The sequence below is a fragment of the Kitasatospora sp. NPDC101155 genome, assembly GCF_044768305.1.
Lineage (GTDB): Bacteria > Actinomycetota > Actinomycetes > Streptomycetales > Streptomycetaceae > Kitasatospora.
Map to the genome: position 1 here is coordinate 39,020 of NZ_JBIWPN010000001.1, position 55,436 is coordinate 94,455.

The 55,436-nt window shown below is 71.2% G+C and carries 53 protein-coding genes and 3 pseudogenes; 12 read left to right on the top strand and 44 right to left on the bottom strand.

Annotated features, from left to right (window positions below):
* Positions 1-188 precede the first annotated feature (188 nt).
* Positions 189-329, bottom strand: coding sequence for a hypothetical protein (locus tag ACIRYZ_RS00225; RefSeq protein ID WP_402937542.1), 141 nt, complete (start codon positions 327-329; stop codon positions 189-191).
* An 80-nt stretch (positions 330-409) separates the two neighbouring features.
* Between ACIRYZ_RS00225 and ACIRYZ_RS00230 the strand changes: the two are divergent.
* Positions 410-649: pseudogene (locus ACIRYZ_RS00230) on the top strand (LLM class flavin-dependent oxidoreductase); the annotation flags it as partial.
* A gap of 104 nt (positions 650-753) precedes the next feature.
* On the opposite strand, the pseudogene ACIRYZ_RS00235 reads toward ACIRYZ_RS00230, so the two are convergent.
* The 4 genes and pseudogenes from ACIRYZ_RS00235 to ACIRYZ_RS00250 form a co-directional block, all read right to left on the bottom strand.
* Positions 754-873 (bottom strand): annotated as a pseudogene (locus ACIRYZ_RS00235) (LLM class flavin-dependent oxidoreductase); the annotation flags it as partial.
* A gap of 90 nt (positions 874-963) precedes the next feature.
* Entirely contained in the window at positions 964-1,644 is a 681-nt protein-coding gene (locus tag ACIRYZ_RS00240) for a hypothetical protein (protein ID WP_402937545.1), read from the bottom strand.
* Between the two features lie 94 nt (positions 1,645-1,738).
* Positions 1,739-2,587, bottom strand: coding sequence for a hypothetical protein (locus ACIRYZ_RS00245; protein ID WP_402937548.1), 849 nt, complete (start codon positions 2,585-2,587; stop codon positions 1,739-1,741).
* Positions 2,584-3,099: an RNA polymerase sigma factor gene (locus tag ACIRYZ_RS00250; RefSeq protein WP_402937551.1), complete on the bottom strand. Its 516-nt coding sequence runs from the start codon at positions 3,097-3,099 to the stop codon at positions 2,584-2,586. Before ACIRYZ_RS00250 ends, ACIRYZ_RS00245 begins: the two co-directional genes overlap by 4 nt.
* 116 nt (positions 3,100-3,215) lie before the next feature.
* Between ACIRYZ_RS00250 and ACIRYZ_RS00255 the strand changes: the two genes are divergently transcribed.
* Complete coding sequence (locus ACIRYZ_RS00255; RefSeq protein WP_402937554.1) at positions 3,216-4,127, top strand: serine/threonine-protein kinase; 912 nt, start codon at positions 3,216-3,218, stop codon at positions 4,125-4,127.
* Between the two features lie 289 nt (positions 4,128-4,416).
* Complete coding sequence (locus ACIRYZ_RS00260) at positions 4,417-5,304, top strand: LLM class flavin-dependent oxidoreductase (RefSeq protein WP_402937557.1); 888 nt, start codon at positions 4,417-4,419, stop codon at positions 5,302-5,304.
* A gap of 531 nt (positions 5,305-5,835) precedes the next feature.
* Here the strand turns inward: ACIRYZ_RS00260 and ACIRYZ_RS00265 are convergent.
* On the bottom strand, positions 5,836-6,057 hold the full coding sequence (locus tag ACIRYZ_RS00265; protein ID WP_402938540.1) for a hypothetical protein: 222 nt from the start codon (positions 6,055-6,057) through the stop codon (positions 5,836-5,838).
* A gap of 163 nt (positions 6,058-6,220) precedes the next feature.
* Here ACIRYZ_RS00265 and ACIRYZ_RS00270 point away from each other — a divergent pair, with 163 nt between their 5' ends.
* Positions 6,221-7,063, top strand: a complete 843-nt coding sequence (locus ACIRYZ_RS00270; RefSeq protein WP_402937559.1) for an HAD family hydrolase — start codon at positions 6,221-6,223, stop codon at positions 7,061-7,063.
* A 40-nt stretch (positions 7,064-7,103) separates the two neighbouring features.
* On the opposite strand, the gene ACIRYZ_RS00275 is transcribed toward ACIRYZ_RS00270, so the two are convergent.
* From ACIRYZ_RS00275 to ACIRYZ_RS00370, 20 genes are all read right to left on the bottom strand, one after another.
* Positions 7,104-8,012: a phosphate ABC transporter ATP-binding protein gene (locus ACIRYZ_RS00275; RefSeq protein ID WP_402937562.1), complete on the bottom strand. Its 909-nt coding sequence runs from the start codon at positions 8,010-8,012 to the stop codon at positions 7,104-7,106.
* Positions 8,013-8,035: 23 nt separating this feature from the next.
* Positions 8,036-8,932 (bottom strand): class E sortase, encoded by an 897-nt coding sequence (locus ACIRYZ_RS00280; protein ID WP_402937565.1) that lies wholly within the window; start codon positions 8,930-8,932, stop codon positions 8,036-8,038.
* On the bottom strand, positions 8,929-10,776 hold the full coding sequence (locus ACIRYZ_RS00285) for a substrate-binding domain-containing protein (protein ID WP_402937568.1): 1,848 nt from the start codon (positions 10,774-10,776) through the stop codon (positions 8,929-8,931). Before ACIRYZ_RS00285 ends, ACIRYZ_RS00280 begins: the two co-directional genes overlap by 4 nt.
* A 38-nt stretch (positions 10,777-10,814) precedes the next feature.
* On the bottom strand, positions 10,815-12,047 hold the full coding sequence (gene pstA / locus ACIRYZ_RS00290) for a phosphate ABC transporter permease PstA (RefSeq protein WP_402937571.1): 1,233 nt from the start codon (positions 12,045-12,047) through the stop codon (positions 10,815-10,817).
* Between the two features lie 55 nt (positions 12,048-12,102).
* Complete coding sequence (gene pstC, locus ACIRYZ_RS00295) at positions 12,103-13,134, bottom strand: phosphate ABC transporter permease subunit PstC (RefSeq protein WP_402937574.1); 1,032 nt, start codon at positions 13,132-13,134, stop codon at positions 12,103-12,105.
* Between the two features lie 369 nt (positions 13,135-13,503).
* Entirely contained in the window at positions 13,504-16,134 is a 2,631-nt protein-coding gene (locus tag ACIRYZ_RS00300) for a hypothetical protein (protein ID WP_402937577.1), read from the bottom strand.
* A 233-nt stretch (positions 16,135-16,367) separates the two neighbouring features.
* Positions 16,368-16,958, bottom strand: a complete 591-nt coding sequence (locus tag ACIRYZ_RS00305) for a hypothetical protein (RefSeq protein WP_402937579.1) — start codon at positions 16,956-16,958, stop codon at positions 16,368-16,370.
* Between the two features lie 109 nt (positions 16,959-17,067).
* Positions 17,068-18,102 (bottom strand): PstS family phosphate ABC transporter substrate-binding protein, encoded by a 1,035-nt coding sequence (locus ACIRYZ_RS00310; protein WP_402937582.1) that lies wholly within the window; start codon positions 18,100-18,102, stop codon positions 17,068-17,070.
* A gap of 340 nt (positions 18,103-18,442) precedes the next feature.
* Positions 18,443-18,847: a hypothetical protein gene (locus ACIRYZ_RS00315; protein ID WP_393032131.1), complete on the bottom strand. Its 405-nt coding sequence runs from the start codon at positions 18,845-18,847 to the stop codon at positions 18,443-18,445.
* The gene (locus ACIRYZ_RS00320; RefSeq protein ID WP_402937585.1) at positions 18,837-19,250 is read right to left on the bottom strand and encodes a hypothetical protein; all 414 of its coding nucleotides are present in this window, start codon (positions 19,248-19,250) and stop codon (positions 18,837-18,839) included. Before ACIRYZ_RS00320 ends, ACIRYZ_RS00315 begins: the two co-directional genes overlap by 11 nt.
* Before the next feature lie 145 nt (positions 19,251-19,395).
* On the bottom strand, positions 19,396-21,204 hold the full coding sequence (locus ACIRYZ_RS00325) for a GAF domain-containing protein (RefSeq protein WP_402937588.1): 1,809 nt from the start codon (positions 21,202-21,204) through the stop codon (positions 19,396-19,398).
* Positions 21,205-21,265: 61 nt separating this feature from the next.
* Positions 21,266-24,913 (bottom strand): thiol reductant ABC exporter subunit CydD, encoded by a 3,648-nt coding sequence (cydD, locus tag ACIRYZ_RS00330; protein ID WP_402937591.1) that lies wholly within the window; start codon positions 24,911-24,913, stop codon positions 21,266-21,268.
* Positions 24,914-24,917: 4 nt separating this feature from the next.
* A complete protein-coding gene (gene cydB / locus ACIRYZ_RS00335; RefSeq protein WP_402937594.1) occupies positions 24,918-25,961 on the bottom strand; it encodes a cytochrome d ubiquinol oxidase subunit II in 1,044 nt (347 codons plus the stop codon).
* 38 nt (positions 25,962-25,999) lie between these two features.
* Complete coding sequence (locus ACIRYZ_RS00340; protein ID WP_402937596.1) at positions 26,000-27,544, bottom strand: cytochrome ubiquinol oxidase subunit I; 1,545 nt, start codon at positions 27,542-27,544, stop codon at positions 26,000-26,002.
* A 355-nt stretch (positions 27,545-27,899) separates the two neighbouring features.
* Positions 27,900-29,261 (bottom strand): oxygenase MpaB family protein, encoded by a 1,362-nt coding sequence (locus ACIRYZ_RS00345; protein ID WP_402937599.1) that lies wholly within the window; start codon positions 29,259-29,261, stop codon positions 27,900-27,902.
* The gene (locus tag ACIRYZ_RS00350; RefSeq protein ID WP_402937602.1) at positions 29,254-29,865 is read right to left on the bottom strand and encodes a Uma2 family endonuclease; all 612 of its coding nucleotides are present in this window, start codon (positions 29,863-29,865) and stop codon (positions 29,254-29,256) included. Before ACIRYZ_RS00350 ends, ACIRYZ_RS00345 begins: the two co-directional genes overlap by 8 nt.
* Positions 29,866-29,964: 99 nt before the next feature.
* Positions 29,965-30,480 carry a zinc ribbon domain-containing protein gene (locus tag ACIRYZ_RS00355; protein WP_402937604.1) on the bottom strand — a complete coding sequence of 172 codons (516 nt, stop codon included), beginning with the start codon at positions 30,478-30,480 and terminating at the stop codon, positions 29,965-29,967.
* 135 nt (positions 30,481-30,615) lie between these two features.
* Positions 30,616-32,124: a sensor histidine kinase gene (locus tag ACIRYZ_RS00360; RefSeq protein ID WP_402937607.1), complete on the bottom strand. Its 1,509-nt coding sequence runs from the start codon at positions 32,122-32,124 to the stop codon at positions 30,616-30,618.
* Between the two features lie 12 nt (positions 32,125-32,136).
* The gene (locus ACIRYZ_RS00365) at positions 32,137-32,964 is read right to left on the bottom strand and encodes a response regulator transcription factor (RefSeq protein ID WP_393032101.1); all 828 of its coding nucleotides are present in this window, start codon (positions 32,962-32,964) and stop codon (positions 32,137-32,139) included.
* A 224-nt stretch (positions 32,965-33,188) separates the two neighbouring features.
* The gene (locus ACIRYZ_RS00370) at positions 33,189-33,683 is read right to left on the bottom strand and encodes a carboxymuconolactone decarboxylase family protein (RefSeq protein WP_402937611.1); all 495 of its coding nucleotides are present in this window, start codon (positions 33,681-33,683) and stop codon (positions 33,189-33,191) included.
* A gap of 120 nt (positions 33,684-33,803) precedes the next feature.
* On the opposite strand from ACIRYZ_RS00370, the gene ACIRYZ_RS00375 reads away from it, so the two are divergent.
* Positions 33,804-33,929, top strand: a complete 126-nt coding sequence (locus tag ACIRYZ_RS00375) for a hypothetical protein (protein WP_402937614.1) — start codon at positions 33,804-33,806, stop codon at positions 33,927-33,929.
* Positions 33,930-33,986: 57 nt separating this feature from the next.
* On the opposite strand, the gene ACIRYZ_RS00380 is transcribed toward ACIRYZ_RS00375, so the two are convergent.
* Positions 33,987-34,721 carry a helix-turn-helix domain-containing protein gene (locus tag ACIRYZ_RS00380; protein ID WP_402937617.1) on the bottom strand — a complete coding sequence of 245 codons (735 nt, stop codon included), beginning with the start codon at positions 34,719-34,721 and terminating at the stop codon, positions 33,987-33,989.
* 248 nt (positions 34,722-34,969) lie between these two features.
* Here ACIRYZ_RS00380 and ACIRYZ_RS00385 point away from each other — a divergent pair, with 248 nt between their 5' ends.
* The gene (locus ACIRYZ_RS00385) at positions 34,970-35,632 is read left to right on the top strand and encodes a DUF4097 family beta strand repeat-containing protein (protein ID WP_402937620.1); all 663 of its coding nucleotides are present in this window, start codon (positions 34,970-34,972) and stop codon (positions 35,630-35,632) included.
* Between the two features lie 61 nt (positions 35,633-35,693).
* On the top strand, positions 35,694-36,506 hold the full coding sequence (locus ACIRYZ_RS00390) for an alpha/beta fold hydrolase (protein WP_402937622.1): 813 nt from the start codon (positions 35,694-35,696) through the stop codon (positions 36,504-36,506).
* 168 nt (positions 36,507-36,674) lie between these two features.
* Here ACIRYZ_RS00390 and ACIRYZ_RS00395 read toward each other — a convergent pair whose 3' ends face one another.
* The 3 genes and pseudogenes from ACIRYZ_RS00395 to ACIRYZ_RS00405 all read right to left on the bottom strand — a co-directional run bounded on the left by ACIRYZ_RS00395 (position 36,675) and on the right by ACIRYZ_RS00405 (position 39,597).
* Positions 36,675-38,381 carry a proline--tRNA ligase gene (locus ACIRYZ_RS00395; protein WP_402937625.1) on the bottom strand — a complete coding sequence of 569 codons (1,707 nt, stop codon included), beginning with the start codon at positions 38,379-38,381 and terminating at the stop codon, positions 36,675-36,677.
* Between the two features lie 232 nt (positions 38,382-38,613).
* Positions 38,614-39,168, bottom strand: a pseudogene (locus tag ACIRYZ_RS00400) (DUF4097 family beta strand repeat-containing protein); the annotation flags it as partial.
* A 3-nt stretch (positions 39,169-39,171) separates the two neighbouring features.
* Positions 39,172-39,597 carry a hypothetical protein gene (locus ACIRYZ_RS00405; protein WP_402937627.1) on the bottom strand — a complete coding sequence of 142 codons (426 nt, stop codon included), beginning with the start codon at positions 39,595-39,597 and terminating at the stop codon, positions 39,172-39,174.
* Between the two features lie 263 nt (positions 39,598-39,860).
* On the opposite strand from ACIRYZ_RS00405, the gene ACIRYZ_RS00410 reads away from it, so the two are divergent.
* The gene (locus ACIRYZ_RS00410) at positions 39,861-41,093 is read left to right on the top strand and encodes a cytochrome P450 (RefSeq protein ID WP_402937630.1); all 1,233 of its coding nucleotides are present in this window, start codon (positions 39,861-39,863) and stop codon (positions 41,091-41,093) included.
* Positions 41,094-41,101: 8 nt separating this feature from the next.
* Positions 41,102-41,296 carry a ferredoxin gene (locus tag ACIRYZ_RS00415; protein ID WP_402937632.1) on the top strand — a complete coding sequence of 65 codons (195 nt, stop codon included), beginning with the start codon at positions 41,102-41,104 and terminating at the stop codon, positions 41,294-41,296.
* 5 nt (positions 41,297-41,301) lie between these two features.
* On the opposite strand, the gene ACIRYZ_RS00420 is transcribed toward ACIRYZ_RS00415, so the two are convergent.
* The 10 genes from ACIRYZ_RS00420 to ACIRYZ_RS00465 form a co-directional block, all read right to left on the bottom strand.
* Positions 41,302-41,811: a GNAT family N-acetyltransferase gene (locus tag ACIRYZ_RS00420; RefSeq protein ID WP_402937635.1), complete on the bottom strand. Its 510-nt coding sequence runs from the start codon at positions 41,809-41,811 to the stop codon at positions 41,302-41,304.
* A gap of 78 nt (positions 41,812-41,889) precedes the next feature.
* A complete protein-coding gene (locus ACIRYZ_RS00425) occupies positions 41,890-44,022 on the bottom strand; it encodes a transglycosylase domain-containing protein (RefSeq protein ID WP_402937637.1) in 2,133 nt (710 codons plus the stop codon).
* A gap of 592 nt (positions 44,023-44,614) precedes the next feature.
* Positions 44,615-45,748 carry a methyltransferase domain-containing protein gene (locus ACIRYZ_RS00430; protein ID WP_402937639.1) on the bottom strand — a complete coding sequence of 378 codons (1,134 nt, stop codon included), beginning with the start codon at positions 45,746-45,748 and terminating at the stop codon, positions 44,615-44,617.
* Positions 45,745-46,719 carry an ATP-grasp ribosomal peptide maturase gene (tgmB, locus tag ACIRYZ_RS00435; protein WP_402937642.1) on the bottom strand — a complete coding sequence of 325 codons (975 nt, stop codon included), beginning with the start codon at positions 46,717-46,719 and terminating at the stop codon, positions 45,745-45,747. The genes ACIRYZ_RS00430 and tgmB overlap by 4 nt, the downstream gene beginning before the upstream one ends.
* Before the next feature lie 197 nt (positions 46,720-46,916).
* The gene (locus ACIRYZ_RS00440; protein WP_402937644.1) at positions 46,917-47,735 is read right to left on the bottom strand and encodes a helix-turn-helix domain-containing protein; all 819 of its coding nucleotides are present in this window, start codon (positions 47,733-47,735) and stop codon (positions 46,917-46,919) included.
* Complete coding sequence (locus ACIRYZ_RS00445) at positions 47,732-48,259, bottom strand: DUF6879 family protein (RefSeq protein WP_402937647.1); 528 nt, start codon at positions 48,257-48,259, stop codon at positions 47,732-47,734. The genes ACIRYZ_RS00440 and ACIRYZ_RS00445 overlap by 4 nt, the downstream gene beginning before the upstream one ends.
* Complete coding sequence (locus tag ACIRYZ_RS00450; RefSeq protein ID WP_402937650.1) at positions 48,243-48,434, bottom strand: hypothetical protein; 192 nt, start codon at positions 48,432-48,434, stop codon at positions 48,243-48,245. Before ACIRYZ_RS00450 ends, ACIRYZ_RS00445 begins: the two co-directional genes overlap by 17 nt.
* 228 nt (positions 48,435-48,662) lie before the next feature.
* Positions 48,663-49,079 carry a hypothetical protein gene (locus tag ACIRYZ_RS00455; protein WP_402937653.1) on the bottom strand — a complete coding sequence of 139 codons (417 nt, stop codon included), beginning with the start codon at positions 49,077-49,079 and terminating at the stop codon, positions 48,663-48,665.
* Between the two features lie 161 nt (positions 49,080-49,240).
* Positions 49,241-49,441, bottom strand: coding sequence for a DUF397 domain-containing protein (locus ACIRYZ_RS00460; protein WP_402937656.1), 201 nt, complete (start codon positions 49,439-49,441; stop codon positions 49,241-49,243).
* Complete coding sequence (locus ACIRYZ_RS00465; RefSeq protein ID WP_402937659.1) at positions 49,434-50,300, bottom strand: helix-turn-helix domain-containing protein; 867 nt, start codon at positions 50,298-50,300, stop codon at positions 49,434-49,436. Before ACIRYZ_RS00465 ends, ACIRYZ_RS00460 begins: the two co-directional genes overlap by 8 nt.
* Before the next feature lie 249 nt (positions 50,301-50,549).
* Here ACIRYZ_RS00465 and ACIRYZ_RS00470 point away from each other — a divergent pair, with 249 nt between their 5' ends.
* From ACIRYZ_RS00470 to ACIRYZ_RS00480, 3 genes are read left to right on the top strand one after another with little or no spacing between them, the layout of a single operon-like run.
* Positions 50,550-50,912 carry an ATP-binding protein gene (locus ACIRYZ_RS00470; protein WP_402937662.1) on the top strand — a complete coding sequence of 121 codons (363 nt, stop codon included), beginning with the start codon at positions 50,550-50,552 and terminating at the stop codon, positions 50,910-50,912.
* The gene (locus tag ACIRYZ_RS00475; protein WP_393023871.1) at positions 50,909-51,160 is read left to right on the top strand and encodes a hypothetical protein; all 252 of its coding nucleotides are present in this window, start codon (positions 50,909-50,911) and stop codon (positions 51,158-51,160) included. Before ACIRYZ_RS00470 ends, ACIRYZ_RS00475 begins: the two co-directional genes overlap by 4 nt.
* Complete coding sequence (locus ACIRYZ_RS00480) at positions 51,157-51,279, top strand: hypothetical protein (RefSeq protein WP_402937667.1); 123 nt, start codon at positions 51,157-51,159, stop codon at positions 51,277-51,279. The genes ACIRYZ_RS00475 and ACIRYZ_RS00480 overlap by 4 nt, the downstream gene beginning before the upstream one ends.
* A gap of 61 nt (positions 51,280-51,340) precedes the next feature.
* On the opposite strand, the gene ACIRYZ_RS00485 is transcribed toward ACIRYZ_RS00480, so the two are convergent.
* The 4 genes from ACIRYZ_RS00485 to ACIRYZ_RS00500 are packed head-to-tail and all read right to left on the bottom strand — an operon-like array spanning position 51,341 to position 55,362.
* Complete coding sequence (locus tag ACIRYZ_RS00485; RefSeq protein ID WP_402937670.1) at positions 51,341-51,916, bottom strand: hypothetical protein; 576 nt, start codon at positions 51,914-51,916, stop codon at positions 51,341-51,343.
* Positions 51,917-51,929: 13 nt separating this feature from the next.
* Complete coding sequence (locus tag ACIRYZ_RS00490) at positions 51,930-53,141, bottom strand: ABC transporter permease (protein ID WP_402937673.1); 1,212 nt, start codon at positions 53,139-53,141, stop codon at positions 51,930-51,932.
* Entirely contained in the window at positions 53,138-53,941 is an 804-nt protein-coding gene (locus tag ACIRYZ_RS00495) for an ABC transporter ATP-binding protein (protein ID WP_402937676.1), read from the bottom strand. The genes ACIRYZ_RS00490 and ACIRYZ_RS00495 overlap by 4 nt, the downstream gene beginning before the upstream one ends.
* Before the next feature lie 2 nt (positions 53,942-53,943).
* Positions 53,944-55,362: an efflux RND transporter periplasmic adaptor subunit gene (locus ACIRYZ_RS00500; RefSeq protein ID WP_402937679.1), complete on the bottom strand. Its 1,419-nt coding sequence runs from the start codon at positions 55,360-55,362 to the stop codon at positions 53,944-53,946.
* Positions 55,363-55,436: the final 74 nt, after the last annotated feature.

Below are 55,436 nucleotides of genomic sequence, written 5' to 3' on the forward strand. Positions count from 1 at the left end.
CTCTTTTGCCATAAACAACAACCCCCCATCCCCGGCTGTGGCCCTCCACCCACCCCATCCGCGCGGGGGGGGGGGGGGGGGGCGCCCGCCCCCCCCCCCCCCCCCCCCCCAACGCCGCTCGCCGTCGGCGGCCGGCTCTGGTCGGCGCATGTTATGCAAGCGGCCACCTTGAGCGCCGCAACTCACCCCTACGGGTGACCGGGCCTGCGCGGCACGCGCCGCGCTCTGGTGAGCTTCGGCCGTCCGCCGCCGGCGGCGAGTTCGCTGAGGCGCTCGACCGTCGCCTCCTCGACCAGCGCGGCCGGTTCTCGCCTGCTCAACGTGCCCATGGCGCCACGTCAGCCAACCTGCTCGCGTCGCCTTGCGGGCGGTCCGAAGTCCCGCCGATCTGCGCGCGTATCGTCACTGCATGCGCTTGAGTACCGTTATCCTGCCCATCCACCGGTGGAGCGAGGGCCAGAAGATCTGGCGGCGGGCCGAGGACCTCGGCTTCCACGCCGCCTACACCTACGACCACCTGTCCTGGCGGAGCTTCCGGGACGAGCCCTGGTTCGGCTCGATCCCCACGCTGACGGCCGCGGCGACCGCCACCGAGCGGCTGCGGTTGGGAACGCTCGTAACCTCGGTCAAGCCTCGCTCACCCATCACGGCCTGACCTGCGAGAACACACTGCGGACGGTCCCTGGCGGCCCACTCGGGGAGAGCCCGGGCAGGCCGCCACGGCCTTCGCCGCTCCCGGCAGCAGCTCCGCGCTCAGCGGAGTCGAGCTGGGGCTTCGGTGGCGATCCGCTCGAAGACGGCGAGGTCGTTCTCGAAGATCGAGTCGGGCACCGGCCAGTGCAGCACGACCTCGTCGATGCCCAGCTCCTGGTAGGTGGGGGTGCACGGCCCCTGGGCGTGCGAGCCTCTTCGATGTCCAGGGGCCGGTTCCGCCCGGCGGCGCGGGCGGAGCGGGGCTGCCGTTCAGGAGGAGAGGCGGTTCAGCGCTGCGGTGGCGATGCCTTCGACGTAGGTCGGGGCGCCGGTGTGCCGGCCGGTGAGCTCGACGACGGCGACCCTGGTGCCGCTGCGCAGGACCGCGACCCCGCCGCTGAATATGCCGTCGCCGTTGTAGGTCGGGTACCAGCGGGCGGTGCCGCCGGTGACGGTCAGGGTGTGGGCCGCGCCGTAGTACCAGTGGCCGGCGGGCTCGTCCTGGCAGTCCTGGACGAGCGCGACGAGCTGCTGCTCCCAGGTGGCGGCCGCGGTCTCGGTGGGGGCGCTCGCGGCCGACTCCACCAGTCGGCCATCGGTGTCGAAGGTCCAGGTCACGGACGCGTACGCGGTGGCCTTGTCCTTGGTCAGGTCGCGCATCGTCTCCTCGCCGGAGCACGCGGACAGCCCCTGGCGTCCGGTCAGCGCAACGGTCGCGCCGACCGGGTTCAGGCCCTGCTGGAAGTCCTCGCTCTGGACGAGGCCGGCGGAGCCGAGTCCGGGCGCGGCGACCGCAGCCGCGGTGCGCGCGGCGTTGTGCGTGGCCCCGTCGGCGGTGGCCGACTGGGTGCCGACGACGCTGGCCGTGATCAGTGCAGCGGCGAAGCAGGCCGCGGCCGCGACCCGGTTGCGGCGAACGGACTTCTGCTGGACGGCCTGGTTCTCGGTCATCTGGTCCCCCTGCTGGTCGGGACGCCTGCTGCGTCCTCGTACAACCGGGGAGATGCCGCCACAGGAGGGAAAGTTGGAGCCCGGACCGGCTGTTTCACAGCTGTGACAGAGCGGTCCTGACGACGCGGTCCATCGCGGCCGTCCCCAGGCAGGCATCGACCTCCAGCACCCCGTAGTGGCTGCCGCTGCGCAGCACGGCGATGCCGCCGCAGGGCTCCTTGCCCTCGGGCGCTGTGCCGTTGGTATTGAGGGATCCCTGGTAGGTGCCCATCCAGCTCGCGGTGACGTCCGGGGCGAGCTGCAGCGTCGTGGTCCTTCCGTAGACCCAGTGCCCTGGCGGTTCCTCCTGGCAGGGCACCTCCTCCAGCAGCAGGCGCTCGGTGAAGTTCTGCGCCAGGGAAGGGCTCAGGGCCTCGGCGGCGACCTCGCGGGCGACCTGGTCGACGGAGTCGGCGGCCCGGGTGGGGTCGCCCGGGGAGGTACGGGAGCTGGTCATCAGTCCGCGGAAGTGGGCACCGGGCCCGCCCAGGGTCTGAGTGAGGGTCTTCTCGCCGGAGCAGGCCGGATTGGCGTAAACCCCGTCGCCGTACCGGTCGGTGACGTGGATCTGCCCGATGCCGACGTCCGGGCTGAACGCCGCGGGTTCCAGCAGGTTCGCGGTCGTCACCGGCCCGGTCGCGCCGGTCCGCGCGGCGGAGGCGGCGGCCGAGGACGCGGGCGTCGGGACGGACCCGCCGGGCGTCGCGAGAGCGGACGCGCCCTGGGATGCCCCGCCGACCGCGGCACCCGACCGCGCTGCCGGGTGCGCGGTAGCGCCGGGGGGCGGTGGCAGGACGAACCGGCCGGTCGCCAGCCCGAGCGCGGCGGCTGCCACCAGGGCGGCGACGGCGGACCGGGGCCGGACGACGGCGCGGCCGCCGCCCGCCGCGGGACCACCGTTCACAGACCGGTGACCAGGCGCTCGCGCATGAAGCGGCGGGCCTGGTGGATACGGTCCTTGACCGTGCCCAACGGGGCGTCCAGCGCCTCGGCCACCTGGACGTAGGTCAGGTCGCCCAGGTCGCGCAGCACGAAGGCCTCCACCAGGGTGGGGTGCTGCTGCTCCAGGGCGGCCAGCGCCTCCATCAGGTCGAGCCGGGTCCCGGCGATGACGCTGGTGGTGCGCGGGTCGACGGACTCGGGGAGGTCGGCGTGGCTGTCCTCGGCGCGCCGGCGCATCGAGCGGTAGGTGGACCGGGCGGCGTTCGAGGCGATCACCGTCACCCAGCCCAGGAAGGAGCCGCGGCCGCCGTACCCGCCCAGGTGCGTGCTGATGGACAGGAGCGCGTCCTGCGCTGCCTCCTCCGCGTCGGCGTGGTGGGGCAGGAAGCGCGAGCAGCGGCGCAGCACCACCGGCCGCAGCCTGGCCAGCAGGTGCTCCATCGACCCCGGGTCCCCCGCCTGAGCAGCCGTCACGAGCCGTTCCAGCTCACCTTCCTCGAACACCCGGATCCCCCGTTTCGTCCCGCCTGGCAGCCGACCCGTCGAACGGGAGTTCCGCACTCCCCCCGACTCCGGCAGAATGCTGCCACATGCGCAAGCTCGGCCGTTACCTCCTCCTGGAGCGGCTCGGAGCCGGCTCCTTCGCGACGGTCTGGAAGGCCTACGATCCGGAGCTCGACACCGAGGTCGCGGTGAAGGTGCTGGCCGAGAACTGGGCCGCCAACGCCGATGTGCGCGAGCGGTTCCTGGCGGAGGCGAGGCTGCTGCGCCGGATCGCCAGCCCGCGGGTGGTCCGGGTGCACGACGTCGGGGTGCAGGAGGACCGGCCCTACTTCGTCATGGACTACGTACGCGGTGGCACCCTGGCGGACCGGGTCGGGCAGTGCGACCCGCAGGAGGCGCTGCGGCTGGCCGCGGAGGCGGGCTACGCGGTCCAGGTCCTGCACGAGGCGGGCGTGGTGCACCGCGACGTCAAGCCGTCCAACCTGCTGCTCGACACCGGCCCTGCGCCCGCCGCGGTGCTGGTGGCGGATCTGGGCAGCGCGAAGCAACTGGCCGACGCGTCCGGGCTGACGGTGACCACGGGCACGCCCGCGTACATGGCACCGGAACAGGCCTTCCAGACCGGCGGGTTCGACGGGAGGGCCGACGTGTACGCGCTGGCCGTCGTGGCCTACGAGCTGCTGACCGGGCAGAAGCCGTTCGGCCCGGGCGGACGCGCCACAGCCATGATGACCGACCAGCCGACCGCCTCGACGCTGCCGGCGCTCCCAGCCGGAACGGAACTCCCGCCTAACGTCGCCCTGCTCCTACGGGCCGCGATGTCCGTCGAGCCGGCGGACCGACCGCCGACCGCCCAGGCCTTCGCAGACGCGCTGCTGGCTCCGGTCCCGCAGTCCCAGCCCCTGGAAGGCCCCGGGTGGCTGACCCCGCGCGCGGTCTGTCTGGCGTCGGGCACGGTGTTCACGGCGACGACCCTGCTGAGCTGGCTGCAGCGTTGAATCCGACAGGGGGCCGGTCCGCACCGGCGGTCGTGTCCTGGAGAGGAGTCCGGCCGCGAACGCGTGAAGGATCCCGGTCCTCTTCGTCTCCGGACGGGCGGACCGAAGCGCGCTCCACAGAACGTGCTCGATCTCCATGCGTTCCAGGGGTCGGGCCAGTCGGCGGCGAACACCGGGTACTCGATCCGCCAGGTGAACAGATCCGGCAGGAACCGGGTGAGCGGCCCCCGGTAGTGCCTCGTCAAGTCAGAGGGCGCTGGCCGCTGACGGCTACCGTAGGGTCGGTGGTATGCGTCTGAGCACGGTGATCCTCCCCATCCACCGGTGGAGCGAGGGACAGAAGATCTGGCGGCGGGCCGAGGACCTCGGCTTCCACGCCGCCTACACCTATGACCACCTGTCCTGGCGGTCGTTCCGGGACGAGCCCTGGTTCGGGGCGATTCCCACGCTGACCGCCGCAGCGACAGCTACGCAGAGTATGCGTTTGGGCACGCTGGTGACCTCGCCGAACTTCCGCCACCCGGTGACGCTGGCGAAGGAGCTGATCACGCTGGACGACGTGTCCGGCGGGCGGCTGACGCTCGGCATCGGCGCCGGCGGCACCGGCTTCGACGCGACGGCGATGGGCCAGGAGGCCTGGTCGCCGAAGGAGCGGGCGGACCGGTTCGGCGAGTTCCTGCCGCTGCTGGACGAGCTGCTGCTGAGTGACGCCACCACCCGCGAGGGCACCTACTACTCGGCGGTCGAGGCCCGGAACATCCCCGGCTGCGTGCAGACCCCGCGGGTGCCGTTCTACGTCGCCGCGACCGGCCCGCGCGGGCTGAAGCTGGCCGCCGAGTACGGGCAGGGCTGGGTGACGTACGGCGACCCGCGCGGCCCGGCGGACGTGCCGGTGGAGCAGGCGCCCGGGGTGATCGCCCAGCAGATCGGGAAGCTGACGGCGGCCTGCGAGGCGAAGGGCCGGGACGTGGCGACGCTGGAGAAGATGCTGCTCCAGGGCTCCACGGCGGAGAAGCCGCTGCAGTCGCTCGGCGCCTTCGTGGACTGGGCCGGGACGTACCGGGAGCTGGGCATCACCGAGCTCGTGATCCACTGGCCGATCCCGGACTCGATCTTCGAGAACGACCTCGCCGTCTTCGAGCAGATCGCCACCGAGGGCCTCGCCCAGCTGGGGTGATCGCGGCCACCACGGCCGACCGGTCCTGACAGAGCCCTGTGCGGCCGTGCCGACGGCCCGCACGGGGCTCTGTCGGATCCCCGCCGGAGCGGTTCGGTACGGGCGCACCGAGGTGGATTTCTCCGGGCGAACGTTGCACTTGCGCTGTCCGAGCTGTCCGTCGAGGCGGGCCCGCCCGGACGTCGGGGTCTCGCTGCACACCCACTCGGCCACCGCGAACGCCTTCAGCGCCCTCGGGGTGCCGCTGCGGGCGCTGAGCCACGACGCGGTGGTCTTCGCCGAGCACGGCCTGCCTGATGCCGCAGCACGGACTGCTCGCGGCGGGCCGGGACATCGCCCACGCGGTGATGTACGCCGTGTTGCTGGAACGGGCCTGCGGCCTGCAGTTGAGCGCCCAGGCGGCGGGCGGGATCCGGCACTGGACCGGCCACCGGGAGAAGCCTGTAGAAGGACGCCACGGTGTGGCCGCCGGGCCAGATCGAGGCCGGCTGGCGCTACTGGGTACGGCGCACCGAGCGGTCGTGACGACGGCTACGGGTGCGGGCGGGTGCGCTGGGCGGGGAGGGCGGGGGCCGGATCCGGGGTGCGGCGGGCGAGTTCGGCGAGGGTGTGGAAGAGGACCTCACCGAGCAGGACCGGCTCGCGGGAGGCGACGGGCACGTCCGGCTCGTCGGGCACGTCCGGCTCGTCCGGGAAGGCGGCGGTGGAGCGGCGGGTCGGGGACGTCTCGTCTCGGAGCTGGCTTGTGGGCATGGCTCTTCCTGCCGACGGGGTGACCGGGATCAGTCCTGCCCGTTCGGCCCGCACTGACACCCCGGACGGGGGCGGATCGGCCGGAAACGGCGTGTGAAGGGCCGGAACCCGTCCGTACGGTCAGGGCTGCGGCCCCGCCCTGGGCGGTGACCCGGCGGCACCGATGGGCGAAGATGGACCGGTGACCGAACCCCGCACCGCTCCCCGCCTCATCGCCACCGACCTGGACGGCACCCTGCTCTGCGCCGGCGGCACCGTCAGCGATCGCACCGCGGCGGCCCTGGCGGCGGCCGAGGCGGCCGGGATCCAGGTGGTGTTCGTGACCGGGCGGCCGCCGCGCTGGATGCAGCAGGTGAGCCCGCACATCGGCGGCCACGGGGTGGCGATCTGCTCGAACGGCGGCGCGATCGTGGACGTGCGGCGCGGCGAGCTGGTGGAGTACTTCCCGATGGCGGCCGGGACCACGCTGGCGGTGGTCGAGGCGCTGCGCGCCAAGCTGCCCGGCACCGCCTTCGCCTTCGAGCACGCGGCCGGGTGGGCCCGCGAGCCCGAGTACGAGGTGCTCATGTGGGGCGACGACATGGTCTGCGAGGTCGGCCCGGCCGAGGAGTTGCTCGGGGACGGCGGCCCGGTGCGGGGCCTGTTCAAGCTGCTGGCCAAGCACCCGGACCTCGACCCGGACACCTTCCTCGCCGAGGCCCGGACGGCCGCCGGGCACCTGGCCGAGATCACCCGCTCCTCGCCGATCCCGCTGCTGGAGATCAGTGCGCCCGGCGTCACCAAGGCCAGCACGCTGGCCCGTTGGTGCGCCGAGCACGGGATCGACCGCAGTGAGGTGGTGGCCTTCGGCGACATGCCGAACGACCTGGAGATGCTGGCCTGGGCCGGCACCGCGTACGCCGTCGCCAACGCCCACCCGGCAGTGCTGGCGGCGGTGCCGCTGCACACCGTGAGCAACGACCGGGACGGCGTCGCGGCGGTGCTGGAGGAGTTCCTGCCCCGGTAGCGCCCGGTGACGGCGCCCGCCGCCCGGCCCGGTAACCGCCTTAACCGAAGCGGCCGTTGACGTAGTCCGAGGTCCGCTGGTCGCGCGGGTGCCCGAAGATCTGCCCGGTCGGCCCGGCCTCGACGATCCGGCCCGGGGTGTCGTGGGTGGCCAGGAAGAACGCGCAGCTCTGCGAGACGCGCTGGGCCTGCTGCATGTTGTGGGTGACGATCACGATGGTGAGCCGCCCGCGCAGTTCGGCGATGGTCTCCTCGACCCGGCGGGTGGAGGTCGGGTCGAGCGCGGAGCACGGCTCGTCCATCAACAGGATGTCCGGCGAGACGGCCAACGACCGTGCGATGCACAGGCGTTGCTGCTGGCCGCCGGAGAGCGCACCGCCCGGGGTGTGCAGCCGGGCGGACACCTCGTCCCAGAGCCCGGCCCGGCGCAGGCTGGTCTCCACCAGGTGCTGGCGCTCCTCCTTGGACACCTTGATCCCGGCCAGCTTGAGCCCGCTGGCGACGTTGTCCTGGATGGACATCGCCGGGAACGGGTTGGGCCGCTGGAACACCATGCCGATCCGGCGCCGCACCTCGGCGGGGCGCCGCCCGGGCCGGTAGACGTCGTCCCCGTCCAGCAGCACCTCACCGGCCAGGGCGGCGCCGCGCACCATCTCGTGCATCCGGTTGAGGATCCGCAGGTAGGTGGACTTGCCGCAGCCGGAGGGGCCGATCAGCGCGGTGACCTCGCCGGCCGGCATCGCCAGCGAGACCCGCTCCAGCACCTTGCGGCTGCCGAACCAGGCGGAGACGTCCCGGGTCTCCAGCCCGGCCAGCGGGCCGTCGCCGGGCCGGCCGTCTCCGGGGTGGCCACCGCCGGGGCCCGGCGCGGGGGTGACCGGCGGGAGGGTGAGGGTGTCGGCGGCCGGGTCGGCCGCCGCGTCGTACGGCTGCTGGGTGGTGTCGGTCATCGGTACGGTCCTCCGGGCGCGCGTCAGTAGAGGTTGGGCAGCAGGGCGGCGGCGTTCTCGTAGACCGCCCAGACCAGCGCGCCGACCACCGGCGCGAGGCTCAGGTAGACGGCCGACGGCCGCCAGTACCGGGCCAGCAGCAGCGCGCCGACCACCGCGCCCAGCAGCCCGAGCGACCACAGCTGCAGCGTGGCCAGCGCGCCCTTGTCCGCGGCCAGCGCCTTGTCGTACGCGACGGTGGCGGGGCGGCCGCCGGGGTTCTGGTCGGGGTCGCCCTCAAGGCGGGCGCCGATCATCACGGTGGAACCGGGGATCCAGTCGGAGTCGCCGGTGACCAGGACCAGCCGGTTGCGGGCCGGGTCGGTGATCGGGTGGTCGCCGTCGCCGTACACGTTGACGGTGTAGGTGTACTTGCCCTGCCCGGTGGTGGCCTCGATCCTGTCGCCGACCCGGAGCTTGGACAGCTCGGCGAAGGGCGCGCCGAAGGTGGCGCCGCGGCCGAACACCACCGCGACCCCGCCCTGGCCGGGCAGCGCGGTGTCCCGGCGGTGGCCGGGGCCGCGCATCAGGTCCCGGCCGGTGGTGCCCTCGACCACCACGGCCTGGTGCAGGCCGATCGCCGGGATGTCCAGCAGCGCCACCGGGTCGCCGTCGTCGGCCGAACCGGTCGGGGCGACGGCCCGGGCGAGCTGGTCCTTGAAGGTCTTGTACGCGGCCGACTGGTAGTGCCGCTCCTGGACGTGCGAGAGCGTGAACAGGTAGCCGACGAAGCCCAGCACCAGCGCTGCCAGCAGGCTGACCGCCCAGGCGCCCTGGAGGAACCGCCGCCGCGCGGGCGTGACGGCGGGACGGGCCGTGGACTCCCCGACCAGGGGCACCGACGGTTCGGTCACCGGCTTCTCCAGGACCGGTGCGGTCACGAGGCACCGCCCGATCCCTTGCGCCGGCGCAGCAGCCGGCGGCCGAGCAGCGGCGGGACGAGCACCACGGCGAGCAGCTCCACCGCGGTGAGGGTGGAGAGCGTCCAGTCCTCGGGCTTGCCGCTCACCTCGACCACGTTGGCCGCGACCTCGGTGGAGCCGCCGCCGCGACCGCGGGCGACCACCTGCCCGGTCTGCGGGTCGACCACGTCCTCGGCGGAGCCGTCGCCCCCGCCGCCGGCCGCGTTCGGGTCCCCGGCGGCCGCGCCGCCACCGGCGTTCGGGTCGCCGCCGGCCGCGCCGCCACCGGCACCGCCCGCGTCCCCGCCACCGCCGCCTCCGGCGCCTGCGGACGAGCCGCCGCCACCGCCGTGGCCGTTGCCGCCGGACCCGCCGGTGCCGCCCGAACCCCCGGTCCCGCCGGAAGTGCCGCCACCACCGCCGCCGGAGCCGCCGGACCCGCCCGAGCCGCTCTTGACCGGCTGGCCGTTCTGCACGGTGCAGTCCAGCGGCGTGCCCTGCTTGTCGCAGGGGCTGGGCATCGGCGCGCTCTTCAGGACGGTCAGTTCACCGGCCGAGTTGAAGGTCGGATTGGCGCAGTTGGACAGGGTGTCCGGGTCGACCGGGCTGGCGTTGCCGGGGATCGACTTGGTCTGCAGCAGCCCGCCGCGGACCAGGCCGCGCGGGATCGGCGAGTAGCCGAGGCCGTCGGCCTCGCCCTGGCCCTCGCAGAGCACGTACGAGAGGAAACGGCTGAGCGCGCCGCCCTTGTCGTTGGTGAAGCGGCCCGGCGGGGGCAGCGCGGCACCCGCGCGCGGCACGATCACGTAGCTGTAGCTGGAGATCGGGTACGCGCGCGGGTCGTCCATGGTGTAGACGCCGTCGAGGTTCTGCTGCAGGTAGTTCGGGTCGCTGGCCGGGGTGTTGTCGTCCACGCCGCGGATCTTGGCGGCGGTGAGCGCCACGGCGACGTTGGAGGCGGTCGGCAGCGAGTAGTAGCCGGCCTGGTTGAGCACCTTCACGACCGGCCAGTTGCTGCGCTTGGCGAAGGCGTACTCGTCGTAGCCGATGGTGCCGAGGCCGGAGGGCGCCTTGATGTAGCCGGCCACGACGTCCGAGCCGTTCTGGGCGACCATCCGGCCGGACGGCGGGAAGAACTCGGTGTAGTCACCGCAGGAGACGCCGTTGACGGACGAGCAGTACGTGTCCCACTGGTCCTTGTGGGTGTGCTCCATCCAACGGGTGAACTGGGCGGTGGCGCCGGAGCCGTCGGAGCGGACCACCGGGGTGATCGGCAGGTTGGGCAGCGCCTTGCCGTAGTCGGCGGTGATCTTCGGGTCGTTCCAGTTGGTGATCTTGTTGGTGAAGATGTCCACGATGGTCTGCGGGGACAGCCGCAGGTCGCGAACCTGCTTGCCGCCGACCACCAGGTTGTACATGAAGGTCGTGCCGCCGGCGGTGATCGGGATGTACGAGAAGCCGTACGTCATCGTCTCCACGCCACCCGTGCCGGTGCGCTGGCCCGACGAGTTCACACCGGAGTCCTGGCTGGTGCGGAACGGCACGTCGGAAGCGGTGAAGTCGTCCTGCCCGAGGAGCCACGAGTTGCGGCCGGCCGCCGAGCCGATCGGGTTGAAACTGATCTGGATGCCCTGCGGTCCGACGTCCTGGCGCCACTGGTCGATGGCCGGACCGGCCCAGCTGGAGCCGTCGGCGCTCAGCGCGACGGGCGCCGCGTACGCCTTCGAGCCCGGCCCCAGCAGCGGGGAGGCCGCGAGCAGGAACAGGGACATCAGCAGGGCGAGCCCGCGGGCCACGGGCCGGCCGGCAGCCTCCCACGACATGAGAACTCCTCTGGCACGGAGGGTGGTTGGGTGAGTCATCAGCTGTTCCCGGAGAGCGGGACGGCGGGACGGGCGGCCCGCGCACCGGCCTCGGCCCGGCGCGCCTCCCGGTCGATCCGACGCCTCTGGCGCCTCGTCAACTCGCCCGGCTTGCGCCCGCCGAGCACGCGCGCGGTGACGAACAGGACCAGCACCAGGGCCATCAGGGTCAGTCCGGCCGCGAAGGCGCGGGCGACCATCTCGGGGTAGGGCTGCTTGACGTAGTTCCAGATGTACAGCGGCAGCGACACCTGGTGCTCGTGGAACGGGTCGGCATTGAACTGCGAGGTGAAGCCCGAGGTCAGCAGCACCGGGGAGGTCTCGCCGATGCCGCGCGCCATGCCGAGCACCACCGCCGTCACCAGGCCGGGGCGGGCGGTCGGCAGCACCACGTTCCACACCGTGCGCCACTGGCTGCCGCCCAGCGCGTACGAGGCCTCCCGCAGGGTGCCCGGCACCAGTCGGATGACCACCTCGGCGGCCCGGGTGACGATCGGCATCATCATCACGGTCAGCGCGAGCGAGGCCGCGAAACCGCTCTTCTCGGCGCCGAAGGTGATGATGAAGACGCCGAGGATGAACAGGCCGGCCACGATGGACGGCAGTGCGGTCATCGCCTCGACCAGCGTCCGCACCGGCTTGGCCAGCCGGCCGCCGACCTCGGACATGAAGACCGCCGCCGCGATGCCGAGCGGCACCGCGAACAGCGTGGCCAGGCCCAGCTGTTCGAGCGAGCCGACGATCGCGTTGAGCGCGCCGCCGGAGGTGATCGGGGAGAGCGCGGCGGTCTGCTCCATCGACTCGGTGAAGAAGTTGAGGTGCTGCGCCGCCTCGTAGCCGCGGTCCGCCACGTAGCCGATCTGGTCGCCGATCAGCGCGACCACCAGCAGCCCGGAGCTCCAGGCGACCACCGACACCAGCCGGTCGCGCACCATGAGCCCGCCCCACTGGAGCCGGCCGAGCGCGAAGTAGCCCGTCAGGAAGAGGACGTACCAGCAGACCAGGAAGCCGAACACGCCGCTGAACGGCAGCACCCGCTCGTACAGCATCCAGTCCAGCGCGAGCGAGCCGACCAGCGACCCGGCCACGGTGAACACGTCCTCGCGGGTGACACCGCCGAGCCGCACCCTGGCCTCGGGGCGCGACGGCGCGGCCTCGGCGGGCGCGTCGGGGGAGCCGGAGGAGCCGGGGGGCTCGGCCGCGGCGACCGGCGGCAGGTCGAGCGTGGTCATCGGGTGGTTCCCTTCAGCGGGGTCGGGGCGGGGCCGGCCATGTCGGTACGCCACCTCAGTCCGCGATGGAGGCCCCGGAGCGGGACCGGTTGATCACGAACCCGGCCGCCACGTTGACCAGCAGGGTCAGTGCGAACAGCACCAGGCCGGCCGCCATCAGCGCGGAGAGCGAGAGCGCGTCCGACTCTCCGAAGCGCAGCGCGATGAGCGCCGAGATCGAGTTGGCGCCGTTCTCCAGGATGTGGGTGATGGTGTTGAAGCTCGGCGAGATGATCAGCGCGACCGCGATCGTCTCGCCCATCGCCCGGCCGAAGCCCAGCATGATCGCGCCGATCACGCCGCCCTTGCCGAACGGCAGCACCACCGTGCGCACCATCCCCCGGCGGGTCGAACCCAGCGCGTAGGCGCCCTCCCGCTCGCCCTGCGGCGCCTGGGAGAACACCTCCCGGCTGAGCGAGGTGACGATCGGGATGATCATCAGCGCGACGACCACGCCCGCGATGAAGGTCGAGGAGGTGTAGGAGGTGCCGATGTCGCCGGTGCGCACCTTGAGGAAGGGGATCGCGTCGCCGAGGTGGCTGGTGAGCCAGCGGACGAAGCCGATGATGCGCGGCTGGAGGAAGAAGAGCCCCCACAGGCCGTAGATGATGCTGGGGATCGCCGCCATCAGGTCGATCAGCGAGATCAGCGCCGCGCGCAGCCGGACCGGCGCGTACTCCGAGATGAAGATCGCGGTGAAGAGGGCGACCGGGACGGCGATCACCAGCGCGATCACGGCGATCAGCAGCCCGTCCGGGAGGACGGCGGCGATGCCGAAGTTGTGCGCCGCCGTCTGCCACTTCTGCTCGGTGAGGAAGGACAGCCCGACGGCGCGCAGCGCGTCCGTACCGCGCAGGATCAGGAAGAACGCGATCAGCCCCATGATCGCGAAGACCGAGAGCCCGGCGATCCGCAGCACCCCGCGGAACACCCGGTCGCCGGGGGTCGCGGGGGCGGTGATCACGCGCGGGACGTCCTGGTCGGGCCCGTGGTCGGGTTGGCCTGGCGCCCCGGCGTACGGTGCCGCGGGCTCGGCGGCGGATGTCATGGTCTGCTCTCCGTGCTCGGCTGCGGGGGACGGATCCGGTGCGTACCCATTCGGCCAGCCGGAAGTGGCCGGATCGGGTCGGCCGTGTGTACGAGGGCCCAACGCGGCGACTCTGTAGCGGAGTTGGGAACTCCAGATGGCTTCACATGGCCGCCGGATGGCATGTTCGCAGCGATACCAATGCTCAACTCGGTTGATCGGGAAGGGATTTGACCACGATCGAGCGTGATCGGACAGCTGGCCGGTTTCACTCGAAAGATCAACGCGCGTTGATGTCGGGCACCTTGGCGCATGCGAAAACGACTCGGCGGGGCCGGAACGGCGGCCCCGCCGAGTCGCTGGGGTGGTGCGAGTGGTGCGGTCAGTGCGTCACGGGCGGCGGCGCACCCGCGCCCAGCCCTGCCGCAGCCCGGTCAGCGCCCGCGCCCCGGCGGGCGTACCGCCGAGGACCAGGGCCGCCGGACCGCCGACCAGCAGCACCCCGCCGCCGATCAGCGCGATCGGCAGCAGCAGCCGGGCCAGACCGGAGCGGTCCGACGCCGGGGTACCGGCGGCGACCGGCGCGGCGGACAGCGACTTGCCGGGCGTGCTCGGGCTCGCACCGGGCTTGGCACCCGGGGCGGCGGCGCCGGCACCACCGGCCGCGGTACCGGCACCGCTGCCGGCGCCCGTGCCGCCGCCGCTTCCGGACGGACCGCCGGCGGAGTCGGAGCCCGAGCCGCCGGCCGAGGAGCCCCCGGAGCCGCCGGACGGGCCCGCGCCCTCGCCGACCTGGGTGACCGAGGCGACGTTCGGGGCGCTGCCGCCCCCGCTGCCGCCGGCCGCCGGGGTCGAGCCGTCACCGCCGGTCGCGGGCGGGTTCGCCGGCGCGGCCTGGTTGCCGGGCAGCTTGGCGTCCTGCGCCTCCAGGTGGCTGATGGCGTCGGCCGCCTGGGTCCGCTGGGCGGCGGTCAGCGCGAGGAAGCCGGGCGCGAGGTGACCGGGCTCGTGGCCGTAGACCTGGCCGGTGGTGGTGACCGCGCGCATGAACGTGCTCATCGCGGCCACCTTGTCGGCCGCGACGTCCTTGGTCGGGAGCATCGCGTAGTCCACGGTGGTCAGCGGGTAGGCCTTCTGGTCCCGCGAGAACGCCGTGTCGGACGTGCCGTACGGCAGGGACTGCACGCCGGTGGACCGGTCGACGGTCATGTCGGCGACGGCGGCCTGCAGGCCCGGGCCGTCAGGAGAGGCGAAGCCGCCGGCCGGGTTGACCAGCTGGGCCTCGGGGAGCGAGTAGGCCTTCGCCTGACCGGAATCCATGATCGCGAAAAGGGTCCGCCGGCCGACCGGCATCGACGCGCACAGGTCGTGGGTCCCGTCCGAGTGCTTGTCCGTGTTGACGCAGTTCGGCTTGTTCCACAGAACCTTCCGCGCCACGTCGTTCAGCCCGGTCGCCACCGGGTTCCACTCGTACTGCTTCCACCGGTCCTTCGGGTCCTCCGTTGCTCCGGCGAACCCGGAGGAGTCCTGCCGGACGAAGGAGTCGACCGGGTAGCCGGAGAACGCCGGGCGCAGGTAGTAGCTGTCCACGTGCATGCCCCACGGGTCCGGTTCACCGTCGAGGAACCGCACCGCGTCCGGGTCGGAAGCGATCCAGGACGTCAACTGGTACGTCATGTCCGCCGTCCCGCCGAAGACCGTCGGGCTGACATTGCTGTAGCTGCACCCCGTCGGCCAGGCGGCCTTACTGTCCGGGGGAAGCTGGTTCAGCTTCTGGAACTCCGGGTCGTCGAAGACGCATTGCGGATTCCCCTTCACCGAAGGGACATCACCCGGCGAGTTGTAGGACTGGGTGAGCAGCTTCGCCAACAACCGCGCGTTGAGCCGCATGCTCCTGAACTGCAGGCGGGTCTTCGGATCGTCCACGATGAAGACGACGGAGATCCCCGAGGTCGCCACCGGCGCGTACACGTACGGCCTCGGCGGTGGAGCCTGCGTATCAGGCCTGGCCGCCAGTGCCATGTCCTTGCTGCCGGCGAGGAAGTCCGACCGTGCCTGCGAGTCACCGTTCGCGAAACCGTACGTCAGCAGCATCGGGTCGTTGCCCTGGCACAACCCGGCCTGCCACTGCTCCACGGCCCGCTTGGCCGGTTCCAGGCCGCCCACGGTGAAGGCCGGCTTCTCCCCCGGGCAGGAGGCCGCGGTGGGAGCGAATTCGAGCGGGACCACCGTGCGACGCTCCCAGGCGCACTGCTCGGCCGTCGCGAACTGCGTCCACCGATTGAGCTGCCGCTGGAGCACCAGGTCGGACGGCATGTCGAAGGCGGTGTCCAACGCGTGGTTCTGGCAGTTGACCACGCCCTTCCGGGTCGGGTCCTTCCAGGCCAGGACGTCGCCGCCGTAGTTGGGCTCCACCACCAGTGAACAGGGGTTCTTGTCGTCACAGCCCAGGTGGGGACTCTGGGTCGCGGTGAAGAGTTCGATGTCCGCGTACCCCGTGCCGTCCGAAGCCGTCGTCGCAACGACCTTGTTGGACGGGAAGTCGGGGAAGGTCGTCCCGGGCGCGGGCCTCTTCTGCTGGAACCCCGCCGCCGCATCGGCGCCGTACAGCGTGCTGTCGTAACAGTCGGTGATCTTCGGGTCCGTGCCCTTGCACTGGTACACCCGCACCTCGTAGTAGGGCAGGCGCTCCCCGACGGTCGCTCCGCCCGCCCAGGGGCTTCCGCTGACGTCGCTGGACGGGGTGAACCCCTTCCAGCTGACGTGAACGACCTGGTTGACCAGGTTCTTCGTCTGGGCGACCGTGACACTTCCCTCAGGGCCGTCCTTGCCATCCTTCGGAAGCCAGATCTTGGGCCCCACCTTGGTGACGGCGGAGTCCTCCGCCACCGCCTGCGGTACGGCGCCCAGGCCGATCGGCACCACGCCGATCGCCACCACCACCGACCACACCAACGCGATCGCCGGTATCCGGCGACGCCACCACCCCGGATGTCTCCGGTCGGGTAGGCGGACTCTCATGGCGGGCACCTCCGTACGGTTGCGCGCCGCCGGGAAGCGCGGCGCAGGGGGATCAGGCTGCGAGCGGCCAACGATTCCGGTACGCATCCATTCGGCCAGCCACAAGTGGCCGGATCCGGTCGCGCGTGTGTACGGGACCACAACGCGGCACCTCTGTAGCCGAGTTGGCACCTGCGAACGAAACGGGCCCGCGCCACCCGGCGCAGGCCCGTCGCTCAGGTCGGCGCCTGCGATCAGCCGTTGAAGGTGAACGAGAAGGAGCCGACCGACTGGCCACCGGTGAAGAAGGTGGTGTTCAGCTGGGTGTCGAGGTACTGCGCACCCGTGGTGTCCAGGGTGAGGTTGCTCGCGTTCAGGCTCTGGGTGGTCCCGCTCTGGCTGCTCTCCTGGATCCCGGCCGGCCGCAGCAGCGAGACCGGCGCGGTGGCGCCGTCCGGCACGCCGGTGAGGCGCCAGCGGTCGGCGCTGAACGCGAGCTGCTTGAAGAGCACGCTCTTGCCGGTCTGGACGTCGACGAAGAGCAGGCTGCCGTCGAGCGTCGCGTTGCCGTAGTAGCCGCGCAGGTTCACGCTGCCGCCGGTCACCGGAAGGCTCGTCGACAGGCCCTTGGTGACGTCGTAGGAGACGCCGGCGTTCGGCAGCGGAACGATCACCACACCGTTGGTGGCCGCGTTCTGCAGGAACGCGTTGTTCTCGACCACCACGGCGCTGCCCGTGGGGGTGGCAGCGGGGGTGGTGTCGGCCGCGGCCGCGCCGCTGAGGCCGGTCACGGCGAGAACGACCGCGACGCCGCCGGCGAGGTACCGGGCGGTGGTACGGGACATGCTGGTCTCCTTGGGAGAGGAAGGTGTCGCGCTGGGGTGGAACACCGGCCCGAGGACCGCCGGCGGCCACGGGCAGGACGCCCGTGGCCGCCGGATGGTGCGGGGTGGATCAGGTGAGGGTGGCGACACCGCAGGCCGGGGTGGCCAGGAAGCCGTAGCTCGCGATGTCGGCGGCCGCGGTCGGGTCGTTGCAGATCCAGCCGTTGGAGCCGAAGATGTTCTGGAGCGCCTGGCCGTGGGTGTCGGTCGCGTTCCACTCGGCGTCACGGACGACGTTGTAGACCACGCGGCCGAACTGCGAGTTGGCGAAGTCGGTGTTGATCTGGTTGCTGGTGACCGGGGTCAGGGTGGCACCGTTGACCACCACGTTGCGCAGGGTCAGATTGCCGGGCGCGTCGGTCGTCGTGCCGTGGCCGCCGGCCGTCTGACCGATGTAGTGGGCGACGGAGTACGGGAAGACCACGTCGGGGTTGTTCAGCGCCTGGTCGGTGCCCTCGTTCTCCTCCGGACCGGTGGTGACGCACTGGCCCAGGGTCGGGTTGCTGATCGCGGTCAGGAAGAACGCGCGCGTGCCGGAGTCGGCCTGCGGCAGGAACGGCTTGATGGTGGCGTTCGGCAGGCTCGGGTCGATCTGCTGCCAGTTGGTGGTGGTGCAGCTGTAGATCGCGTTCAGCTGCGCCGGGGTCAGCTGCGCCGGCGCGTCGCCGCCCGACTTGGCGGACCAGGTCACCGCGTCCTTGGCCAGCGTGACGAAGTCCAGGCCGTGGGCGTCGGTCGGCTGCGGGCCGCGCGAGGAACGGGCGAAGTCCACGGTCGCGCTGGTGTTGGCGACCAGGGCCTTGATGCCGGCGCCGGAGCCGTTCGGGCGGGCGATCGAGGTGGCACCGACCTTGGTGGTGATCGGCGAGGAGCCGGTCGCGTCCCAGCTGTACAGGTGCGGCGCGGTGGAGCCGGAGCCCAGGGAGGCGTTGTAGTCGGTCGAGAACTGGTTCAGCAGCGCCTGGATGGTGTCCGAGCCGACGCCCACGATGTCCTGGGCGGCCGGGGTGACGGTCGGGTCGGCCAGGGCCGAGCCGCTGGCGATGGTGACCAGGGAGGTCGCCAGGGCGGCGGCGGTGAGCAGCTTGGCAGCGGTCTTACGCATGTTCCTCTTCCTCCGATGGGAGAGACGTACATCGCGTGAACCCGTGCTCCGGGGGGGGAGTTCGGGGCCGGTGGCCGCGTCCGCTGCGGCCCGTCCGGCAGAGCCGATCCTGTCGGGCCGGGAGGTTCCGCCGGAAGGGAGGTCGAGTCCGGCCCGGTAATGTCGACTCATCGGTTCAGCAAGGTTTAGACACTGGTCAGCGTGAACGCGACAGGGCTGCCACAGCCCCTCCCGCCCTCGCCGACGTTCTTCTCCAGGAGACTGCTCGGGGTGTTGCCGGAAACCTGCGCTTCACCGGAACTGCACGGACGGCCGTCGGATCACAGCGGATTCCGGCGGATCACAGCGGCCGGCGGCCGTCCCGCCCGCCCCGCCGCAGCTCCTGCCCCACCCACTGCAGTCCGGCCAGGAAGCCCTCGACGCCCGCCTGGCACTGGTCGCGCCGCAGGTACCCGCGCGCACTGCGGGCCACCGGCACGGAAGCGGCCGCCCCGGGCCGGGTGCTGCGCACCGGCAGGTAGGCGGACCACACCCACTGCCGCCCCTCGGACTGCGTGACGGAACACCGAAGGGCGGCCCGCTCGATGATCAACTCACGCACCGCATCGGCGAGTTCCCCCTCGCTCCGGTAGGTGCGCACGCCGACCCCGAGCGGCCGCCCGTTGGCGGCCCGCAGAGCCCAGCCCACACAGCGGTCGGCCGCGGGCACGATCAGCAGCCGCGGTCCGCGCCGCTCAGCGGCCATCGGGACGTCTCAACGACACGGCTCTCTCGGGCAGTTCGCGCGCCGGCTGTTTGGCGAGCAGCACCACGAAGCGCCGGAAGGCGTTCTGGCAGGTCGCGTACCGCTCGTAGGCGCGGCTGGACCGCACCTCGGGCAGACCGCGCGATCCGGGGACGACCCAGATCCAACCGATCCCGTCGCGGACATGGGTGATCCGCGCGGTCAGTTCGGCGGCGCCCGCGCGCAGGCCGTCGAAGCCCCGCTCGGCCTCGCCGGGCGTCTCGAACAGCGCGGGGGTGATCGCGACCACCCGGCCGTTGGGCGCCTTCAGCTGCCAGCGGTAGCGCCCGTCCGGAGCGCACTCGGCCCGGAACCCCCCTCGACTTGCCCCTGCTGCGGTGTTGCCGCGGCCGGAAGCGTTCACTGCCCCTCCGTCCGGTTTCCCCTCCGAGACGGATGACAAGCTATGTGTGCACACGGAAGCGCCGATAGCCCAGAACGTTCACAACTTGAGCCGTTGGTCGGGAAGTTCTCCCTCGTTCAGCTTTCACCTAACGCTTGTCACGCACCTACAGCCGGGCCGTCCAGCGCACCGTCGTCCCCTTCCGGTAGGGCCCGTACTCGTGCCAGGCGGCCCCGCCGAGCGCCTCCGCCCGGCGGGTCAGGTTGAGCAGTCCGCTGCGCCGCCCGCCCGCCGGGATGCCCACCCCGTCGTCGGTCACGGTGAGCAGCACGCCGGGCCGTCCACCGCGGTCCAGCGACTCGGGCTCGCCGCCGACCGGCCGGCCGCCGTCGTCCAGGTGGACGGTGGCGTCGATCTCCACGCCGACCCGGGAGGCCCGCGCGTGCCGGGCCGTGTTGGAGAGCATCTCCCGTAGCGCGGCCAGGAGTTGACGACCGGTGTTCTCGCCGACCAGACTCTCCACCGGCCCGACGAAGCTCACCGAGGGCTTGAAGCCGAGCGCCGCCGCGGCCTGGCTGGCCTCCCGCAGGACGCGGGTGCGCAGGGTGTCGGGGGCGTCGCCGTGGTTGTCGTGCTGGAGGGCGTAGATGGTGGTGCGGACCTCCTGGATGGTGGCGTCCAGTTCGTCCACCGCGTTGCCGATGCCGACCTTCACCTCGGGGACGACGGCGCGCCGGGCCGCGCTCTCCAGCATCATCCCGGTGGCGAACAGCCGCTGGATCACCAGATCGTGGAGGTCGCGGGCGATCCGGTCGCGGTCCTGGAAGACGGCGAGGCGCTGCTGGTCGCGCTGGCCCTCGGCGAGGCGCAGGGCGAGGGCGGCCTGCGAGGCGAAGGTCTCGGCGAGCTGCTTCTCGGAGTCGGTGAACGGCAGCGCGCCGCGCGGGCGCCAGACGCAGAGCCCACCGAGCACCCGCCCGGCGGCGACCATCGGGACGGCCATGGACGGGCCGAAGCTGCGGGCGAGCCGGATCACCACGGTCGGGTCGCTGGACATGTCGTCCAGGTGGACGCTCTCCCCGGCCAGCAGCCGGGCCGCGAAACTGTCCTTGGGGAGCAGCTCGCCACGGACGAACTCGGCGACCTCGCCGGAGGCGTGGGCGACCCGCATCTGCCCGTCGCTCTCGCCGGCGGGGCCGGTGGGCAGCAGGATCATGCCGAGCGCGGCGTCCGCCAACTCCCGCACCTGCTCGGCGGCCACGGTCAGCGCGCCCTCGGCCTGCTCGGTGGAGAGCAGCGCGGTGGTGACGGCGGCGGCGCCGGCGATCCAGCGTTCGCGGCGGCGCCCCTCCTCGTACAGCCGGGAGTTCTCGATCGCCACGCCGGCGGCCGCGGCGAGCGCGTGCACCACCTGCTCGTCCTCGGGGGTGAAGGCGCCGCCGCCCTTCTTCTCGGTGAGGTAGAGGTTGCCGAAGACCTCCTCGCGGACCCGGATCGGCACGCCCAGGAAGGTGACCATCTGCGGGTGGTGCGGCGGGAAGCCGGAGGAGCGCGGGTCGGCGCCGAGGTCGGCCAGCCGCAGCGGCTCGGGGCGGTCGATGAGCGCGCCGAGGATGCCGCGCCCGGCGGGCAGTTCGCCGATCTCGGCGGCGGTCTCGTCGTCGATGCCGACGTGGATGAAGTCGGCCAGGCCGTGCCCGCCGGGGGCGATCACGCCGAGCGCCGCGTACCGGGCGTCGACCAGTTCGGCGGCGCCGGTGGCGATCCGGTGCAGGGTGGCGTGCAGGTCGAGCCCGGCGCCGATGGAGACCACCGCCTCCAGCAGGCGCTGCATCCGGTCGGTGACCGCGGCGGCCGACTGCAGGCGCTCCGCGACCTCGGTGACCAGGGTGTCCAGCCCGAGCGAGGCGATCTCGGGCACCCGATGGGGTGTCGGCTCGGGGGCGGTCTCGGGAAGGTCCGGCGTGGGGTCCATGACGAAAGCCTAGTTTGTACGGTTTTCGACCGAAGGGAGACGCGGCTTTTGCACGCGGTCCTCAGCGGCCCACCGGCTCCAGCAGCAGCCCGTCCGCCTCCCGCTCCCGGCGCCACATCGCGTGCAGCCGCCCGTCCGGGTCGGCGACCAGCTCGGACCAGCGGCCGCGCTCGGCGACCCGGCCGCCGTCCAGCACCAGCACCTCGTCCACGGCGGCGTCGTCCAGCCCGGCGAGCCGGTGGGTGATCAGCACAGTGGTGCGGCCCTCGGTGGCGGCCAGCAGGTCGGCGGTGAGCGCGTCGGCGGTGGGCAGGTCGAGGTGCTCGGCGGGCTCGTCCAGGACCAGCACCGGGAAGTCCGCGAGCAGTGCCCGGGCGAGCGCGAGGCGCTGCCGCTGGCCGCCGGAGAGACGGGCGCCGTGCTCGCCGACCATGGTGTCCAGGCCCTCCGGCAGGCCGTCCGTCCAGTCCAGCAGCCGGGCGGCGGCGAGCGCGGCGCGCAGCTCGGCCTCGTCCGCGCCCGGGCGGGCCAGCCGCAGGTTCTCCCGCAGGGAGCTGTCGAAGACGTGGGCGTCCTGGGCGCAGAGGCCGATCACCCGGCGGACGTCCTCGCCCGCGAGCGCGCGGCTGTCCACAGCCTGTGGACGACCGGCGGCGAAGGTGACGGACCCGGCGCCCGGCTCCAGGAAGCGCAGCAGCGCCAGGGCGAGGGTGGTCTTGCCGGAGCCGGACGGGCCGACCACGGCGATCCGGCGGCCGGGGACGAGGTCGAGGTCCAGCCCGGTGAGCGCGTCCACGGCCTGCCCGGGGTGCCGTACGGTCAGCCCGCGCACCGCGACGGGCAGCGGCTGCTCGGGCAGTTCCAGGGGCTCGGCGGGATCGGCGACGGGCTCCGGCGCGAGGAGCAGCTCGTCCAGCCGGGCCTGGGCGGCGCGGCTGCGCTGGCGGGCCTGGACGGCGAGCGGCATCCCGGTGACGGCCTCGAAGGCGGCCAGCGGGGTCAGCACCACGAGCGCCAGGCAGACCGGGGCGAGCGCCCCGTCGCGCACCCCCTGGATGCCGACGGCCGCCGCGCCCACCACCGTCAGCCCGGTGAGCAGCGTGATCAGCCCGGTGCCGAGCGCGGTGGTGGCGGCCGAGCGGGCGGCCAGCCGGGTCAGCGCGGCGTCGGCGGTGCGGACGACGGCCAGCCGGCCGGGCAGCGCGCCGGCCACGGTGAGCTCGGCGGTGCCGGTGAAGGCGTCCACCACGGCGGTGGACAGGTGTCCGCGGGCCGGGGCCTGGCGCCGCTCGGCTCCGGCCGACCAGCGGCCGGCCAACGCGGGCACCAGCACGCCGGCGAGCAGCAGCCCGAGGCCGAGCACCAGCCCGGCGGCGGGCAGGAAGGCGCCCAGCGCCACCGCCGAGCCCAGCGCGACCACGCCGGCGACGGCGGCGGGCAGCCGCCAGCGCAGGTAGTGGTCCTGGATCGCGTCGACGTCGGCGACCAGCCGGGAGAGCAGGTCCCCGCGCCGAAAGGCGGGCAGTCCGGCCGGGGCGAGCCCGGTCAGCCGCCGGTAGACGGCGGCCCGCAGGGTGCCGAGGGTGCGCAGCACGGCGTCGTGCGAGACCAGCCGCTCGGTGTAGCGGAAGAAGCTGCGGCCGATGCCGAAGGCGCGGACCGCGGTGACGGCCATCATCAGGTAGAGCACCGGGGGCATCTGGGAGGCCCGGGAGATCAGGTAGCCGGAGGTGGCCATCAGGGCGACGGCGCAGCCGAGGGCGAGCGAGCCGAGCAGCACGGACAGTGCCAGCCGGGGGGCGGCGGGCTCGCTCGTGGGCTCCTCGGGCACGGCGGGGGCGTCGGTCGGCCGCCCGCTGTGGACAAGCGGGGCGGTGACTCGCCCGCTCGTCTCCGGGCGCTCCGACCCGGCGCCGACGCTCTTCGCTCCGGCACTCCCTCCTTCGTCGGTCGCTTGTCGCTCGTCACTTTCGGCACCGGCGCGCCCTTCGGCTCGGGGCGGGACTCGCCCGCTCGTCTCCGGGCGCTCCGACCCGGCAGTGACTCGCCCTGCGGCTCGGGGCGGGAGCAGCCGTACCCGCTCGTCCGCGGCCGCCAGCAGCGCGGGCCGGTGGGCGACGATCAGCACGGTGCGCGCCGGGTCCTCGGCGAGCGTGCGGACGGCGGCCACCACGGCGGCCTCGGAGGCGCCGTCCAGGTTGGCGGTGGGCTCGTCCAGCAGCACCAGCGGCCGGTCGTCGGCGAGCAGCACCCGGGCGAGCGCGAGGCGCTGGCGCTGTCCGGCGGAGAGCCCGGCGCCGTCCTCCCCCAGCTCGGCGTCCAGGTCGGTGACGAAGTCGAGTGCGTGGGCGGCCCGCAGCGCCGTCCACAGCTGCTCGTCGCCCGCGTCCGGCCGGTAGAGCCGCAGGTTCTCTGCGACCGTCCCGGCGAACAGGTGGGGGTGCTGCGGCACCCAGGCGATCTGCCGCCGCCAGCCGGCCGGTTCCAGCTCGGCGAGGTCGTACGAACGCCCGTCGGCGGCGGTGATCCGGACGGTGCCGGCCTCGGGGGCGGTGAGGCCGAGCAGCACCGACAGCAGGGTGGACTTGCCGGCCCCGCTCGGGCCGGTGAGGGCGGTGCTGGAGCCCGGACGCAGGGTGAGCGCGGCGCCGTCCAGCGCGGGCACGGCGCGCCCGGGGTGGCGTACGGTCAGCCCCTCGACGGCGATCGCGGCGCCGGTGAGGTCCGGCGTCTCAAGCGTCCCGGCGGCGGGCAGCGGGGTCTCCAGCACCTGGAAGATCTCGTCGGCGGCGGTCAGCCCTTCGACGCTGGAGTGGTAGAGCGCGCCGACCTGGCGGATCGGGAAGTACACCTCGGGGGCGAGGACGAGGATCAGCAGCCCGGTCTCCAGGTCGAGCGAGCCGTCCACCAGCCGGAAGCCGATGGTGACCGCGACCAGCGCGACGGACAGGGTGGAGAGCAGCTCCAGCGCGAAGGAGGAGATGAAGGCGATCCGCAGGGTGCGCAGGGTGGCCCGGCGGTAGTCGGCGGTGATCCGGGCGATGGTGGCGGCCTGGGCGCGGGCCCGGTTGAACACCTTGAGGGTGGGCAGGCCGGCGACCACGTCGAGGAAGTGGTGGGAGAGCCGGGCCAGGGTGTCCCACTGACGGTCCATCTTCGACTGGGTGGCCATCCCGATCAGCACCATGAACAGCGGGATCAGCGGCAGCGTCCCGGCGATGATCGCGGCCGAGGTGAGGTCGGCGCCGACGATCCGCAGCAGCACGATCACCGGGACGACCACGGCCAGCGCCAGTTGCGGGAGGTAGCGGGCGAAGTAGTCGTCCAGCGCGTCGATGCCGCGGGTGGCGAGGGTGGTGAGTTCGCCGGTGCGCCGGCCCGCCAGGTAGGACGGGCCGAGCGCGGTGGCGTGGTCGAGCAGCCGCAGCCGCAGGGTGGACTTCACCCGGGCGACGGAGCGGTGCGCGGTGAGCTCGGTGAGCCAGCCGACCAGCCCGCGGCCGACGGCCGTCAGGGCGAGCAGCGCCAGCGGGGTGGTCAGTTCGCCGAGGGTGGCGCCGCGCTGGAAGCCGCGGACGACGATCTCGGCGATCAGGCCGGCCTGGGCGACCACCAGGGTCGCGCCCGCCCCGCCGAGGAGCACGGATCCGGCGAGGAAGGCACGGGTGGTACGGGCGTACCCGAGGAGTCGGGGATCGACGGGCTTCACGGCGTCAGGCCTGGTCGCGCGAGGCGGCCGGGTACTGACCGTTGTGCCCGGTGTGGCCGGGGATGTGCTGGACGCCGATCCGCTTGCGGAACACCCAGTAGGTCCAGCCCTGGTAGAGCAGCACCAGCGGGGTGAACACGGCCGCCACGACGGTCATCAGCTTGAGCGTGTACGGCGCGGAGGCCGCGTTGCCGACGGTCAGGCTCCAGCCGGGGTTCAGCGTGGACGGCATGACGTTCGGGAAGAGCGCCAGGAAGAGCATCGCGACCGCGGCCACGATGGTCGCCCCGGAGAGGACGAACGCCCAGCCCTCGCGGCCGCGCTGGTTGGCCGCCAGCGCGCCGACCAGGGCCAGCACGGCGATCACCATCGCGACCAGGCTCCTGGCGTTGCCGCTGTGCGCCTGGGTCCAGACCAGGAAGCCGAGGGTGAGCACGGCGGTCGCCAGGCCCGCCTGCAGCGCGGCCCTGCGAGCCCGCTCGCGGATCTCGCCGACCGTCTTGAGCGCCGCGAACACCGCGCCGTGGAAGGTGAACAGGGCGAGCGTCACCAGGCCGCCGAGCAGGGCGTACGGGTTGAACAGGTCCCAGACGGTGCCGACGTAGTTCTTCTGCGCGTCGATGTCCACGCCGCGCACGATGTTGGCGAAGGCCACGCCCCACAGGAAGGCCGGGATGAGGGAGGTCCAGAAGATGGCCTCCTCCCAGTTGCGCTGCCAGCGGGCACCGTCGCGCTTGGCCCGGTACTCGAAGGCCACGCCGCGGACGATCAGGCAGACCAGGATGACCAGCAGCGGGATGTAGAAGCCGCTGAAGAGGGTCGCGTACCAGTCCGGGAAGGCGGCGAAGGTGGCGCCGGCAGCGGTCAGCAGCCAGACCTCGTTGCCGTCCCAGACCGGGCCGATGGTGTTGATCAGCACCCGGCGCTCGGTGGTGTCGCGGGCGAGCGGCTTGGTGAGGACACCGATCCCGAAGTCGAAGCCCTCCAGGAAGAAGTAGCCGATCCACAGGACCGCGATCAGCACGAACCAGACGTCGTGGAGTTGCATGTCAGATCCTCAGTTCCACGGTGGGGTGCGTCAGTGCGTCAGTACGCGAAGGCGAGCGGCTTGTCGGCGTCCTCGTCCGCGGACGGGCCGCGCAGCGTCGGGTCCTCGGCCGGGGGCCGCTCGGTCACCACCGGGCCGGCCTTGGCGTAGGTGACCAGCAGCCGGACCTCGATCGCGGCGAGGATCGCGTACAGCACGGTGAAGGTGACCAGCGCGCCGATCTGGGTGCCGACGCTGACGTTGGGGGAGACGGAGCTCGCCGTGGTCATCAGGCCGAACACGGCCCAGGGTTGACGGCCCATCTCGGTGAAGATCCAGCCGAAGCTGTTGGCGATCAGCGGGAAGCCCATGGTCAGGATGCCGATCCGCCAGCTCCACTTGGTGAGCAGCGGGCTCAACTCCCGCTTCGGGGTGAGCATCAGCCGGGGCACCTCGGTCTCGCCGGTGCGGAACTCGGGACGCAGGAAGAGTTTCCTGCGGGTGGTCCAGAGGCCGACCAGGCCGGCCGTGAAGGAGGTCATCCCGAAGCCGATCATGAAGCGGAAGCCCCAGTAGGTCATGAAGACGTTCGGGATGTAGTCCTTGGGGTCGCCACCGTGCGCGGCGGCCTCGGCGGCGGCGGTGTCGTTGATGCCGGGGACGGCGGAGCTGAAGTCGCTCTTGGCGAGGAAGGAGAGGACCCCGGGGACCTGCAGCTCGACCGAGTTGCGGCCCTTGCCGACGTCGCCGACCGCGAAGATCGAGAACGGCGCGGGCGCCTGGGTGTCCCACAGCGCTTCGGCTGCGGCCATCTTCATCGGCTGCTGCTCGAACATGACCTTGCCGAGGGTGTCACCGCTGAGCGCGGTGCCGGCGCCGAAGATCACCGCGACCACCAGGGCGAGCCGCAGCGAGGTGCGCATCACGGCGATCTTCTTGGGGTCGGCGGTCTCGGGCCTGCGCTTGGCCTTCCAGAGGTGGAAGGAGGCGATGCCGACCATGAAGGCGGCGCCGGTGAGGAAGGCGGCGGTCAGGGTGTGGAAGACGACGGTGAGGGTGGTGTTCTGGAACAGCACCTTGGTGATGTCGGTGAGCTGCGCCTTGCCGGTGGCCGGGTCGATCGCGTAGCCGACCGGGTGCTGCATCCAGCTGTTGGCCGCCAGGATGAAGTAGGCGGAGAGCACGGTGCCCAGCGAGACCATCCACATGCAGGCACAGTGGATCTTCTTCGGCAGCTTGTCCCAGCCGAAGATCCACAGGCCTATGAAGGTGGACTCGAAGAAGAAGGCGATCAGCGCCTCCATCGCGAGCGGGGCACCGAAGACGTCACCGACGAAGCGGGAGTAGTCGGACCAGTTCATGCCGAACTGGAATTCCTGCACGATTCCGGTGACGACACCCATCGCGATGTTGATGAGGAAGAGCTTTCCCCAGAACTTCGTCGCGTGGAAGTACTTCTCCTTGTTCGTGCGCACCCAGGCGGTCTCCAGCCCGGCCACGATCGCGGCGAGGCTGATGGTGAGCGGCACGAAGAGGAAGTGGTAGACGGTGGTGATGCCGAATTGCCATCGCGCAATGGTCTCGTGAGCGATTGCCAGTTCCACGTCGGCCTCTCTCCAACCGGCCCCTCAGGGCGCTTTCGGACAAACTTCGCCTATAGCCGTAGACCGCTGCTCAAGCACACAAGCTTGTCCGCTTGTGAACGTGAACACGTTCACAAGGGCCAGTATCCATCATCCTTACGGCGGAACTGCAGGTGGGGTGGGGTTGACAGTCGTGTGCCATGCGTCACGGTTTGCGCTGCGGTCCGCACAGTCTGCGGATCGGGCGGGGGCCGGGGCAACGAACGACCGGGCGGACTGCGCGCGGCTCTTGGCCGAACCGGCGCTTGACAGGCTCGCGCCCCGCTCGCTTCGGCGAGCGGGGCGTGCTAGGCGGGCCTCCGGTGACGGGCGGCGACTACGGTCGGCCCAGGAGCTGGGCGCCCGAGGTGGAGTCGGCGCGGGCCGTGAAGAACTCGGTGAAGCCGCCCAGGAACTCCTCCACCGTGATCCGCCCGTCCCCGTCGGTGTCCAACTGGCGGAAACCGTGCGACAGTTCGGCCGGGTGGACGCGCGGCCCGCCGAACACCACGCGGTACTCGTCGAACTCCAGGAAGCCACTGCCGTCGGTGTCGGCCGCGGTGAACACCGCGCGCAGAGCGGGAAGCAGGCCCTGCTCCAGATAGGCCTCGTCCCGGTCGCAGCCCGCCAGGGTGGCCGCGGTGAACTCCTCCCGGCTGACCTTGCCGTCCCCGTTGGCGTCCATCACCGCACGCAGCTGCTCCCACCAGCCCTCGAACGCCTCGTACACCCGCGCCTCGGCGGCCTCGTCCAGCTCCAGCTGCCAGCACACGTTGTGCGCCATCGCCCGCAGGTCGTGCACGGTGATGTAGCCGTCGCCGGTCTGGTCGAGCACCTCCCGGAAGAACCGGTCCACCCGGGGCCCGCGCGCGTCCCGACCCGGTCGGAACCGGCGCGGCGGGCGCCCCTCCTCCGGGGAGCGGTGGCGCAGCCGGTCCGGGAGGAGCGGGACGACGGCCCCGGCGCCGCGGTGCACCAGGGCGGACAGCAGCGCGCCACGCCGACTGCGGGCCACCCCGAACCGCTCCCGCACCGCCGGCGGCAGGTCAGCCACGGTCAGCTCCCGGATCACCCGGGCGACGACCACCCGGGTGATCCGCCACCCGGCGTCCCCGAGGAACCAGAGCCGGCGGGGGCGGGGCGCCTCCCGCAGGATGTCGTCCAGCAGGTAGCGGGCGGCCTCGGTGAGCTCCAGCCGCTCACGGGCGTACCGGGCGAAGTAGGCGGGCAAGTCTGCGGCGCTCTTGGGCAGTTGCTCCTCCGGCAGGCCGAAGGCCGCGATGGCCTCCTTGAACTCGCCGTACGCCAGCTCCAGTTGCCGGGCATCGTACGGGTCCCCACCCAGGCGCCGCATCGCGACCACGCACTCGAACAGTGTCAGCAGCACCCACACCCGGGTCGCCGCGTCCCGGGCGTCGTACGGCTGCCCGTCCGGCGTCTCCCCCCGGATCCGCTTGTGCGCCCGGTCCAGCCGCGCGACCTCCCGCCGCAGCGTCTCCGCGTCCTGGTAGAACAGCCGTCGGCCGCTCCCGAGCGTGTGCTCGACCCGCCGCCACGGATGTGCCCGGTACGTCGAGTGCTCCTCCATCCCGGCCCCCACCACCGGATCCGCCGCCTGCAACACCAGCAGGCGCCAGGCGACCAGGGCGACCCGCCACTCGGACAGGTCGCGCCTGAACGAAACGGCGGGGTCAGGCACGGCGCTCGCCGGTGATCTCGGGGCCGATCACGAAGCCCTTGGCGGGGCCTTCCGGGATGACGGCCTTCCTGCCGTACGGAATCCGGGCCGAATACCCGTAGGCGCGGCGCTCGCGGTCCGGCCCGGTGAGGATGGTCACCGTGCCACCGTCGTCGTAGTCATCGATGATCACGTACACCGGGATGCCGGCGGCGGCATAGGCCCGGCGCTTAAGGACGTGGTCGCGCTGGCGGGCCTCTGCGCCCGGCGAGACCGTCTCAACCACTAGGGCGATTCCGGAGGCCAACAGACCCAGTCCCTCCGGGTGATCGATCTCTTCGACATGTCTCGGGCCGACGAAGACGTCCGGGATGAGCACCTTGAGCCCATGAATGATGTTGCAGACATTTCCCGACGTCCAGTCACTTCCCCGCAGATTGCCGTACAAGCCGTGGAGCACGGGCCTGTTGACAGCGAAGTGACGGGTTCCGACGGTGGGCGACAACGTGATCGTCCCCTCGATGATCTCCGCGTGGAAGCCCTCGGGCGCATCCATGGACTTCCACGCTTGCCAGAGCACCTGGTCCAGGTTCACGACGGCCACCTCAGCAACGAGCGCACTCATCGGGACACCCTTTCCCGTCCAGTTTGACTGCTCCCCCGCCTGAAGGCGGGGGAGTCCGCCTTCGTCTGGGGGATTTCTGACTCGTGCTGCATGGTTGCCCTACGCACAGCCATGTCTTACGCCCTCAACGTCAGCCGGGTTCAGACCTGCCCGGACGAGCATCACGCGGGCGGAGTTCTTGTCTCTGGGGGAGGAGACTCCGCAGGCGGTGCAGGTGTAGGTGCGCATCCCCAGCGGCAGTGCGTGCTTGGCTCTCGCTCCGCAGTGCGCGCAGTCCATCGTGGTGTGCGCGGGGTGGATGAGCCGGACTTCCCGGGACTTGCCGAAATCTCGGATGATCTGCTGCTGAGGGACCGAAGACCCATCACGCAGCCAGGCGTTGCGGGTTCGGGCCTCGGTCAGCATCTTGTCGAGCCGCGCCGGACCGCAGGTGTTCTTCTCCCCGGTGGCTTTGTTGCGCTGGTGCACGGCCCTGGACTTGGCCACGGCCTCGTTCCATATCCACCGGCACTTGCCCCACTCCGACATGAGCTGGGCTTCGGTGGTGGCCGACACGCGGAGCCGGAACGTCCACCGGGCATGCCCGGTGCCGGTCCCGGTTTCCTGCAGCGTCATCATGACTCGTTTCGCTCTCCGACTTCCCGAAGACTTGCACCCCCGATGGCAGCACGGTCGCACACGACTGAGGGGCCGAGAGAGTGAACGGCAGCAGGTTCACCCGATCGAGGGGCTTGGCGAGTCGATAGACGCTCAGGAGACCCGGTCACCATTCGTGGGCAGTTCGACCCGGAACGTGGCGCCCGCGCCCGGTGCGGTGTCCAGGGTGAGGGTGCCGCCGTGCGCTCGGGTGAGGGCGGTCGCGATGGCGAGGCCGAGTCCGCCGCCGCCGTTGTCGCGGCTGCGGGAGGCGTCGACGCGGTAGAAGCGGTCGAAGACGCGCTGGGCCTGTTCCTCGGTGAGGCCGGGGCCGGCGTCGACGACCTCCAGCAGGCAGACCCCGTCGGCCCCGCCGCCGACCCCGATCCGCACCGGGGTGCCGGGCGGGGTGTGCTTGACCGCGTTGCCGACCAGGTTGGTGACCACCTGCCGCAGCCGCGCCTCGTCGCCGAGGACGGGCGCCGCGCCGGGGGCGCCGGTGCCGGAGGGCCCGGTGAGGGCGACGGGGCGGCTCGGGTCGAGGGCGGTGAGGTCGTGCAGCGCGTCGGCGGCGAGGGTGCGCAGGTCCATCGGGGCGAGGTCGAGCGGGCGTTCCTCGTCCAGCCGGGCGAGCACCAGCAGGTCCTCGACCAGGGTGCCCATCCGGACGGCCTCGCTCTCGATCCGGGTCATGGTCCGCTTGACGTCCGCGTCGGTGGGCAGCGCGCCCATCCGGTACAGCTCGGCGAAGCCGCGGATGCCGGCCAGCGGGGTGCGCAGCTCGTGCGAGGCGTCGGCGACGAAGGCCCGCATCCGGGCCTCGGACTCGGCGCGGGCGGCGAAGGCCGCCTCGATCTGGGTGAGCATGCCGTTGAGCGCGATCGACAGCCGTCCGACCTCGGTGCCCGGGGAGAGTTCGGGCATCCGGTGGGAGAGTTCGCCGGCCGCGATCCGGGCCGCGCCCTCCTCGATCCGGCGCAGCGGCCGCAGTCCGGCCCGGACGGCGAAGAAGCCGAGTGCGGCGATCAGCAGCAGCACGGCGCCGCCGATCGCCAGGAAGGAGGTGCGCAGCTTGCCGATGGTGGCGTCGATGTCCTCGCGGGAGACGGCCACCATGACGTAGGTCGGGGTGGTGGTCGGCGAGGCGTAGGCGCCGATGCCGGGGGTGGGGGTGCGGGGTGCCCGCAGCGGCAGCACCAGCACCCGCCAGCTGTGGTGGCCGCGCTGGTCGGGCAGGTCGAACGGGACGTCCGGGGCGGTCCGGGTCGGGTCCAGCCCGGCCAGTTGGGGTGCCGGGTCGCTGTCCGAGACGGGCTGGACCATGAGCGCCTGGACCTTGCCGTCCGAGGACAGGTACTGCACCAGGTACTGGCTGGGCAGGCTGATCCGGCGCCCGGTGACGGCGGGCTTGCCGGCGTCCGGTGTGGTGAGCCGGCCGGGGGGTTTGCGGGACAGCGGCAGCCCGTAGCGCTGGAGCTGTTCGTCCAGCTGCTCCACCAGCTGTGTCCGCACGATGCCGAGCACGAAGGTGTCGCTGACCGCGAGTCCGGTGGTGACCAGCGCGAGCGCGAGGACCAGCAGCCGGGCGCGCAGCGACAACCTGGAGGAGAACCGGGCGAACACGAGCGGGTCCGGTCAGCCCTGCGGGGGGCGGCGCAGCGCGTAGCCGATGCCGCGGACGGTGTGGATCAGCTTGGGGCCGTGGGCCGGGCCGGAGTCGAGCTTGCGGCGCAGGTAGGAGATGTAGGACTCGACGATGGAGAGGTCGCCGCCGAAGTCGTAGGCCCAGACGTGGTCGAGGATCTGCGACTTGGACACCACCCGGCCGACGTTGGCCATCAGGTAGTGCAGCAGCTTGAACTCGGTCGGGGAGAGCGAGACGGGGGTACCGGCCCGGGTGACCTCGTGGGCGACCGGGTCGAGGCTGAGGTCGGCGACCATCAGCCGGCCGTCCTCGGCGGGCCCGCCGGCCCGGCGCAGGATCGCGCGGATGCGGGCGATCAGCTCTTCCAGGCTGAAGGGCTTGGTGACGTAGTCGTCCGCGCCGGCGGCCAGGCCCTGCACCTTGTCGCCGACGCCGTCCTTGGCGGTGAGGAACAGCACCGGCAGGTGGTCGCCGGGGTGTCCGTGCGCGGGGCCGGCGATCTGGCCGCGGGTGGTGCGCTCGCGCAGCTTCTCGACGACTGTGAAGCCGTCGAGGTCGGGCAGCATGACGTCGAGGACCACCAGGTCCGGGCGCTCGACGGCGATCAGCTCCAGTGCCTCGGTCCCGCTCGCTGCGGAGGCGACCCGGAACCCGGAGAAGCGCAGCGAGGCGGCGAGCAGCTCGCGGATGTTCGGCTCGTCGTCCACGACGAGGAGGAAGGCCTCGCCCTGGCCCCCGGCCACGGCGGAGCCGCCCGGTGTGGTGACAGTGCCTTGCACGGGGGTTTCGCCTCCCGGTCGGACGATGACGTTCAGCATGAGGCTAGCTCTCGGAGGCTATGCGGCATGGATGAATGTTGGATTAACACCTTATCGGTCGGTTTTTGGGCGACAAGCCCGCAGGGGCAGGCTCGGTGGTGTGCGCACGGGCTTCGGGGGCGCGCACGGGCTTTGGGGGCGCGCGGGGGCTTCGGGGGCGCGCGGGGAAGCCGACGGCCGGGGCGGGGGATCCCCTCGGCCGTCGACTTCCCCCGCTCGGCGGCTCAGTCGCTCAGCTGTGCGGCGGCCTGAACGTGCTGCCCGGCCCGGTAGCTGCCACCGGGCTGGCGGATCATGACGTTGGCGCGGTTGAACGCGTTGATCAGGGCGATGAGGCAGACCAGCGCCGCGAGCTGCTCCTCGTCGTAGTGCTTCGCCGCGTTCTCCCACGCCTCGTCCGTCACCCCGCCCCCGTCGGCCAGTCGGCTGCCCTGCTCCGCCAGCTCCAGGGCGGCCCGCTCGGCGTCCGTGAACACCGTCGCCTCCCGCCAGACCGCCACCAGGTTCAGCCGGGTCGCCTCCTCTCCCGCGAACACGGCCTCCTTGAAGTGCATGTCCACACAGGCCCCGCACCCGTTGATCTGGCTGGCCCGCAGCCGCACCAGCTCCTGGGTCGCGTACGGCACCGTCGAGTCGGCGATCGGCTTGTTGGCCGCTATGAGGTGCTTGAAGACCTTGCCCATGACCGGGCTGGCGAAGGCGTTCAGACGGGCTTCCATGGTGTGCTCCCTCGGGATCGCGCTTTCCGTTGCTGTCCCTTGAGACAGGGCAGCCGGGCGGCCTGTGACAGCCGCCGGTGTGTCCCGCGTCACTCCGTCCAGGGGCGGAGCTTCTCCGGGTTGCGCACCGCCCTCCCGCTCTCCCCCGGGCAGCCCAGCACCGTCAACCAGTTGCTGGTCCTCAACGCGCCGGCCCGGCTCACCCCTGGCACCGTCCTGCTGCTCCGCGAGGCGGTCGGGTTCTGAGACCTGCGGGCCTGAGACCTGCGGGCTCTGAGGCCTGCGGGTCTGAGGCCTGCGGGCTCAGTCGGCCCCGCCCGAGGCCGGTTCGGGCTTGCTGTGGAGGATTTCACGGGCCTGCTCGGCGGCGCGGGCGATGCTCTCGGAGACGAAGTCCATGAAGCGGGCGACGTTCTCCAGCCGGACGCCGGCCGGGGTGGCGGGGCCGAGGACCCCGGCGCCCTGTCGGGCGATCTGGACGAAGTGGGCGTTGGCGCGGGCCGTGGACATCATCGACTGGTACCAGACGTCGTCGTCGACCACGTAGCGCTCACGACGGCGGTCGTCGCGCTCCCGGCGGACCAGGCTCTGGCTCTCCAGGAACGCGATCGCCTTGGAGACGGACGCCGGGCTGATCTGGAGGCGCTGGACGAGTTCGGAGGCGGTGAGGCTGCCCTCGTCGGTGGTGAAGAAGCAGGCCAGCACCCGCGCCGTCATCTTGGGCAGGCCCGACTGGATGAAGACAGAGGCGAACATCTCCTCGTACCCGCGCACGGCCTCGACGTCACGCCCGTGCTCCGGCGAGGGCCCGCCCGCCTTCCGGGGCGCGGGCTGCCGACGGCGCTGGGCGCGCTGTTCGGTGGCGCGGTGGGCGAGTTCGGCGCGGTAGCCGGTGGGGCCGCCGTTGCGCATCACCTCGCGCGTGACGGTCGAGGTCGGGCGTTCCAGGCGGCGGGCGATCTCCGCGTAGGCGAGGCCGTCGGCCAGGCCCAGCGCGATCTGCTGGCGTTCCTGCTGGGTGAGTCTGCCTCCCGGCATCGCGGCCTCCTTCGTGGCATCCGTGGATAGCTTCAGCATAGCGTTCATTTCACATCCATTGCAACGAGCAGGGTGACGGTTGTTGCATTCGATTCACGCCCACTGCAACGATTCCACCGCATATACCTGCAGAGATAGCATTTTGACGCAACGAAGACGTTGCCAGATGTGCGAACGCAACGTAGCTTTTCCGTTGTCGAAAACGACGGGCCGACAAGGGGCCCGCCGCCGGAGAAGGAGAAGCAGCCATGCAGAAGTTCGCCACCACCGCCCCGATCGCCGCCGTCCTGGACGTCCCCGCCGGCCGCATCCAGTTCATCGCCGCCGACCGCACCGACACCACCGTCGAGGTCCGCCCCGCCAACCCCGGCAAGAACCGCGACGTCCAGACCGCCGAACAGGCCGTCGTCAGCTACACCGACGGCGTCCTGCGCATCCACACCGCCGAGCCCGCCAACAAGCTGCTGGGCCCCGGCGCCGTCGAGGTCACCGTCCAGCTGCCCGCCGGCTCCCGCGTCGAGGCCCGCACCGAAAGCTGCGAACTGCGCGTCGTCGGCCGCCTGGGCGACATCGACTTCCAGGGCGCCTACCGCCACATCAAGATCGACGAAGCCGCGAGCCTGCGCCTGAAGGCCGTCGACGGCGACATCGAGATCGGCCGCCTCACCGGCCCCGCCACCATCAGCACCGCCCGCGGCGACATCCGCATCACCGAAGCCGTACGCGGCACCCTCACCCTGCGCACCGAGACGGGCAGCATCACCGTCGCCGCCGCCACCCACACCTCCGCCACCCTCGACGCCGCCACCCCCTACGGCCGCATCAGCAACACCCTGCGCAACAACGGCACCACCGACCTCGACATCCACGCCACCACCAACCACGGCAACATCACCGCCCGCACCCTCTGAACCCCCACCTTCTGAGCCCGCACCCCGGTCAACCACCCCTGATCGCGAAGGAAGCCCCGCCATGACCAGCACGCAGCTCTCCGCCCCCGCCTGGACCGGCATGGTCGAGGTCGACGACACCGCCCTGGCCGTCACCGACACCGGCGGCACCGGCACCCCGGTCGTCTACCTCAACGGCTCCTACGCCGACCAGTCCCACTGGCGCCGCGTCATCGCCGACCTCGGCCCCGGCTACCGCCACATCACCTTCGACGAGCGTGCCCGCGGCAAGTCCCGCACCGCGGGCGACTACTCCTTCGAGGCCTGCCTGCGCGACCTCGACGCCGTCCTGACCGCCCGCGGCGTCGAGCGGCCCATCCTGGTCGGCTGGTCCTACGGCGCCCTGATCGCCGTCCACTGGGCCGCCCGCAACCCGCACCGCACCCTCGGCGCGGTCTCGGTCGACGGCGCCTACCTCACCGACCCGATCGACGACGCCACCCGCGCCCAGGTCCGCGGCCTGTTCCGCCGCCTCAGCCCGGTGTTCCCGATCGCCCGCCGGCTGGGCATGGCCGCCCGGATGAGCGCCACCCAGCACGCCGAGATCAACCTCGAACTCATCGACCTGTGCTCCCCCGCCGCCCTGAACCCCGTCCTCGGCCGGGTGAGCGTCCCCACCCGCTACGTCATGGCCACCGGCGGCAACCTCGGCGCCGACGCCAGGACGATGGAGAAGCTGCGCGCCGACCTCACCCCCGTCCTCGCCCGCAACCCCCACATCAGCGTCCACACCAGGGTCCCCAGCAACCACTCCAAGATCCTGCGCAAGGACTCCCCCGCCGTCGCCACCGCCGTCCGCGACCTCGCCACCACCCACGACCAGCGGGCCGCGTGAGGCCGCTCCCCTCGACTTCCGGCAAGGAATCGGCGATCCGAGCCGTCCGCAGCACGAACAACTCCCCGTATCCACACCATAGTTGGCCTGCACGCCGGGTTCTGTCCCCCGTCGAACCCTCCCGCCGGCGGCCCCTTGCGAAGAGCAAGGGGCCGCCGCGCCCGTTGCTCACACCGCGGCGGTCAGCAACTTCCGGACGTGCTCCGCCGCCTCCGCCACCGGGACGGACCGGGTCTCGCCGGTGGCCCGGGTGGTGACCTCGACCGTCCCCTCGGCGAGGCCTCGGGCGCCGACCGTGATCCGGTAGGGGATGCCGATCAGCTCGACGTCGCGGAACTTCACACCGGGCCGCTCGTCCCGGTCGTCCATCAGCACGTCGACCCGCTCGCCCCGCAACCGCCGGTAGAGGCTCTCGGCGGTCTCCGTCACCTTCTCGTCGGAGCCACCGAGGACGACGACGGCCACCTCGAAGGGAGCCACGGAGACGGGCCAGACGATGCCCTTCTCGTCGTGGTGGGTCTCCACGATCGAGGCCAACGCCCGTTCCACGCCGATCCCGTAGCTGCCCATGATCGGAACGACCCGCCCGCCGTCCGGGCCCAGCACCGAGACGCCGAGGGTCTCGGTGTACTTGCGGCCCAGCTTGAAGATGTGGCCCACCTCGATGGTGACCACCACCTCCAGCGGCGTGCCGCACCGGGGGCAGGGCTCGCCGGCGGTCACCTCGCGCAGGTCCGCCCAGCGCTGCACGGCGATGTCCCGCTCAACCGACACCCCACGCAGGTGGACGCCGTCCGTGTTGGCGCCGGTGGTCATGTCGGTGCGGCCGCGCAGGGCTTCGTCCGCGAGGACGGGCAGCCCGGTGACGCCGACGGCACCCAGGCTGCCGGGGGAGGCCCCGAGCGCCGCCTGGATCTCCTCGGCGGTCGCCGGACGCACCGCTGAGGCGGCGAGGGTGTCGCTGAGCTTCTGCTCCACCAGGTTGTGGTCCCCGCGCACCAGGATCAGGGTCAGCCGGCCGTCGACCACGTACACCAGCGTCTTGATCTGCCGCTCGGCCGGCACGTCGTGCCGGCGCGTCAACTCCTCGATGGTGCGGGCCTCGGGAGTGTCGAACCGCTCAGGCGCGTCCGGTCCCGGGGCGTCGACGACGACGGGCAGAGCGGACGTCGCCTTCTCGGTGTTGGCCGCGTAGTCGCAGCCGGGGCAGCGGACCACCAGGTCCTCGCCCGCCTCCGAGGGGCTCATGAACTCCACCGACGTGCTGCCGCCCATGCTGCCGCTGGACGCCTGCACGGCGATCGCGGGCAGTCCGAGACGGGCGAAGATCCGCTCGTAGGCGGCCCTGTGCAGGTCGAAGGAGCGGTCGAGCCCGGCGGGCTCGACGTCGAAGCTGTACGAGTCCTTCATCGTGAACTCGCGCACCCGCAGCAGCCCGCTCTTCGGGCGGGCCTCGTCGCGGAACTTGGTCTGGAACTGGTACCAGAGCTGCGGCAGGTCGCGGTACGAACGCAGCTCCTGCGACAGCACGGTGAAGATCTCCTCGTGCGTCATACCGAGCGCCAGGTCCGCGCCCTTGCGGTCCTTGAGCCGGAACATCTCCTCGCCCATCACCTCCCAGCGGCCGCTGCGCTGCCAGATCTCCGCCGGGTGCATCGCCGGGAGGACGAACTCCTGGGCGCCGATCGCGGTCATCTCCTCGCGGATGATGTCCATGATCCTGGCGCGCACGCGGACCGCCAGCGGCAGCAGGGAGTAGTGACCGGCCATCAGCTGCCGGACGAACCCTCCCCGAACCAGCAAGCGGTGGCTCACCGCATCCGCGTCCGCCGGGTCCTCCCGGAGGGTGGGCACGTACAGCTGGGACCAACGCATGGGACCGGACACCGTCCTCTCGGCAAGACTGCGGAATGCCGCCGCAGTCTAGTGGCGGAGCCGCGACCGGACCGCTCCATTTCGACCGGGGTGGTCGCTGCCGATCCCTGCTGAAACGCCTCCGGGACGCGCGAGGGCAGGTGGCCCTTGCGCGCCCCGGAGGCGGGCGGTTCGGAGGATGACGGCTCGGTCGTGCGATTGTCGGCAGTGCGCTCGCCCTGTTCTCGCGGTTTCAGAGGGTGCGGGCGGTGATGTCGCCGTGGTTGGTGGTGGCGTGGATGTCGAGGTCGGTGGTGCCGTTGTTGCGCAGGGAGTTGTTGATGCGGCCGCAGGGGGTGGCGGCGTCGAGGGTGGCGGCGGTGTGGGTGGCGGCGGCGACGGTGATGCTGCCCGTCTCGGTGCGCAGGGTGAGGGTGCCGCGGACGGCTTCGGTGATGCGGATGTCGCCGCAGGCGGTGCTGATGGTGGCGGGGCCGGTGAGGCGGCCGATCTCGATGTCGCCGTCGACGGCCTTCAGGCGCAGGCTCGCGGCTTCGTCGATCTTGATGTGGCGGTAGGCGCCCTGGAAGTCGATGTCGCCCAGGCGGCCGACGACGCGCAGTTCGCAGCTTTCGGTGCGGGCCTCGACGCGGGAGCCGGCGGGCAGCTGGACGGTGACCTCGACGGCGCCGGGGCCCAGCAGCTTGTTGGCGGGCTCGGCGGTGTGGATGCGCAGGACGCCGTCGGTGTAGCTGACGACGGCCTGTTCGGCGGTCTGGACGTCGCGGTTCTTGCCGGGGTTGGCGGGGCGTCAGTTGGGCTTGGGGAAGGCGGCGCTCAGGGCGGCGCCACGGGTGAGGACGGCGACCGGGACCAGGGCGAGGGCGGAAAGGCCCTGGAGGACGGCGTACCAGGGCGGGCAGAGGCCGGGGATCAGATCGACGCCGATGATGGCGATCGGCATCACGGTGGAGAGGGTCCGGACGCGATCGAAGGCCCGGCAGGAGCCCTCGGCGGCGCGGGCCAGGATGCGGAGCAGCACCAGGGCGAGCGCGGGGAAGAGGGCGCCGCGGATCCACATGAACGGCGTCGTCCCGTGGCCGAGGGAGGCCATCACGGCGACGGTGGCGAGGACGATGACGCCGACGGCACCGAAGAGCGTGACGCACTTCCTCGCGGTGGTGAAGGCTTCCTGGGTGCGGGAGTTGCCGAGGTTCGCCGGCTCGGTCGTGGCCATGGTGTCCGTTCCTCCGTGTCGTGGTGTCGCTGTGCCTATGACGCTACGGAGCGGGCGACCTGGCCGACACGGGTCTGGCCCCACAACCGGGGTGGGTCCAGACCTACCCCTCAGGCCCGGCCGGGGCGACGGTGGCCGAGGGTGGCGGGGGAGAAGAACAGCTCCTTGGTCAACTGACTGATGAAACGTCAAGCATATTGCTTCATACGCTACTTGACGCCTCTCGATACCGTCATTCGCAGACGGACCATCTGGCATGATTGATGACCGTGACACCCACCGGCAGCCGATCGAGCGAGGCCCCCGCCTATCCGATGGCACGCGGCTGCCCCTACCGGATGCCCGACGGCTACGAACAGCTGCGCGCGGACGGCCCGTTGTCACGGGTGACGCTGTACGACGGCCGGAAGGTCTGGCTGGTCTCCGGGAGCGCGGAGGGCCGCGCCCTGCTGCTCGACCCCCGGGTCTCCGTCGATGTCCGGCACCCGTCCTTCCCCGCCCTGACCCCGCAGTCCGCCGAGCAGGCCGAGGCCGGGTTCGCGCCCCCGCTCAGCGGCGTCGACGACCCCGAACACGCCCACCAGCGGCGGATGGTGATCCCCGCCTTCGGCGTCCGGCGGATCGCCGCGCTGCGACCGAGGATCGAGGGATTCGCCGAGGAACTGGTCGACGCGATGCTCGCCCGGGGCGACCGGGCCGACCTGGTCGCCGCGTACTCGCTGCCGCTGGCCTGCGCGGCCAACTTCGCACTGCTGGGCGTCCCCGAGGACGACGGCCGCTACATCGCGGAACGCACCCGCCAGGTGCTCGCCCCCTCCGACGGGAACGCCCCCGGGGAGGCCGGGAAGCTCTTCGGCGAGATCCTGACCCGCCTGCGCGACCTCGTCGCACGCAAGGAGCGGCAGCCCGGCACCGGACTGATCGACGACCTCCTGGTGGCCCGGCCGGACGAGGGCGGCATGGCCGGCGACCAGCTGGTGGCACTCTGCGCGATCCTGCTGGCCGGCGGCGACGACACCACCTCCAGCACCATCGCCGCCGCGACCCTCGCCCTGCTCGAACACCCCGACCAACTCGAAAAGCTGCGCCGTGACCCGGAGTTGACACCCGGCGCGGTCGACGAACTCACCCGCCTCACCTCGGTCGCGGACGTACTGCCCCGCGTCGCCACCGCGGACATCGAGCTCGCCGGGCACACCATCCGGGACGGCGACGGCGTCCTCGTCTCGCTGATGCTGATGAACCGGGACCCCGGGACCTGGCAGGAGCCCGACGCCCTGGACATCCACCGCAGGGCCGGCCGACACGTCGCCTTCGGGTACGGCATCCACCAGTGTGTCGGCCAGAACCTCGCCCGGGCCGTCATCGAGACGGCACTGACCGTCCTGCTCCGCCGCGTGCCCACCCTGCGGCTCGCCGTACCCGCCGACCAGGTGCGGGCCAATCCCCCGTACGTGCTGCAGGGCAGCCTGTCCGCGCTGCCGGTCGCCTGGTAGGAGGCGCCGTGGACATCGAACTCGACACCGGCCGGTGCATCGGCTCGGCCATGTGCACCCGCCACGCGCCCGAGGTGTTCACCCAGGACGACGAGGGCGTCGTGGAACTCCTCCCGGGCGGCGCGGCCCGGTCCGGCGACCCGCTGGTCCGAGAGGCGGCGGAAGCCTGCCCGGTGCAGGCCATCACCCTGGACGCGGGCTGAAGCCGTCAGCCGAGGGTGCGCTGCATCAGGACGGTGTCGATCCAGCGGTCGTGCTTGAAGCCGACGGCCGTCAGCCGGCCCGCGTCGGTGAAGCCGTAACGGCGGTGCAGCGCGGCCGAGGCGTCCGTACCGGAGTCGGCGATCACGGCGACCACCTGCCGCAGATGGGTCTTCGCGCAGGCCGCCAGCAGGGCTTCCAGCAGGGCGCTGCCGAGGCCCCGACCGGTATGGGCAGGCGCGAGGTAGATCGAGTTCTCGGCGGTGTACCGGTAGGCGGGCTTGGGTCGCCAGGGAGCCGCGTACGCGTAGCCCGCGACCTCGCCGGACACCTCGGCGATCAGGAACGGGAGCCCCCTGGCGGCGAGGTCCTCGAACCGCTGCTGCCAGACGGCGGGCGCGGGCGGCGTCTCGTCGAAGGTGATCACGGTGTCGCGGACGTAGTGCGCGTAGATCTCTGCCACGGCGCCCAGGTCGGCCGGGACAGCGGGGCGGATCACTGCGTCCATGGCTGTCATGGCCGGGATTGTAGGAGGTGCCGCTTCGTCCACCGGCGGCCCCTCGCCAAGAGCAAGGAGCCGCCGGTGTGACCGCCGTCAGCCCTCCGGGTCGGGCGAGGTGGTGCCGCGCGGGGTGGTGCCGCGCGGGGTGGTGCCGCGCGGGGTGGCGGTCGGCGAGCCCGTGCCGGTGCCGGTGCTGCTCGGGTCGGGCTTGACCACCGGGTCGGGGATGTCGGCCATCGGCAGGGACTGCTCGGGCGTGCCGCGCAGGGCCTGGTTCATGGCCATCTGCCAGATCGGGCCGGGGCCGGTGGCGCCGAACACCTCGCCGTAGTAGTTCCCGTTGATGGTGATGTCGCGCATCTCGACGCCGCCGGCGGGGCCGCCGAGCCAGACGGCGGTGGCGAGCTGCGGGGTGTAGCCGTCGAACCAGGCGGCCTTCTTGTGGTCCGAGGTGCCGGTCTTGCCGGCGATCTGCCGGTCGTCCTCCAGGTTGAGCGCGGCGCCGGTGCCCTTGTTCTCGGTCACGCCGTTGAGGATGGTGTTCAGCGCCTGTGCCGTCGTCTCGGAGAACACCTTCTCGCAGTGTCCGGCCGGGACGGGGACGTCCTTGCCCTCCACGGTGGTGATCTTGTTGATGGCGATCGTGTCGCAGTGCGTGCCTTCGGCGGCGAAGGTCGCGTAGACGTTGGCCATGGTCAGCGGGCTCATCTCCTCGACGCCCAGGGCCATCGCGGGGACCTCCTCCAGCGGCTTGCCGCTGGCCTTGGCGGTGATGCCGAGCTTGTTGGCCATCTGCTTGACCGCGCAGAGGCCGATCTCCTGCTCCATCTGCACGAAGTAGGTGTTGACCGAGAGGGCCATCGCCATCTTCAGCTGGTAGGGGCCCTTCTCGCCGGCGGATTCGTTGGGCACCACCGTCTTGGGCCGGGCGTCGTTCTTCCAGGTCCCCTCGCAGGTCTTCATCGTCGGGTACGGGAGCTCGTGCGGGGACTCGTACTCCTGGGTCGCCGGCAGCCCCGCCTCCAGTGCCGCGGCCGCGACGACCGGCTTGAAGGTGGAGCCGGGCTGGAAGCCGGTCCCGCCGCCCATCGCCAAGTCGACGTTCAGGTTGACGACGGTCTGGTTCTTCTCCGTCACCAGACCGTACGGGCGGGTCTGGGCCATGGCGAGGATCTTGCCGGTGCCGGGCTCGACCATGGTGGCGGCGGCCGACACCGGGTCGGTCACGTTGACGTTCTTGGTGACGGCGTTCTGGGCGGCGGCCTGCTTGTCCGGGTCCAGCGTGGTGTAGATGTTGAGACCGCCGGTGTCCCAGAGCTTCTTGCGATCCTCGGCGCTCTTGCCGAAGGCCGGGTCCTGCTTGACCACGTGGCGCACGTAGTCGCAGAAGAAGCCCATGCCGGCCTTGGCGGTGATGCAGCCGTTCTGCGGGTCCTTGTACTTCAGGCCCAGCGGGGCGGCCTTCGCCTCCTTCGCCTGGTCGGCGGTGATGTGCTTGTTCTCCACCATCTTGTCGATGACGATGTCCCGGCGCTTCTGGGCGGCCACCGGGTGCAGCTTCGGGTCGTACAGGGACGGATTCTGCACCAGCCCGGCGAGGGTGGCGGCCTCGGCGATGGTCAGGTCCTTGTTGCTCTTGCTGAAGTAGCGCTGGGACGCGGCCTCCACGCCGTAGGCGCCGTTCCCGTAGAAGGTGATGTTGAGGTAGTTGGTGAGGATCTGATCCTTCGGCAGCTCCTCCTCCAGCCTGATCGCGACCTTGAGCTCCTGGATCTTGCGGCCCAGGGTCTTGCGCTGGGCCTCCTGCACGGCGCCCTTGTCCTCGCCGGCCTTCTCCACGTTGACGTTCTTCACGTACTGCTGGGTCAGCGTGGAGGCGCCCTGGGCGGCGGTGCCGCTCTCCGCGTTCTTACTGAGCGCGCGCAGGACGCCCTTGAGGTCGACGGCGCCGTGCTCGTAGAACCGGGCGTCCTCGATGTCGACCTGGGCATGCCGCATGAACGGCGACATCTGGTCGGCGGTGAGGACGGTGCGGTCGCGCTCGTACACCTTGGCGATCAGGCCGCCCTTGGAGTCGAAGATCTGCGTCGCCTGGGTCAGCGGCGGGGTCTTGAAGTCGTCAGGGATCTCGTCGAAGCCCTCCGCCGTGCTCTTGGCGGTCAGCCCGATGCCGCCGGCGACGGGCAGGACGAGGCCCGCCAGCAGCACACCGGACAGGACACTCACACCCAGGAAGGTCGCACCGAACCGGGCCAGCCGGAGCGGCCCGTTGCGGGACGGGCGGAGATCCGCGTCATCGGAAGAATTCCGTTCCGGAGGGAGATTCGATTCCATTCCGGAATGCTAACCCTGGAACCTCGCTGGTCGAACGGTTTTTCGCGCGCTACTGTCACGGCTCTGCAACAGCCGTCGAAATCGACTCCGACAAGCCAAGTCGTACACGAACTGAAGGAATATTAAGGAATTCCGCAGACTGAACTGAATTCGACGCACCCCGCGTGCGCGCCACCCCCCTCCCGCAGCCCTCCCACCACTCTGATGCCGCGAGCGGGGCGAAACGTTGCATGCGTCGGGCAGTCCGGCCCGAGCGCGGGGCCCGCCACCCACCCCCACCGGGGCACCCGTCCGATGACGTCACCCGACTTGCCGGTTATGCGGCTAGATTTCCGCTCTAGGGGAGTTCCTGCCCCATTTTCGGCAATGCAACGTCAACCACTCCCCAGCACTTCGCCCCGCCGAGCACAAGCTCGACGGGGCGAAGTGGTCAGAGCCCGAATGAACCGACAGCACCCGAGGAGCACGGGGCCGCCGGACCTATTCAGACGTCCCAGCGGTCCGACGTGCCGTCCGGAGCGGTGTAACTCACGAATTGCCCCTCCGGCGCGGCTTCGACCGTGAACCACTCCCGGCGCGGGCGGTTCTGAGCGAGCCAGGTTCGGTGAGCCGCCTCGATGGTCTGCCAGAGGTCATGGGGGCCGGTGAGAGCCACGGTGGACGAGCCGTCGGGGTGGTCCTGTACACGGGCCGCGGAGCCATCTGCGGGGTCGTAGAGGTTGCGGCCCTCGCGGATGACCGTCGGCCTCAGGTGAAGGCCTGCCCAGAAGGAGAATCCGGGATCGTCCAGCACTCGGGCGCTGGTCCCGGTGATCCGCTGGCACCCCGCCTCCGGTTCCGGGACTTCCGGGCGAGCGCCTTCGCCGGACCGCAGGGGCATGAAGGCGGCCGGGCTGTGGAGGAAACGCCCGACCGCACGTCCGTCGGTCAGCTTGGTCAGCCGAGCCACCGCACCACCCATCGGAGCGACGATGAGACCACCCGGAGCGCACTGGTCGAGCCAGGCCTGGGGGAGACGGCGGACGGAGCAGGTGGCGATGATCCGGTCGTACGGCGCGCCGCTCGGGTGTCCGTCGGCTCCATCGGCCCGGACGACGGTCGGCTCGAAGCCGGCCTGGTGCAGCCGACTGCGGGCGGTGGCCACCAGTTGGTCGGTGCGGTCGACCGTGGTGACGCCGGACGCTCCTGCGAGGTGACAGAGCAGAGCGGCGTTGTAGCCCGTCCCGGTCCCGATCTCCAAAACCTGGTCCCCAGGCCGGACGTCCAGCGCGTCGAGCATGTCGGCCATCAGGCTCGGCAGCGTGGACGAGGAGGTCGCGACCCCGCGCCGCCCCTCCGGCCCGGCGTCCTCCGCGTGCACGCCGTCCACCTCGGTGACGAGCACCTGGTCCGCGTAGACCTCTCGAAGCCAGGCCTCATCCGCCGCATCCGCTGCCCACCAAGGCCGGTGGAGCCCGCCCTCCTCCCGGTAGAACACCGGGACGAACGGATGCCGGGGCACGTTCAGGAACGCCTCGACCACCCGTGAGGACAGCACCGCACTGCCCCGCTCAACCTTTGAGGCCAGGGCGATCCGCGCTTGCAGGAGTCGTGCTTCGTCGTAGCGGGCGGTCGTCATGCCCGGTCGGTCCTTTCCAGGTAGTCACAGATGGCGGCGGTGATGGGTAGCCCGGTTGCCTGCTCGATGAACCCGTACTGCCCGTTGGGGTTCACCTCAAGGAACGTCCAGTCGCCCGAGGGGGATACGACGAAGTCGAACGCGCCGTAGGGGAGGGCGAGTCGATCGAGCATGCGGCGGATCGCGGTCGCCACGGCAGCCGGCGGCTCGCAGACCCGGTAGGTCAGGCTGTCGTAGTCGCTGCGCCAATCGACCGTTGCTTCCGCCGAGTTCGCGTGGATCTCAGCGGCGAACAGCTGTCCGTCGACGGCGGTGAGCCGAACTTCGTAGGCCTTGGGCACCCACTCCTGGAACAGGTGCGCCGTGGTCGAGATCGACGGGTCGCCGAGGTCGTCGGCGGTCAGCACACTCGCGTAGACGGCGACCGACCGGCCATCGAGCGTCCCGCGGATCGGCGTGAAGGGCTTGTAGACCAAAGGAGTTCCGATAGCTGCCGCGAACTCCCGTGCGGAATCCGAGTCGTTGGTGATCAGCGTTCGTGGGACTCGTAGTCCTGATTCGGCTGCCACACGGAGCTGGAACGGCTTGTACTCCGCGTCAGCTGCACTTCCGGGTGGTGGCAGCCAGCGGCATGGCAGCGCCGACAGCAGGCCGCCGAACCCCCGCCGCGCTTCGGCGGAGGCCACGCTGCGGGCCTCGGCGGACATGGTTTCCGGGAACTCCGGTGCGGTCGGCCGGCGGTAGTAGACCGACCGCACGGCCGAAAGATCCAGCGTGCGCCGTTCGGTGGCCAGCGTCCCGCCCCAGCCGGCCGCCCCGTCGAGGCTGGCCGTCAAGGCCAGCCTCGACGGGAACCACGCCGTGTCCGCCCGAAAGACGGGGGTTCCGCGCCGATTCAGCTCCTCGATCACGAGATCGGCGGTGGGATCGAACGCCCCCGTGAGCACCAGGACGGCATCGACGGTCGGCATCTCAGTCGTTGCTGCTTCCCGGGTCGTCCGGCGCGTCCATCTGCCCGGAGGGTTGCGTCGGGCCGTACGTCTTGGGCGGGGTGCTGGTCATGTAGACGCCGGGCGGGAGGCCCTCGTAGGTGCAGGTCTGCGTCTCGTCGTCGTAGCCGATGTCGGCGGGCAGGATGCCCCCGGCCCCGGTAGCACGATTAGAGTTCCTACTGCCGCAAGAAATCATCCCGGACGACCTCGATCATGCGGCGCATATCGTTACCGGAGAGGGCAGCAGCCGCGAATCCTTCGAACTTTCGGACGTAAACATCAACATCACGAGGATCAGTGACGGAAACCTCGGCATGGACGGTTTCGACCGTCACCATGCGGTCGTCCCGGACAACAAAGGAGTGCGACGGAACGTCTGACTGCCGCGCCGCCAGCGGCACGACCCGAATATCGACATGGGGAAGTCGAGAGACGGAGAGGATTCGGTCGAGCTGCCCTGCCATCATAGCGTCCGGCACGAGACGCCACCGAAGGACAGACTCGGTGATGACAAACTGAAACGTCTTGGAGGTCTCGTAGAGAGATTGCTGCCTTGCGATCCGTGCCGCGACGGTCCGATCCAGCTGATCCTTACCAATACCGGTTCTCCCGAACACAGCTCGAATGTATTCAGGTGTCTGAAGCATTCCGGGAACAAGCGACGGCTGGAAGACCCGAAGCACATTCGTGACGTCATCCAGGGCTTTGATCTGCTGCTGCTTGCGGTGGTACCCCAGGCGCCGGATCAGGCGCCAGGCTGTCGCCTCCGTGGCTTCGGCCCTCGCCGCCGCCATGTACTCCGCCTTGACCTCCTCGGAGACGCCAATGGCCGTGAGGATGCGATCCACATCAACGACGGTGGGTGACACCTTGCCAGTCTCGATCTTGCTCAACTTGCTCGGAGACATGACAGCGCCACGGGCCACAGCCTTGGCTTCCTTCCCAGAAGCCTGCCGAAGTTCCCGCAGCGCTGCCCCGAGCTGTGTTCTGTTCACTCGCCGTGCTCGGCCCACCACTCCGCGAACGGGACGGCGTTCGCCATCGCGACGTCACGGTAGGCCCTGAACTCGGCAATCCGGCTACCGGTATGAAATTCGGATCCGAGGTACTTCCCGTTGCCGTCGTAGCTCATCTCGGCAGCGGTCGCATCATCGAAGAGCCAGAAATCCGGCGCCGCCTGAACGGGGTTGGCCTGGCCCGTGATGTCGAGGATGAAGAACTCCTCACCAGCCGCCATGTTCCGCTGGTACCCCCAGCCAAGCTCGAACCGGAGGTAGTCCGTGAGCGGACGCGAGAGGATGTGCACCCGGTACATGCGCTTGCCGGCCCGGGCAGCATCGCCCACGGTCCTGACCCAGCCGGAGGTCTTGAAGTCTTCCGGCTGCTCCTGACCTGCGAGGAAGGCGTGATAGGCGTCCACTCCGCCGGACTGGCTGTAGTCGTCGAGCGTCTCCAGCCGGAACGCCTCCCGCTCGAACTCCGAGAACCAGTCCCCAAGGGTCCTAGATGAGGTTGTCACGGATGGCCTTTCGGATGAGTTCGACAGGAATCTCGACCAGCTTCTCGTGAGCCGGAAGCTGAAGGTCGTGCTCAGTCAGGTGCTCGCCCTGGACAGCGAGGGTGCCCCTGTCAGTCAGGTAGAGCGTCGGGCATTCGCCCTCGTCGCAGGAACCCACAAGCCGTGTCAGCTTCACGATGTCTCCTCGCTCGCTCGTATCCCGACGATGCTCCCGAGTCGAACCGGGCGGAGGCAAGAGGCACGCGTTTCCGATACTGGAAACCAGCCCAACTTCGAACATTCACCCGAAAGTTCGGCGGCGATCACGCTCCTTGTGCCAGCGGCCCCTTGCACTGAGCAAGAGGCCGCCGACGGGAAGGGGGTTGGCGCAGGAAGTCGGACCGGCCGACTCCTGCGCTGGGGGTCACTGCTTGGGGAAGTTGGCGGTGAGGGCTGAGGTGCGGGTGAGGATCGCGACGGGGATCAGGGCGAGGGCGGACAGGCCCTGGAGGACGGCGTACCAGGCCGGGCAGATGCCGGGGATCAGGTCGACGCCGATGACGGCGAGGGGCATCACGGTGGTGATGGTCCGGATGCGGTCGAAGGCCTTGGCGGAGCCGCCCTCGGCACGGGCGGTCACGCGCAGGAGCACCGGGGCCAGGGCCGGGAAGATCACGCCGCGGATCCACATGAACGGCGTGGTCTCGTGGCCGAGCGAAGCCATCACGGCGACGGTCGCGAGAGTGATGACGCCGACCGCGCCGAAGAGCGTGATGCACTTCTTCGCCGTGGTGAAGGCGCCCTGGGTACGGGAGTTGCCGAGGGTCGCCGTCGCGGTCATCGCCATGATTCTGTCCTCCGTGTCGTGGTGATGACGACGTTACGGAGCCGGCGATCGGGCCAACACCGGCCTGGCCCCACACCTGGGGGTGGGCCCAGACCCACCCTGTGGCCTCACCCGGCGGCCTCTTGCGGGGAGCAAGAGGCCGCCGGAACGATTCGCTAGGCGTTGGTGATCAGGTGGTCGAACTCGCCCACCTTCGCGCCCTGGAGGAACGCCGCGAACTTGTAGGGCATGGTCCGGACGATGATGTCGCCCTCGTCAGACTCACGGAGCTCGATCACCCCATCAACAGCCCGCACCTCAACGCAGTCGGCGTTCGAGCCGGAGTAACTTGACTTCTGCCAGGTGGAGTTACGCATATTTGCTTTCCATGTCCTTCTTGATGGATCGAATAAACTCTCGGGACTCCTCTTCCGAGAGGGCGGCCGACCCGATCTGGGCAAGCAGTGACCGAAATCGGGCTGTGTGGGCTGGTGCATCGAAGAGCAAGTTGCCGACACCCGAGTCTGCCTGCACCGTGTCGAGCTCCCGGATCGGTCCTTCGACATACGTGAAGTTCTCGTTGGGGAGCGGAATCGCATCGACGTCGAACAGCACGACTCGAATCGAGATGTTGGGCCGCTCGGAGGCTTCGAGAAGGGCACCGAGTTGCTCGGCTTGGACCTTGGCTCCGCTGAACTGCATGCGCAGCGCCGCTTCGTGGATGTATGCAGCGAATGGAGTCGATTCGGATCGGACGATGTGCTGACGCCCCAAGCGAAAGGCAGCCCTCAGATCGACCTCGTGATCCGGAAGGCGCGGATAGGAACGAGCGAAGATGGCCGAGGCATAGGCATTCGTCTGAAGCAACCCATGGATGAAAGCCATCGTGTAGGCCGAGATCCCTCGCGCGTGACCTTCGATCTCAGCGACCTCAAGGAAGTCCTGCGAGAGACGTCCGCGATACCCCTCCCACCAACTGCCCTTGTCGCGGTCCGTGATGATATCCGCCAGGGCATCGATCAGGGGCTCATTGACACACATGCACAGCGCGGCGATCGTCCGCAGGCGTTCGACGCTGATCCCGGTCTTCCCGCTCTCCATCTGCGTCACATGGGCAGGGTTGATGCCCAGCGCGCGGGCGAGCTGACTGCCGCCGAGGCCGGCTTGCTCCCGCATCCTGCGCAGCTCGGCACCCAGCCGCCGTTGGCGGAGAGTTGGGTTCGATCGAAGCGCCATCGCGTCCCTCTCTGCAGGTCGTGGGACCAGTCTGCCTCACGGCCGACGCCACGTTAGAGGGAACTTCTCGCGGTCCGCCACAAATCTGTGGCGGACCGCGCTATCGTCATTCTCGGCTCGATCCGACGGATCGTCAGCAATGCCTCCATTCCAGGCAGTAGGCGCCTGCTGCCCACACGCCGAAGAGCAACCATCGCCTGGCCTGGCTCACGGCTTCCCGTCTCACACCACTGCCTCTCGGAGGTTCCCGTGTGCACCCGTAACACCCCCTCGCTCACCCTCTCCAAGCAGGCCCTGCGGAACGCCCTGACCCGCAGCAACTGCGACCCCGAGACCATCTTCAACGCCGAACTCGCCCTCTGCGAGCTCATCGTGAACGCCTGGCGGCACGGCGACACCGCCTCGCCCGTCGTCTTCTTCTCCATCCTCGGCCGCACCCTCCACGTCTCCGTCTCCGACGAGTCCGACGCCCTCCCCCACCAGCGCACGCCCGCCGCCTTCGCCGAGACGGGCCGGGGCCTCCAGCTCGTCGAAGGCCTGACCCACCGCTGGGGCGTCGACCCCCAGAAGCGCGGCAAGAGCATCTGGTACGAGCTGGACTTCGCCTCGTGAGCCGCGACCCCATCGCCCCCGACGACCCCCGGATGCGCGACTACACCAGACCCCAGATCACCGCCCTCCTGGGCGAGTTGCACCGACGGGGCATCCCGCACGGACTCCTCTGGGGCTCCGCCGCCACCCCCGAAACCACCCTCGACGGCCGCATCCTGGTCGACTTCGGCAACGCGCCCGTCAGTACCCTCCTCAACCTCCTCCACCTGCTCCGCGACCTGGACCGGAACGAGGCGTGGACCCCGTGAGGTTCTTCGTCGGCGCCGTCCTCCTCGTCCTCCTGGCCCTCGCGCTCGCCACCGTGGCCCTCGGTGTGATCGCGACCCTGAAGATTCCGCGTCCCGACGACAGCGAAGAACCCCGCTGAACACGCGGAGGCCCTCGCCCCGAACAGGGCGAGGGCCTCGCGGGCGTCCGACGGCTCCGGGTTAGCCGCCGGACGAGTTCCGGCTGCCTCCTCCGAAGCCACCGCCACCGAAACCTCCGGCAGCAGCGGCGCCTTCGACGAGCTGGCTGGCGTTGTAGCCGCCGTTGGAGTCCGGCGTGCCGACGACCGTCACGCTCTGACCGGGCTGGAGGTCGGCGACCTTGCCCTCCTTGTTGAGCTGGACCTTGGTCGAGTCCGCCGTCGTCACCTTGATGGTGTTGCCGTTGGCGTCCGTCAGGTACACGGTGTTGCCGTCCACGGCCTTGACGGTGCCCCGCGCGAAACCGGGCTGGCCGCCCTGACCGCCCTGACCACCTCGGCGCCCGCCACCCTGCCCGTACCCGCCCGCCGCAGGCCCGGCCGCAGCCGCAGCCTTGAGCGAGGAGGACTTCCCGCTCGGCGCCTGCCCCTGCTGGTACCAAACCCCACCGGCGAAAGCCCCGGTAGCGATCACCCCGCCCGCCAGCACCAGGCTCAGCCAAGGCAGCTTCCGCCTCGGCGGTGCCGCCAGCTCCGCACTGACGTCCCGCGCGTCCGGCGGCGTGGCAAGGAGCGCAACCTGCTCGGCCTGATTCATCGAAGTACTGCTCCTACTCATGCCGAAGGGCGTCGATCGGCCGCAGCGAGGCGGCCCGGTTGGCGGGGTAGCTGCCGAAGAACAGCCCGATGGCGACGGCGATGCCGAACGCGCCGAGTACGGACTCGGGGATCACCACCGGCTTGATGCCGACGATGCTGAAGTGCGAGCCGGCGATCCCGGCCGCCACGCCCAGCCCCGCGCCGATCACCGACAGCAGCGTCGACTCGGTCAGGAACTGCCCCAGGATGACCGCGCGCGGCGCCCCGAGAGCCTTCCGGATGCCGATCTCACGCGTTCGTTCCGTCACCGTCACCAGCATGATGTTGGTGATCCCGATCCCGCCGACCAGCAGCGAGATCGCCGCCACCGCACCCAGCAGCACGGTGAAGGTCTTCGTCGTGCTCTCCCGGGCGGTCAGCAGGGACGCCTGGTTGGTGATCCGGAAGTCCGCCTTGGTCGGGTCGGTGATCGCGTGGGTCCCGAGCAGCACCCGGGTGATGTCGGCCTGCGCCTCGGACGTCGTATCGGCGGAGGAGGCCTGCACCAGGATCTGGTTGACCGGCCCGAACCCGGTGAACGCGTTCTGCACGGTCGGCAGCGGCGCGATCACCACGTCGTCGGGGTCGGTGAAGCCGCTGCCGCCCTTGGCCTGGAGCACGCCCACCACCGTGAACGGGGTACCGCCGAGCACGATCTTCTTCCCGACCGGGTCCTCGGTGTCGAACAGCTGCTTGGCCGTCGTGGCGCCGAGCACCGCGACCTTGCGCGAGCCCAGCACGTCGTCGTCCGTGAAGTACTCGCCGCGCGCGACCTTCTGGTTGGAGGTCTCGAAGTACGCCGGGTACGTGCCCACGATCGAGCCCGGGCTGTACGAGATGTCCCCGTACAGCGCCGTCCCGCTCGTCGTCACCACCGGGGCAACCGACTTGATCGCTGAGGAGTCCGCGTCGGTCGCCAGGGCCTTGGCGTCCGTGACCGTCAGCTTCTTCACCGACGAGGTGGCCCGGGAGCCACCGGCCGCCGAACCGGCGCTGACCGTCAGCGAGTTGGTCCCGAGCGAGGTGATCGAGTCCTTCACCGCCTGGGACGAGCCGTTGCCGACCGCCAGCAGCAGGATCACCGAGGCGACACCGATCAGCACCCCCAGCATGGTGAGCGCCGAGCGCACCTTGTTGGCGGCCAGGCCGCCGACCGCGAAGCGGAGCGTCTGCCAGAGGATCACGCCATCACCCCCGCCGCGTACAGGGCGGGCGGCGGCCCGTCGACCGGTGCCTGCCGGACGTCGCTCACGATCTGCCCGTCGACCAGCCGCAGCACCCGCTTGGCGTGCTGCGCGACCTCGTCCTCGTGGGTGATCAGCACGACCGTGCGGCCGGTGGCGTTGAGCCCGTCGATCAGGGCCAGCACGTCCTCCGTCGAGCGGCTGTCCAGGTTGCCGGTGGGCTCGTCGGCGAGCAGCATCGCCGGCGCCGTCACCAGCGCCCGCGCCACCGCGACGCGCTGCTGCTGGCCGCCGGAGAGCTGGTTGGGCTTGTGCCCGGAGCGCTCGCCCAGCCCGACCAGGGACAGCGCGGCCATCGCCCGGCGCCGGCGCTCGGCGGCGCGCACGCCCGCGTAGGCGAGCGGCAGCTCGACCTGGGCGAGGGCGGTGGTGCGGGGCACCAGGTTGAAGGACTGGAAGACGAAACCGATCTTGCGGTTGCGGACCAGCGAGAGCTGCTGCTCGTCGAGGTGGCCGACGTCGATGCCGTCCAGCAGGTAGCGGCCGGCGGTCGGGACGTCCAGGCAGCCGAGGATGTTCATCAGGGTGGACTTGCCGGAGCCCGAACTGCCCATCACCGCGACGTAGTCGCCCTGCTCGATGTCCAGGCTGACGCCCATCGGGCCGCCGGTCGCCGGGTCGTCCGGGCCGCGCAGGGCGTGCACGGTGGCGTCGCCGTGCCCGTACGACTTGGTGAGCCGGCTGATCCGGATCACCGGCACGGGATGCGCGGGGACGCGCTTGTCGATGACGTGCTGCATGCTCAGCCCTTACCGCCGCGGCCACCGCCGGCGCCGCCACCGCCGCCACCGCCGCCCGAGAAGCCACCGCCGCCACCGCCCGGGAAACCGCCTGCGCCGCCGGCGCCGCCCCGGCCGCCCGCCCCGCCGAGGCCCGGGAAGGAGGCGTTCGGGAAGCCGTTGCTGCCGCTGGTGGTGGGGAGTTCGACCTTGTCGCCCTCCGTCAGCCCGGAGGTGACCTGCACGGTACTGTCACCCTCGACGCCGACCCCGACGGTGACCCGCTCGGAGCTGCCGTCCGTGTGCACCACGGTCGCGGTCCGCGAGGTTCCGGTGCCCGACAGGGCGGAGGTGGGCAGCGAGAGCGCGTTGTCCGCCTCGCCGGTGATCACCTGGACGGTCGCGCTGAGGCCGGTGCGCAGGGTGCTGGTGTCGCCGCTGAGCTGCAGCGTGGCCGCGTACTGGACGGCCGACGAACCGGCGGCACCGCCGGAGCTGCTCGACGGCAGCGAACTGACCGACAGGACGGTCGCGTTGAGCTTGGTGTCGGACTGCGCGTTCAGGGTGACGGAGGCCGCCTCGCCCTTCTTCAGCTTGAGCGAGTCCAGCTCGGAGAAGTTGGCGGTGACCTGCATCCCGGTCGGGTTGGTCAGCACGATGAAGCCGCTGGGGGAGCCGGAACCGGCGCTCGTACCGGTCGACTTGGCCCCGGAGGAGGACGAGGAGCCGGAGGACGACACGGCCCCGACGGTGTCGCCGACCTTCGCCGAGACCGAGGCGACCGTCCCGTCCACCGTCGCGGTCAGGGTGGTGCCGGCCAGCGCCGCCTGGGCGTTGGTGAGGTTGGTCTGCGCGGTGGCGACCTGCTGCTGGGCCTGGGCGACGGCCGCGTCGTCGACCTTGGTGGTGGTGATGGTGGTGGTCTGCGGGGCGGGCACACTGCTCCCGCCCGCCCCGCGACCGCCACCGCCGCCACCGCCCGAAGCCGCGCCCGAGGGGGCGGGCGAGGGAACGGAGGACTGGGGCAGCGGCTCGGTGGTCGTCGTGGTGACCCCGGCCTGCGCCTTGGTGAGGTTCGCGTTGGCCGTGGTGAGGGCCACCTGCGCGGCGTCCACCTGCTGTTGGGCCGCCGTGGTGTCGACGGTCGCGAGCACCTGGCCCTTCTTGACGGCGTCCCCCACCGCGACCTTGACGGCCGTGAGCCGCCCGCCGGTGGTGAAGTCCTGGGCCGCGTCGGTCGGCGAGACCAGGGTGCCGGTTCCGGACACGGTGGCCAGGACCGTCCCCTTGGTGACGGTCGCGGTACGGGCGACGGGCTTGGCCGCAGCCGTGCCGCCGCTGCCGTCGACCGTGGCGTACACCAGGGCGGCACCGCCCAGCAGGGCCACGCCGAGCGCGGAGTTGACGAGGACGGCGCCTCGCCGCCGTGGGAGCACCTTCATGGCGGACAGCTTCACCGGGTGCTCTTGCGGAGTCCTGGGCACGGGCTGGAAGAAGACTGACCGGCCGGATCCGG

Excerpts from the sequence above, each read along its gene's own strand:
- ACIRYZ_RS00385 (WP_402937620.1), top strand. The coding sequence starts at position 34,970 with ATGCAGAAGTTCGCCACCACCGCCCCGATCGCCGCCGTCCTGGACGTC.
- ACIRYZ_RS00460 (WP_402937656.1), bottom strand. The coding sequence starts at position 49,441 with ATGCGTAACTCCACCTGGCAGAAGTCAAGTTACTCCGGCTCGAACGCC.
- ACIRYZ_RS00455 (WP_402937653.1), bottom strand. The coding sequence starts at position 49,079 with ATGACCGCGACGGCGACCCTCGGCAACTCCCGTACCCAGGGCGCCTTC.
- ACIRYZ_RS00390 (WP_402937622.1), top strand. The coding sequence starts at position 35,694 with ATGACCAGCACGCAGCTCTCCGCCCCCGCCTGGACCGGCATGGTCGAG.
- pstA (WP_402937571.1), bottom strand. The coding sequence starts at position 12,047 with ATGACCACGCTCGACCTGCCGCCGGTCGCCGCGGCCGAGCCCCCCGGC.
- ACIRYZ_RS00500 (WP_402937679.1), bottom strand. The coding sequence starts at position 55,362 with ATGAAGGTGCTCCCACGGCGGCGAGGCGCCGTCCTCGTCAACTCCGCG.
- ACIRYZ_RS00430 (WP_402937639.1), bottom strand. The coding sequence starts at position 45,748 with ATGACGACCGCCCGCTACGACGAAGCACGACTCCTGCAAGCGCGGATC.
- ACIRYZ_RS00265 (WP_402938540.1), bottom strand. The coding sequence starts at position 6,057 with ATGCCCACAAGCCAGCTCCGAGACGAGACGTCCCCGACCCGCCGCTCC.
- ACIRYZ_RS00285 (WP_402937568.1), bottom strand. The coding sequence starts at position 10,776 with ATGTCGTGGGAGGCTGCCGGCCGGCCCGTGGCCCGCGGGCTCGCCCTG.
- ACIRYZ_RS00260 (WP_402937557.1), top strand. The coding sequence starts at position 4,417 with ATGCGTCTGAGCACGGTGATCCTCCCCATCCACCGGTGGAGCGAGGGA.
- ACIRYZ_RS00420 (WP_402937635.1), bottom strand. The coding sequence starts at position 41,811 with ATGACAGCCATGGACGCAGTGATCCGCCCCGCTGTCCCGGCCGACCTG.
- ACIRYZ_RS00495 (WP_402937676.1), bottom strand. The coding sequence starts at position 53,941 with ATGCAGCACGTCATCGACAAGCGCGTCCCCGCGCATCCCGTGCCGGTG.
- ACIRYZ_RS00305 (WP_402937579.1), bottom strand. The coding sequence starts at position 16,958 with ATGTCCCGTACCACCGCCCGGTACCTCGCCGGCGGCGTCGCGGTCGTT.
- ACIRYZ_RS00485 (WP_402937670.1), bottom strand. The coding sequence starts at position 51,916 with ATGAATCAGGCCGAGCAGGTTGCGCTCCTTGCCACGCCGCCGGACGCG.
- ACIRYZ_RS00465 (WP_402937659.1), bottom strand. The coding sequence starts at position 50,300 with ATGGCGCTTCGATCGAACCCAACTCTCCGCCAACGGCGGCTGGGTGCC.
- pstC (WP_402937574.1), bottom strand. The coding sequence starts at position 13,134 with ATGACATCCGCCGCCGAGCCCGCGGCACCGTACGCCGGGGCGCCAGGC.
- ACIRYZ_RS00225 (WP_402937542.1), bottom strand. The coding sequence starts at position 329 with ATGGGCACGTTGAGCAGGCGAGAACCGGCCGCGCTGGTCGAGGAGGCG.
- ACIRYZ_RS00300 (WP_402937577.1), bottom strand. The coding sequence starts at position 16,134 with ATGAGAGTCCGCCTACCCGACCGGAGACATCCGGGGTGGTGGCGTCGC.
- ACIRYZ_RS00380 (WP_402937617.1), bottom strand. The coding sequence starts at position 34,721 with ATGCCGGGAGGCAGACTCACCCAGCAGGAACGCCAGCAGATCGCGCTG.
- ACIRYZ_RS00365 (WP_393032101.1), bottom strand. The coding sequence starts at position 32,964 with ATGCTGAACGTCATCGTCCGACCGGGAGGCGAAACCCCCGTGCAAGGC.
- ACIRYZ_RS00355 (WP_402937604.1), bottom strand. The coding sequence starts at position 30,480 with ATGACGCTGCAGGAAACCGGGACCGGCACCGGGCATGCCCGGTGGACG.
- tgmB (WP_402937642.1), bottom strand. The coding sequence starts at position 46,719 with ATGCCGACCGTCGATGCCGTCCTGGTGCTCACGGGGGCGTTCGATCCC.
- ACIRYZ_RS00350 (WP_402937602.1), bottom strand. The coding sequence starts at position 29,865 with ATGAGTGCGCTCGTTGCTGAGGTGGCCGTCGTGAACCTGGACCAGGTG.
- ACIRYZ_RS00370 (WP_402937611.1), bottom strand. The coding sequence starts at position 33,683 with ATGGAAGCCCGTCTGAACGCCTTCGCCAGCCCGGTCATGGGCAAGGTC.
- ACIRYZ_RS00275 (WP_402937562.1), bottom strand. The coding sequence starts at position 8,012 with ATGACCGACACCACCCAGCAGCCGTACGACGCGGCGGCCGACCCGGCC.
- cydB (WP_402937594.1), bottom strand. The coding sequence starts at position 25,961 with ATGCAACTCCACGACGTCTGGTTCGTGCTGATCGCGGTCCTGTGGATC.
- ACIRYZ_RS00410 (WP_402937630.1), top strand. The coding sequence starts at position 39,861 with ATGACCGTGACACCCACCGGCAGCCGATCGAGCGAGGCCCCCGCCTAT.
- ACIRYZ_RS00315 (WP_393032131.1), bottom strand. The coding sequence starts at position 18,847 with ATGGCCGCTGAGCGGCGCGGACCGCGGCTGCTGATCGTGCCCGCGGCC.
- ACIRYZ_RS00395 (WP_402937625.1), bottom strand. The coding sequence starts at position 38,381 with ATGCGTTGGTCCCAGCTGTACGTGCCCACCCTCCGGGAGGACCCGGCG.
- ACIRYZ_RS00240 (WP_402937545.1), bottom strand. The coding sequence starts at position 1,644 with ATGACCGAGAACCAGGCCGTCCAGCAGAAGTCCGTTCGCCGCAACCGG.
- ACIRYZ_RS00270 (WP_402937559.1), top strand. The coding sequence starts at position 6,221 with ATGGGCGAAGATGGACCGGTGACCGAACCCCGCACCGCTCCCCGCCTC.
- ACIRYZ_RS00405 (WP_402937627.1), bottom strand. The coding sequence starts at position 39,597 with ATGGCCACGACCGAGCCGGCGAACCTCGGCAACTCCCGCACCCAGGAA.
- ACIRYZ_RS00255 (WP_402937554.1), top strand. The coding sequence starts at position 3,216 with ATGCGCAAGCTCGGCCGTTACCTCCTCCTGGAGCGGCTCGGAGCCGGC.
- ACIRYZ_RS00325 (WP_402937588.1), bottom strand. The coding sequence starts at position 21,204 with ATGGACCCCACGCCGGACCTTCCCGAGACCGCCCCCGAGCCGACACCC.
- ACIRYZ_RS00310 (WP_402937582.1), bottom strand. The coding sequence starts at position 18,102 with ATGCGTAAGACCGCTGCCAAGCTGCTCACCGCCGCCGCCCTGGCGACC.